The 56,169-nt window shown below is 72.5% G+C and carries 53 protein-coding genes (1 of these 53 running past the window's edge); 27 read left to right on the top strand and 26 right to left on the bottom strand.

Annotation, left to right across the window (positions count from 1 at the left end):
- Positions 1-1,425, top strand: the 3' portion of a protein-coding gene (locus ACZ573_RS07110) for an SDR family NAD(P)-dependent oxidoreductase (protein ID WP_471300140.1). The gene continues 75 nt to the left of window position 1, outside the view; 1,425 of the gene's 1,500 nt are visible here — the last part of the coding sequence; the start codon falls outside the window, past its left edge; its stop codon occupies positions 1,423-1,425.
- Positions 1,426-1,471: 46 nt separating this feature from the next.
- On the opposite strand, the gene ACZ573_RS07115 is transcribed toward ACZ573_RS07110, so the two are convergent.
- On the bottom strand, positions 1,472-1,954 hold the full coding sequence (locus ACZ573_RS07115; RefSeq protein WP_471300143.1) for an HD domain-containing protein: 483 nt from the start codon (positions 1,952-1,954) through the stop codon (positions 1,472-1,474).
- A gap of 327 nt (positions 1,955-2,281) precedes the next feature.
- Here ACZ573_RS07115 and ACZ573_RS07120 point away from each other — a divergent pair, with 327 nt between their 5' ends.
- Positions 2,282-2,455 (top strand): hypothetical protein, encoded by a 174-nt coding sequence (locus ACZ573_RS07120; RefSeq protein ID WP_162500713.1) that lies wholly within the window; start codon positions 2,282-2,284, stop codon positions 2,453-2,455.
- Between the two features lie 86 nt (positions 2,456-2,541).
- On the opposite strand, the gene ACZ573_RS07125 is transcribed toward ACZ573_RS07120, so the two are convergent.
- The 3 genes from ACZ573_RS07125 to ACZ573_RS07135 are packed head-to-tail and all read right to left on the bottom strand — an operon-like array spanning position 2,542 to position 5,485.
- The gene (locus ACZ573_RS07125) at positions 2,542-3,981 is read right to left on the bottom strand and encodes a lipase maturation factor family protein (RefSeq protein ID WP_471300146.1); all 1,440 of its coding nucleotides are present in this window, start codon (positions 3,979-3,981) and stop codon (positions 2,542-2,544) included.
- A gap of 20 nt (positions 3,982-4,001) precedes the next feature.
- Entirely contained in the window at positions 4,002-4,535 is a 534-nt protein-coding gene (locus ACZ573_RS07130; RefSeq protein ID WP_471300148.1) for a DUF1990 family protein, read from the bottom strand.
- Entirely contained in the window at positions 4,532-5,485 is a 954-nt protein-coding gene (locus tag ACZ573_RS07135) for a YndJ family protein (RefSeq protein ID WP_471300151.1), read from the bottom strand. Before ACZ573_RS07135 ends, ACZ573_RS07130 begins: the two co-directional genes overlap by 4 nt.
- 163 nt (positions 5,486-5,648) lie before the next feature.
- On the opposite strand from ACZ573_RS07135, the gene ACZ573_RS07140 reads away from it, so the two are divergent.
- The 6 genes from ACZ573_RS07140 to ACZ573_RS07165 all read left to right on the top strand — a co-directional run bounded on the left by ACZ573_RS07140 (position 5,649) and on the right by ACZ573_RS07165 (position 12,440).
- Complete coding sequence (locus ACZ573_RS07140; RefSeq protein ID WP_471300155.1) at positions 5,649-6,998, top strand: DUF6777 domain-containing protein; 1,350 nt, start codon at positions 5,649-5,651, stop codon at positions 6,996-6,998.
- A gap of 7 nt (positions 6,999-7,005) precedes the next feature.
- A complete protein-coding gene (locus ACZ573_RS07145) occupies positions 7,006-9,069 on the top strand; it encodes a SpoIIE family protein phosphatase (protein ID WP_471300158.1) in 2,064 nt (687 codons plus the stop codon).
- A 74-nt stretch (positions 9,070-9,143) separates the two neighbouring features.
- Positions 9,144-9,800 (top strand): class I SAM-dependent methyltransferase, encoded by a 657-nt coding sequence (locus ACZ573_RS07150; protein ID WP_471300161.1) that lies wholly within the window; start codon positions 9,144-9,146, stop codon positions 9,798-9,800.
- 92 nt (positions 9,801-9,892) lie between these two features.
- Positions 9,893-11,146 carry a hypothetical protein gene (locus tag ACZ573_RS07155; protein ID WP_471300164.1) on the top strand — a complete coding sequence of 418 codons (1,254 nt, stop codon included), beginning with the start codon at positions 9,893-9,895 and terminating at the stop codon, positions 11,144-11,146.
- A 20-nt stretch (positions 11,147-11,166) separates the two neighbouring features.
- Positions 11,167-12,027 (top strand): Fpg/Nei family DNA glycosylase, encoded by an 861-nt coding sequence (locus ACZ573_RS07160; RefSeq protein WP_471300167.1) that lies wholly within the window; start codon positions 11,167-11,169, stop codon positions 12,025-12,027.
- Positions 12,028-12,053: 26 nt separating this feature from the next.
- A complete protein-coding gene (locus ACZ573_RS07165; protein WP_471300170.1) occupies positions 12,054-12,440 on the top strand; it encodes a hypothetical protein in 387 nt (128 codons plus the stop codon).
- A 394-nt stretch (positions 12,441-12,834) separates the two neighbouring features.
- Here ACZ573_RS07165 and ACZ573_RS07170 read toward each other — a convergent pair whose 3' ends face one another.
- Together ACZ573_RS07170 and ACZ573_RS07175 are read right to left on the bottom strand one after the other, a co-directional pair.
- Positions 12,835-13,020 carry a hypothetical protein gene (locus ACZ573_RS07170; protein ID WP_471300173.1) on the bottom strand — a complete coding sequence of 62 codons (186 nt, stop codon included), beginning with the start codon at positions 13,018-13,020 and terminating at the stop codon, positions 12,835-12,837.
- Between the two features lie 172 nt (positions 13,021-13,192).
- On the bottom strand, positions 13,193-13,981 hold the full coding sequence (locus tag ACZ573_RS07175) for a class I SAM-dependent methyltransferase (protein ID WP_471300177.1): 789 nt from the start codon (positions 13,979-13,981) through the stop codon (positions 13,193-13,195).
- Between the two features lie 105 nt (positions 13,982-14,086).
- Between ACZ573_RS07175 and ACZ573_RS07180 the strand changes: the two genes are divergently transcribed.
- The 3 genes from ACZ573_RS07180 to ACZ573_RS07190 all read left to right on the top strand — a co-directional run bounded on the left by ACZ573_RS07180 (position 14,087) and on the right by ACZ573_RS07190 (position 16,161).
- Positions 14,087-14,254, top strand: a complete 168-nt coding sequence (locus ACZ573_RS07180; protein WP_471300179.1) for a hypothetical protein — start codon at positions 14,087-14,089, stop codon at positions 14,252-14,254.
- A gap of 293 nt (positions 14,255-14,547) precedes the next feature.
- Positions 14,548-14,754 carry a hypothetical protein gene (locus ACZ573_RS07185; RefSeq protein WP_471300181.1) on the top strand — a complete coding sequence of 69 codons (207 nt, stop codon included), beginning with the start codon at positions 14,548-14,550 and terminating at the stop codon, positions 14,752-14,754.
- Positions 14,755-14,757: 3 nt separating this feature from the next.
- Positions 14,758-16,161 (top strand): cytochrome P450, encoded by a 1,404-nt coding sequence (locus ACZ573_RS07190; RefSeq protein WP_471300185.1) that lies wholly within the window; start codon positions 14,758-14,760, stop codon positions 16,159-16,161.
- Positions 16,162-16,365: 204 nt separating this feature from the next.
- Here ACZ573_RS07190 and ACZ573_RS07195 read toward each other — a convergent pair whose 3' ends face one another.
- The 3 genes from ACZ573_RS07195 to ACZ573_RS07205 form a co-directional block, all read right to left on the bottom strand.
- Positions 16,366-17,097, bottom strand: a complete 732-nt coding sequence (locus ACZ573_RS07195; RefSeq protein WP_471300187.1) for a DUF4913 domain-containing protein — start codon at positions 17,095-17,097, stop codon at positions 16,366-16,368.
- A gap of 69 nt (positions 17,098-17,166) precedes the next feature.
- Positions 17,167-17,643, bottom strand: coding sequence for a hypothetical protein (locus tag ACZ573_RS07200; protein ID WP_471300652.1), 477 nt, complete (start codon positions 17,641-17,643; stop codon positions 17,167-17,169).
- Positions 17,644-17,871: 228 nt separating this feature from the next.
- Positions 17,872-18,411, bottom strand: coding sequence for a sigma-70 family RNA polymerase sigma factor (locus ACZ573_RS07205; protein WP_471300190.1), 540 nt, complete (start codon positions 18,409-18,411; stop codon positions 17,872-17,874).
- Between the two features lie 340 nt (positions 18,412-18,751).
- On the opposite strand from ACZ573_RS07205, the gene ACZ573_RS07210 reads away from it, so the two are divergent.
- Positions 18,752-19,951 carry a CapA family protein gene (locus ACZ573_RS07210; protein ID WP_471300193.1) on the top strand — a complete coding sequence of 400 codons (1,200 nt, stop codon included), beginning with the start codon at positions 18,752-18,754 and terminating at the stop codon, positions 19,949-19,951.
- 44 nt (positions 19,952-19,995) lie between these two features.
- On the opposite strand, the gene ACZ573_RS07215 is transcribed toward ACZ573_RS07210, so the two are convergent.
- On the bottom strand, positions 19,996-20,457 hold the full coding sequence (locus ACZ573_RS07215; RefSeq protein WP_471300196.1) for a universal stress protein: 462 nt from the start codon (positions 20,455-20,457) through the stop codon (positions 19,996-19,998).
- A 160-nt stretch (positions 20,458-20,617) separates the two neighbouring features.
- Here ACZ573_RS07215 and lysX point away from each other — a divergent pair, with 160 nt between their 5' ends.
- Positions 20,618-23,947, top strand: a complete 3,330-nt coding sequence (gene lysX, locus ACZ573_RS07220) for a bifunctional lysylphosphatidylglycerol synthetase/lysine--tRNA ligase LysX (protein ID WP_471300199.1) — start codon at positions 20,618-20,620, stop codon at positions 23,945-23,947.
- Positions 23,948-24,046: 99 nt separating this feature from the next.
- Entirely contained in the window at positions 24,047-24,946 is a 900-nt protein-coding gene (locus ACZ573_RS07225) for a polysaccharide deacetylase family protein (RefSeq protein ID WP_471300201.1), read from the top strand.
- 33 nt (positions 24,947-24,979) lie between these two features.
- Here the strand turns inward: ACZ573_RS07225 and ACZ573_RS07230 are convergent, their stop codons facing one another.
- The gene (locus ACZ573_RS07230) at positions 24,980-25,642 is read right to left on the bottom strand and encodes a class F sortase (RefSeq protein ID WP_471300205.1); all 663 of its coding nucleotides are present in this window, start codon (positions 25,640-25,642) and stop codon (positions 24,980-24,982) included.
- Between the two features lie 364 nt (positions 25,643-26,006).
- On the opposite strand from ACZ573_RS07230, the gene ACZ573_RS07235 reads away from it, so the two are divergent.
- Positions 26,007-26,528, top strand: coding sequence for a hypothetical protein (locus ACZ573_RS07235; RefSeq protein ID WP_471300208.1), 522 nt, complete (start codon positions 26,007-26,009; stop codon positions 26,526-26,528).
- 98 nt (positions 26,529-26,626) lie between these two features.
- Here ACZ573_RS07235 and ACZ573_RS07240 read toward each other — a convergent pair whose 3' ends face one another.
- Both ACZ573_RS07240 and ACZ573_RS07245 read right to left on the bottom strand, forming a co-directional pair.
- Positions 26,627-27,202 (bottom strand): hypothetical protein, encoded by a 576-nt coding sequence (locus tag ACZ573_RS07240; protein WP_471300211.1) that lies wholly within the window; start codon positions 27,200-27,202, stop codon positions 26,627-26,629.
- Between the two features lie 201 nt (positions 27,203-27,403).
- Complete coding sequence (locus ACZ573_RS07245; RefSeq protein ID WP_471300213.1) at positions 27,404-28,174, bottom strand: bestrophin-like domain; 771 nt, start codon at positions 28,172-28,174, stop codon at positions 27,404-27,406.
- Between the two features lie 1,055 nt (positions 28,175-29,229).
- Here ACZ573_RS07245 and ACZ573_RS07250 point away from each other — a divergent pair.
- Entirely contained in the window at positions 29,230-30,060 is an 831-nt protein-coding gene (locus tag ACZ573_RS07250) for an SAM-dependent methyltransferase (RefSeq protein WP_471300655.1), read from the top strand.
- Positions 30,057-32,294, top strand: coding sequence for a putative bifunctional diguanylate cyclase/phosphodiesterase (locus ACZ573_RS07255; RefSeq protein ID WP_471300216.1), 2,238 nt, complete (start codon positions 30,057-30,059; stop codon positions 32,292-32,294). Before ACZ573_RS07250 ends, ACZ573_RS07255 begins: the two co-directional genes overlap by 4 nt.
- A gap of 125 nt (positions 32,295-32,419) precedes the next feature.
- Here ACZ573_RS07255 and ACZ573_RS07260 read toward each other — a convergent pair whose 3' ends face one another.
- Positions 32,420-33,511 carry an FAD-dependent monooxygenase gene (locus ACZ573_RS07260; protein ID WP_471300219.1) on the bottom strand — a complete coding sequence of 364 codons (1,092 nt, stop codon included), beginning with the start codon at positions 33,509-33,511 and terminating at the stop codon, positions 32,420-32,422.
- A 105-nt stretch (positions 33,512-33,616) separates the two neighbouring features.
- On the opposite strand from ACZ573_RS07260, the gene ACZ573_RS07265 reads away from it, so the two are divergent.
- Complete coding sequence (locus tag ACZ573_RS07265) at positions 33,617-34,303, top strand: TetR/AcrR family transcriptional regulator (RefSeq protein ID WP_471300222.1); 687 nt, start codon at positions 33,617-33,619, stop codon at positions 34,301-34,303.
- A 31-nt stretch (positions 34,304-34,334) separates the two neighbouring features.
- Here the strand turns inward: ACZ573_RS07265 and ACZ573_RS07270 are convergent, their stop codons facing one another.
- Entirely contained in the window at positions 34,335-35,213 is an 879-nt protein-coding gene (locus ACZ573_RS07270; protein ID WP_471300225.1) for a LysR family transcriptional regulator, read from the bottom strand.
- A gap of 99 nt (positions 35,214-35,312) precedes the next feature.
- Here ACZ573_RS07270 and ACZ573_RS07275 point away from each other — a divergent pair, with 99 nt between their 5' ends.
- From ACZ573_RS07275 to ACZ573_RS07290, 4 genes are all read left to right on the top strand, one after another.
- Positions 35,313-36,017 (top strand): succinate dehydrogenase, encoded by a 705-nt coding sequence (locus tag ACZ573_RS07275; RefSeq protein ID WP_471300228.1) that lies wholly within the window; start codon positions 35,313-35,315, stop codon positions 36,015-36,017.
- Between the two features lie 2 nt (positions 36,018-36,019).
- Positions 36,020-38,014 (top strand): fumarate reductase/succinate dehydrogenase flavoprotein subunit, encoded by a 1,995-nt coding sequence (locus ACZ573_RS07280; protein ID WP_471300231.1) that lies wholly within the window; start codon positions 36,020-36,022, stop codon positions 38,012-38,014.
- Positions 38,011-38,757 (top strand): succinate dehydrogenase/fumarate reductase iron-sulfur subunit, encoded by a 747-nt coding sequence (locus ACZ573_RS07285; RefSeq protein WP_150260633.1) that lies wholly within the window; start codon positions 38,011-38,013, stop codon positions 38,755-38,757. The genes ACZ573_RS07280 and ACZ573_RS07285 overlap by 4 nt, the downstream gene beginning before the upstream one ends.
- A gap of 85 nt (positions 38,758-38,842) precedes the next feature.
- Positions 38,843-39,301 (top strand): hypothetical protein, encoded by a 459-nt coding sequence (locus ACZ573_RS07290; protein ID WP_471300234.1) that lies wholly within the window; start codon positions 38,843-38,845, stop codon positions 39,299-39,301.
- A 96-nt stretch (positions 39,302-39,397) separates the two neighbouring features.
- Here ACZ573_RS07290 and ACZ573_RS07295 read toward each other — a convergent pair whose 3' ends face one another.
- Both ACZ573_RS07295 and ACZ573_RS07300 read right to left on the bottom strand, forming a co-directional pair.
- A complete protein-coding gene (locus tag ACZ573_RS07295) occupies positions 39,398-41,830 on the bottom strand; it encodes an excinuclease ABC subunit UvrA (RefSeq protein ID WP_471300236.1) in 2,433 nt (810 codons plus the stop codon).
- Positions 41,831-41,854: 24 nt separating this feature from the next.
- A complete protein-coding gene (locus ACZ573_RS07300; protein ID WP_471300239.1) occupies positions 41,855-42,844 on the bottom strand; it encodes an LLM class flavin-dependent oxidoreductase in 990 nt (329 codons plus the stop codon).
- A 56-nt stretch (positions 42,845-42,900) separates the two neighbouring features.
- Here ACZ573_RS07300 and ACZ573_RS07305 point away from each other — a divergent pair, with 56 nt between their 5' ends.
- Positions 42,901-43,392 (top strand): phosphatase domain-containing protein, encoded by a 492-nt coding sequence (locus tag ACZ573_RS07305; protein ID WP_471300241.1) that lies wholly within the window; start codon positions 42,901-42,903, stop codon positions 43,390-43,392.
- A gap of 27 nt (positions 43,393-43,419) precedes the next feature.
- On the opposite strand, the gene ACZ573_RS07310 is transcribed toward ACZ573_RS07305, so the two are convergent.
- Positions 43,420-43,635 (bottom strand): dodecin, encoded by a 216-nt coding sequence (locus ACZ573_RS07310; protein ID WP_030663252.1) that lies wholly within the window; start codon positions 43,633-43,635, stop codon positions 43,420-43,422.
- 165 nt (positions 43,636-43,800) lie between these two features.
- On the opposite strand from ACZ573_RS07310, the gene ACZ573_RS07315 reads away from it, so the two are divergent.
- The 3 genes from ACZ573_RS07315 (at position 43,801) to ACZ573_RS07325 (ending at position 47,028) form a co-directional block, all read left to right on the top strand.
- A complete protein-coding gene (locus ACZ573_RS07315; RefSeq protein WP_471300244.1) occupies positions 43,801-45,063 on the top strand; it encodes an extracellular solute-binding protein in 1,263 nt (420 codons plus the stop codon).
- A 166-nt stretch (positions 45,064-45,229) separates the two neighbouring features.
- Entirely contained in the window at positions 45,230-46,081 is an 852-nt protein-coding gene (locus ACZ573_RS07320; protein ID WP_471300247.1) for a GNAT family N-acetyltransferase, read from the top strand.
- Positions 46,078-47,028 carry a lysophospholipid acyltransferase family protein gene (locus tag ACZ573_RS07325; protein ID WP_471300249.1) on the top strand — a complete coding sequence of 317 codons (951 nt, stop codon included), beginning with the start codon at positions 46,078-46,080 and terminating at the stop codon, positions 47,026-47,028. The genes ACZ573_RS07320 and ACZ573_RS07325 overlap by 4 nt, the downstream gene beginning before the upstream one ends.
- Here the strand turns inward: ACZ573_RS07325 and egtD are convergent.
- Genes egtD through egtA form a run of 4 tightly spaced genes read right to left on the bottom strand, consistent with a single transcriptional unit; the run spans position 46,911 to position 51,278 of the window.
- On the bottom strand, positions 46,911-47,885 hold the full coding sequence (egtD, locus tag ACZ573_RS07330) for an L-histidine N(alpha)-methyltransferase (protein ID WP_471300252.1): 975 nt from the start codon (positions 47,883-47,885) through the stop codon (positions 46,911-46,913). The two genes, ACZ573_RS07325 and egtD, sit on opposite strands and share 118 nt — an antisense overlap.
- Entirely contained in the window at positions 47,882-48,640 is a 759-nt protein-coding gene (gene egtC, locus ACZ573_RS07335; RefSeq protein WP_471300256.1) for an ergothioneine biosynthesis protein EgtC, read from the bottom strand. The genes egtD and egtC overlap by 4 nt, the downstream gene beginning before the upstream one ends.
- Positions 48,640-49,968 (bottom strand): ergothioneine biosynthesis protein EgtB, encoded by a 1,329-nt coding sequence (gene egtB / locus ACZ573_RS07340; RefSeq protein ID WP_471300259.1) that lies wholly within the window; start codon positions 49,966-49,968, stop codon positions 48,640-48,642. The genes egtC and egtB overlap by 1 nt, the downstream gene beginning before the upstream one ends.
- The gene (gene egtA, locus ACZ573_RS07345; protein ID WP_471300262.1) at positions 49,965-51,278 is read right to left on the bottom strand and encodes an ergothioneine biosynthesis glutamate--cysteine ligase EgtA; all 1,314 of its coding nucleotides are present in this window, start codon (positions 51,276-51,278) and stop codon (positions 49,965-49,967) included. The genes egtB and egtA overlap by 4 nt, the downstream gene beginning before the upstream one ends.
- A gap of 107 nt (positions 51,279-51,385) precedes the next feature.
- On the opposite strand from egtA, the gene ACZ573_RS07350 reads away from it, so the two are divergent.
- Entirely contained in the window at positions 51,386-52,219 is an 834-nt protein-coding gene (locus ACZ573_RS07350) for a TIGR02452 family protein (protein ID WP_471300265.1), read from the top strand.
- A gap of 51 nt (positions 52,220-52,270) precedes the next feature.
- On the opposite strand, the gene ACZ573_RS07355 is transcribed toward ACZ573_RS07350, so the two are convergent.
- The 4 genes from ACZ573_RS07355 to ACZ573_RS07370 all read right to left on the bottom strand — a co-directional run bounded on the left by ACZ573_RS07355 (position 52,271) and on the right by ACZ573_RS07370 (position 56,135).
- Complete coding sequence (locus ACZ573_RS07355; RefSeq protein ID WP_471300268.1) at positions 52,271-53,851, bottom strand: immunity 49 family protein; 1,581 nt, start codon at positions 53,849-53,851, stop codon at positions 52,271-52,273.
- Between the two features lie 139 nt (positions 53,852-53,990).
- A complete protein-coding gene (locus ACZ573_RS07360; protein WP_471300271.1) occupies positions 53,991-54,455 on the bottom strand; it encodes a type II toxin-antitoxin system PemK/MazF family toxin in 465 nt (154 codons plus the stop codon).
- A 128-nt stretch (positions 54,456-54,583) separates the two neighbouring features.
- Complete coding sequence (locus ACZ573_RS07365; RefSeq protein WP_471300273.1) at positions 54,584-54,886, bottom strand: protealysin inhibitor emfourin; 303 nt, start codon at positions 54,884-54,886, stop codon at positions 54,584-54,586.
- Positions 54,887-54,923: 37 nt separating this feature from the next.
- Complete coding sequence (locus ACZ573_RS07370; protein ID WP_471300276.1) at positions 54,924-56,135, bottom strand: M4 family metallopeptidase; 1,212 nt, start codon at positions 56,133-56,135, stop codon at positions 54,924-54,926.
- Between the last annotated feature and the right edge of the window lie 34 nt (positions 56,136-56,169).

Consider the following 56,169-nt stretch of genomic DNA (forward strand, 5'->3'; position numbering starts at 1 on the left):
CGGCTGGCCCTCTGCCTCAGCGTGCTCGACGAGCTGGACAAGCTCGACGTCGACCACCCCGATGCGATCACCGTACGCCGCGCCACCGCCGGCCTCTACCGGACGGTCAAGCAGCGCCGCCGCCAGGAGCGCCGCGCCGCCAAGACCGCCAACGACAAGGCCGTCACCGAAGCCACCGCAACCGGCTCCGCCGAGCGCATCGACGACGAGACCGAGGGCATCCTGCCCTCCTCGGTCACGGAGGCCGGCCGGATCGCCGGGATACTCCAGCGCCCGCGCTCCTGCTACATCTGCAAGACGCGGTACGTCGAGGTCGACTACTTCTACCACCAGCTCTGCCCGACGTGCGCCGTCGAGAACCGGAGCAGGCGCGAGGCCCGCGCCGACCTGAACGGCAAGCGCGCGCTGCTCACCGGCGGCCGGGCCAAGATCGGCATGTACATCGCGCTGCGGCTGCTGCGCGACGGTGCCCACACCACGATCACCACGCGCTTCCCCAAGGACGCCATCCGCCGCTTCAAGGCGATGGAGGACTCCGCGGACTGGATGCACCGGCTGGAGGTCGTCGGCATCGACCTGCGCGACCCGGCCCAGGCCGTGGCCCTCGCCGACCAGGTGGCCGCGGCCGGCCCGCTCGACATCCTGATCAACAACGCGACGCAGACCGTGCGCCGCCTGCCCAGCGCCTACGCGGCGCTGGTCGAGGGGGAGGCCGCCCCGCTGCCCGCCGGTGAGCTCCCCGCCCACCACGTCATCGGCGCCTTCAACTCCGGCGCGGTCGACGGCCTGGCGGCGCTGCCCGTCGGAGTGAGCGGGCTGGAGGCGCAGAAGGTCGCCGACCTCGCCCTGGTCGCGGGCAACGCCAGCCTGGAGCGGCACCTCGCCGGAACCGCCATCGACGCGGGGGGCCTGCTGCCCGACGTCGTCGAGAGCAACACCTGGGTCCAGACCATCGACCAGATCTCCCCGGTGGAGCTGCTCGAAACCCAGCTCTGCAACTACACGTCGCCGTTCATCCTGATCAGCGCCCTGCGTCCGGCCATGGCGGAGGCCGCCCGGCAGGCCGCGGCCGGGCGGGCGTACATCGTCAACGTCTCGGCGATGGAGGGCGTCTTCAGCCGTGGCTACAAGGGCGCGGGGCACCCGAACACCAACGCGGCCAAGGCCGCGATGAACATGGTGACCCGGACCAGCGGCCAGGAGATGTTCCAGAGCGACCGCATCCTGATGACCTCGGTCGACACCGGCTGGATCACCGACGAGCGCCCCCACTTCGACAAGCTGCGCCTGGCCGAGGAGGGCTTCCACGCCCCGCTCGACCTGGTCGACGGCGCGGCCCGGGTCTACGACCCGATCGTCCGCGGCGAGGCCGGCGAGGACCTGTTCGGCGTCTTCCTCAAGGACTACGCCCCGGCGAACTGGTAACCCCGGACCCCCGGACCCCGGGACCCCCCCGACCCCCGTCCCCGTCCTACCAGGCCCTGCTCGACCCCCTCGGCGCACCGAGGGGGTCGAGTGCGTTCCCGGGGGACCCGACCCGGCAGGACCCGGCCGCGACCAGTTCCAGCAGCGGCTGCCAGTCCTCCAGCACGCCCGCGTCCAGGCCGGGCGCGGCCGCGGAGTCCCGGGCCTGGCGCAGGGTGGCCACCGCCTCGGCCTCGGCGTCGTCGTCGCGGTCGCCTTCGCGGTGTCGGCCGTCCGCGCCGGCCGCCCGCTGCGGCGACTGCAGCCGTACCAGCCGGGCCACCCGCTCGCCCAGCAGAGGGCGGATCGACTCCGCCACCACTCCTACGGTAACCGTCCCGTCACTCAGACGGAGCAAATGCCCGAGTCGGTGCACCAGGCCCGCGATCTGCAGTTCTTTGTCGAAGGGGTGCGAGCGGCGCAGCAGGGCCGCGGTCCGCAGGGCCCGGTCGTCGGGGTCGGCGCGCAACAGCTCCATCAGCTCCAGCACGCTTGTGACGTAAGGGACTTGAGCGTCGGGCACTTCGGACCCCGCCACCGCCGACCCCCTCCGTCACACCCCGCGCGTCCGGGATCGAGCAGATCACCTGTTACGTACCCGCAGACCCACGACTTGCTGAACTAGGAGCGAAAGTAAGAGGGCGCAGCGGATTTTGCCTTCCTATCGAGCGGAGGTCCGCTCATATGTGTACTCTGGGGCATCAAGACGGCCCCCATCCGGGCCGCGCTCCACTAAGGCGCCACCGCGTCCGGAAACCTTTCATCCCTTGCCCGGCGCGGTCCGCCTACCGGGTTGCGCGACACGAAGGAGTGCGCGGTGACTGAGAAGACAAAGCCCGAACCGACGGTGATGGAGCGGACGGGAACGCGGGCGAAGCCCCGGACCGATGAACTCGGAAGCCTTGAGGTCTGGGCCCGATCCGCCCCGATCCGGCTGGCCGGCTACGAGGACGACCTGGCGGAAGCGCACATCCTGCCCGGTATCGACTAGTCCGCACAGCGGTGCCAAGCGCCCCTCGTGCCCACGCGCACCGGGGGCGCTGCCCTGCCAAGGGCACCGCGGAGCGGGAGGCCGCGCTAGTCGGGCTCCGAACGGCGCGCGTCCGCGAGGCGGGTCGGCGGGAGGTATTCGCGCACGAGCGTGCGGTGCCACCAGGCCCCCGTCTCGCGCAGCTCCCGCCAGGTGGTGAACCGGTAGCGGTACAGCAGGGCGCGGACATGGACGGGCGGGGCGTCCGGGAACGGGTTCTCGCGCAGCAGCCGCAGCGTGTCCCGGTCGCCCGCCAGCAGCCGCTCCACGAACGGCCCGAACCAGTCGCGCGCGTAGTCCGGGGAGATCGCGGCGAACCACATCAGCCAGTCCAGCCGCAGGTGGTACGGGGCGAACTGGCGCGGAATCCGGCGCGGTTCACCCGGCTTCCCCTTGAAGCCGTACTCGCGCCAGTCCCCGTCCGCGCGCGGCACCCGGTCCGCGGTGCCCTCCACCGCCACCTCCATGCGGACCCGGCCGACCGAGCCGAAGGCCCCGTAGGTGTTGACCAGGTGCAGCGCATCGAAGGAGCGGTTCATCACCTGGCGGCGCGAGACCATGTTGAGCACCGGGTGCCGGCTGAGGAACAGGACGAGCACGGTCACCGCGCACACCAGGACCACGAACCACACGGGACCCGTGCGCGAGGCGGCCGCCGGGGGAGCGCCCGCGAGCCCGGTGAAGTCCACGGCCGAGACGGCCAGCGTGATCGTCAGCCAGTTCAGCCAGGCGAAATTTCCCGAGAGCACCAGCCACAGCTGCGTCGCGATCACGATGCCGGCGGCGTACGAGGCCACCGGTTGAGGCGTGAACAGCAGCACCGGGACGATCAGTTGGGTCACGTGGTTGGCCGCGCACTCCGCCCGGTGCAGCGGCTTCGGCAGATGGTGGAAGAACCAGCTCAGCGGCCCGGCCATCGGCTGCGTCTCGTGGTGGAAGTACAGACAGGTCAGCTTGCGCCAGCAGGGGTCCCCGCGCATCTTGATCAGCCCGGCCCCGAATTCCACGCGGAAGAGCACCCAGCGCAGCAGCCACAGCACCAGCACGGGCGGCCCGGCCCGCGCGTTGCCGAGGAACACGGCGAGGAAGCCCACCTCCAGCAGCAGCGACTCCCATCCGAAGGAGTACCAGGTCTGCCCCACGTTCACGATCGAGAGGTACAGCAGCCTCAGCACGGCCCACATCGCCATGGCCGCGCCCAGCGGCACCTCGTCCCCCGCCCCGGCGGCCAGGGCCGCGGCCAGCGCCGCGCCGCCCCAGGCGCAGCCCGCGAAGAGCCGGTCGGAGTAGCGCAGTTGGAAGAGGCTCGGGGCGCGCCGGAAGGGCACGTACCGTACGTAGCGCGGTACGGGCGTCATGCCGTGCGCCCCGATCAGGGCCCGGAACTGCAGGGCGGCCCCGAGGAAGGCGACGAGGTAGACCCCGGCCAGGGCCCGCTGGAAGACCAGCCGGGCGAGCCAGTATCCGGGCGCCGTGAACCAGTCCATCGCCTCCAGTATCGGACCGGTCAGCCGGTGGCGGCCAGCTTGCGCAGGTGGTGCCCGAGCAGGCGGGCGTAGGACAGCTGGAGGAAGGGGACCACCGGGCCGGCCAGGCGGGTGTACCAGGTGTTCGGGCGGCTGAAGGCGGTGACCGTGAACCACACCGTGCCGTCCGGGTCCATGTCCACGATGAAGGACTCCTCCCCGCACTCGGGGTGCCCGGCCAGGGTTCCGTAGGCGAAACCGATGCGGGCGGGCTCGTACGCGGTCCAGATCACCTCGCACGGCGCGTCGATCCGCAGCGGCCCGAGGCCGATCCCGACGATCACCCGGCTGCCGGGCCGGACCGCGCCGTCATCGGCCCGCACGCGCATGCCCGAGGTCCGGTGGGCGTGGAAGGTGGTGATCGCGGATCCGGCGGCCTCGAAGACGGCCCGTCCGTGTCCGAGGCGGGTGCGGTGGTGCAGGTGGTTGTATCCGGCGGGCAGCGGCCGGTGGGCCGTCGCGCCCCGGTCGGGGTAGTTGACGGTGTCCCGGCCGGCGCTGATGAGGCGGGTCATGGCGAGGTCTCCACTCGGTCGGAGGTGGTGCGTGGTCGGTGGTCCGGGCGGTCGGCGGTCCGGGCGCCGACGCCCGGGGTGTCGGTGGTGCGCGCGGCCGCGGTGCGCGAGTCGGCGGGCCGGACGTCGGCGGCCAGCCGGCGCCAGGCGAGCACTGAGCACAGGGCGAACCCGAGGGCGTTGCCGAGGCCGTGGGTGGCGGCCATCCAGGTCAGGGTGGGATGGATGATCCCGGTGGCCTCGCCGGCCGCCCACCACAGGGCGAGCAGCATGGTGGCCACGAGCACGGCGGCCGAGGTGGCGAGCAGGGTCCGGGTGGTCCGGTCCGCGCAGGCGGGCCGGATCTCCCGCCACGTGAGCAGGGCCACGGCCCACATCCCGCCGGTCAGGACCACGGCGCCCAGCAGCTCGGCCCAGTCGTCGACGAAGTAGCCGAGGAGTACGAGCAGGGTGCCCGCCGGGACGCTGTACGCCGCCCAGCGCGCGAGGCCGCCGGTCCCGGCGCGGCCGCCCGCGGCGCGGCACGCCAGCCCGGCGACCAGGGCGGCGGTGAACCCGGCGAAGTGGAAGTGGGGCACGGTCAGCGCCAGGATGTCGAGCTCGAAGCCGAAGAGCCGGTACCCGGCGCGCTCGGCGACCAGCGCGGTGGCAGCGATGGACGGCGATACCAGAGCGGTGGCGACGGCGACCGCGGGCGGGGTCAGGGAGCGGCCGCGCACCAGCACGACCGGGGCCCGGGCGGCCAGCGCCAGGCAGGCCGCCGCGTACAGCAGGGCGAGCGCGGTGGCGGGCGTTCCGCGCGGCAGCCACAGGCACAGGGCCCCGGGTGCGGCCGCGACCGGCCAGAGGCGGGCCGTGCGCAGGAGCCGGGCCGGGTCGATGAGCCGCAGGCCGGCCGGGACCACGTAGAGCATGCCCAGGGTGACGATCACGTTCACCAGTACCGTCACCCTGGACTCCCCCCAACGCCGCGGTCCAACGCCTTGAACGCGTTCAACTCACGGTGGTGAGCCTACGGCGTTCCTTGAACATGTTCAAGGTGCGCTCCGGTTGCGGCTCCCGCGCGGATGCGTCAGACAAGAGGGAGCAACCGGGGCGAAAAGGGAGATTCAAGTGAACGGATCGTCACTTCCGACACCGCGTCAGGCGTCGCGTCGTCATGCACCCGCCGGAGCCGCCCTCTTCGCCCTCCTCGGCCTCCTCGCCGCGGCGTGCGGCAGCAGCACGGAGCAGCCGGCTGGCGCCCCCGGAGCCGAGAGCCAGGAGGTCTACCTCCAGCCCGTGGCCTCCGCCGGCCCGGACCCGTTCACTCCCTCCTCGGCCACCGCCGAGTCCGCCCCCGTACAGCCCCCGCTGTCCAACCCGACCGGCCAGGGCATCCGCACCGTCAACGCGGCCACCCCCGGCCTGTACGGAGGCACCCAGCGGCTCGGCAGCTGCGACGTGGAACAGCAGGTCCGCTTCCTGACCGCCGACAAGGCCAAGGCCCAGGCCTTCGCCGAGGCGTCGAACATCGAAGTGGGGAAGATCCCCGACTTCCTGCGCGGCCTGACGCCCGTCGTCCTGCGCGCCGACACCCGGGTCACCAACCACGCCTTCCGCGACGGCGCCGCCGACGGCTTCCAGTCCGTCCTCCAGGCCGGCACCGCCGTCCTCGTGGACGAGCACGGCATGCCCCGGGTCCGCTGCGGCTGCGGAAACCCGCTGGGCTCCCCGCGCACCGCCAAGGGATCCCCGGTGCACAAGGGCGACCCGTGGAGCGGCTACCAGGCCAACCAGGTCGTCGTCATCGAACCGACCACCCACGTGATCAACAACCTGGTGATCGTCAATATCGCCGACAACACCTGGATCGAGCGCAAGCGGGGAGACGACGGCGCGCAGGACCGGCCCCCGAAGGCGCTGCCCCCGTACGACCCGTCCGCCGGCATCCCGGACGGGCCGCTCACCCCGCCGGGCTCCACGTCCGGCGACCCCTGCCCGCCGAACCAGGCCCCTCCGGCCTCACCAGCCCCTCCGGCCTCACCAGCCCCTCCGGCCTCACCGGCCTCTCCGAACGCCCCGACCGCTCCCACCGCTCCGACGCCGGGGTCGACGGACTGCCCGCAGGCCTCGCAGAACTCACCCGGCGGGAACCTGCCGCGGAAGCCGGGGACGCCGTCGAACCCGTCCACCCGGCCGCAGCAACCGGAGCAGCCGCAGCAGCGGCCGCCCTCCGACACTCCCTCGGACCCCCTGGCCGGCCTGCCGCCGCTGGACCCCGGTGAGCTGGGGCTGCTTCCCCTGGATCCCGACGGATCAGGCCTGCCGCCTGCAGACCCCGCCACCCCCGTCGAGCCGTACAACCCGGACATCCCGTCCGACCTGAACGCCCCTTACGACCCGGCCGACCCCAACGCGGTCCCGGTCCCGGACCTGCAGCCGCAGCCGTCGGACGGGGGCTATCCGCTGGAGAGCGCCTGACCGGCCCGTGTGTCATGGTGGATCGGTGCCGACCACCGTATCGCTGCCGGACGACTGGCCCGCACACCCGGACCGGTCGCTCTCGCTGAACCGCATGGGCAGTTTCGACTGGGACCTGATCACCGGTCTCATGCACATGGACGAAGCCGCCCTGGACGTCTTCGACACGACTCCCGACGAGTACGACGGCCGGCCGGAGTCGCTCGACCCGCGCGTCCCCGCCACCGAGGGCGCCCGGCTCGACGCCCTCGTCTCCTCCGCCCTCAAGAGCGGCGAGGACAGCTACGGCGCCTACTTCCGCATCCGCTGCCACGACGGACGGCTGCGCTGGACGCACACCCAGGGCCGCGTCATACGCGGCCCGGACGGCCGCCCGTACCGGATCATCGGCATCGTCCGGGACGCCACCGACGAGCTCAGCCACTCGGCGGAGCGGCTCGGCCTGGACGAGGAACGGCGCCGCCAGACGTCGGTGGTCGAATCCACCACCGCCGCCCTCGCGCACGCCCGGACCGTGCAGGACGTCATCGACGTCATCGGCGACGCCCACGGGCTGGAACGGCTCGGATCGATGGGCATGGTGATGGGCCTCGTCGAAGCCGGCCGGATCCACCTGGTCGCCGAGGGCCCGGAGGACAGCTTCGTCCCCGGCACCCGCTACACCCGCATCGACGAGCAGTACCCGATGAGCGAGGTCGTCCGCTCCCTGGAGCCCCGCTTCCTCGACTCGGCGCAGGAATTCGCCCGCGACTACCCCGGGCTCTGGGCGAAGATCTCGTACATGCGGATCTCGGCCGCCGCCTACCTGCCGCTCATCGCCCAGGCCCGCCCGATCGGCGCGATCGGACTGCTCTACCAGGACAAGGACGGCTTCACCCAGGAGGAGCGCAACCTGCTCGTCGCCCTGGGCAGCAGCATCGCGCAGAGCCTCCAGCGCGCCATGCTGCTGGAGCAGGAGCACGACCTGGCCGAGGGCCTCCAGCAGGCCATGCTGCCGCGGCGGATCCCGTCGGTCGCCGGCGGGGAGATCGCCGTACGCTACCGGTCCGCCCGGATGGGCCAGGACATCGGCGGCGACTGGTACGACGTCATCCCGCTGCCCGGCGGCCGGGTCGGCGCCGTCATCGGCGACGTCCAGGGCCATGACACGCACGCGGCGGCCGTCATGGGACAGCTCCGGATCGTGCTGCGCGCGTACGCCGCCGAGGGGCACTCGCCCGGCACGGTCATGGCCCGGGCCTCGGTCTTCCTGCACGAGCTGGACACCGACCGGTTCGCGACCTGCACGTACGTGGAGGCCGACCTCGCGACGGGCGTCCTCCAGGTGGTCCGGGCGGGTCACATCGACCCGCTGCTGCGCACCCGCGACGGGGACTGCCACCGGCTCCCGGTGGCGGGCGGCATGCCGCTCGGCCTCTCGGCGGAGTTCGGCCGCCTGGAGTACCCGGTGACCACGGTGGAGCTGGACCCTGGGGAAACGGTCCTGCTGTGCACCGACGGCCTGGTGGAACAGCCCGGCGCCGACCTCGACGACGGAATTCAACTCCTGACCTCCCACATCCGCCGCGGACCGGCGGACCTGCAGCTCCTCGCGGACCTGCTGTGCGAGATCGTCGACGAACGGGGCGGGGACGACGACATGGCGCTGCTCCTGCTGCGCCGCCACGTGGCGGCCGCCCAGCAGGGCGGCGGCCGCCTCCAGCAGCACGTGGCACCGGGTGACCCGGAGGCCCTGGTGGCGGCCCGGCACATGATCGGGGCGGCGGTGCGGTCGTGGGGCGCCCGGGAACGGGCCGACGAGATCGAACTGGTCGCGGACGAGCTGATCGTCAACGCCCTGATGCACACGGACGGCCCGGCGATCGTGACCCTGCGGGTCCTGGCGGCCCCCCAGCGCCGGCTCCGGGTGGAGGTGGAGGACCGTTCCAGCGCACTGCCGCGCCGCCGCGAGGCGGGGGAGTCGGGCGTTTCGGGCCGGGGCCTGATGCTGGTGGACCGCCTGGCGGACGTCTGGGGCGTGGAGCCGCGGGGCGGCGGCAAATGCGTCTGGTGCGAATTCGTGATGGGCTGACCCCCACCCGATTCCCTCCCGGGCCGATGCTTCGTCACCCCCGTTTGTCGGTGGCGTCCGGCAGGATCACCGGCATGTCCGAACCCACCCGCGCCATCACCGAGTACTGGGACGCCGCCGCGGCCGCGTTCGACGACGAACCGGATCACGGCCTGCGGCAGGAGCCCACCCGCGCCGCGTGGGCCCGGCTGCTGAGATCCTGGCTGCCCGCCGGGCCGGCCGACGTCCTCGACGTCGGCTGCGGTACCGGGTCGCTGTCCCTGCTGCTGGCCGAGGCCGGGCACCGGGTGACCGGTGTGGACCTCGCGCCCCGGATGGTGGAGCGGGCAGAGGCCAAACTCGCGGCCGCGGGCCTCGCGGTACGGTTCCTCGTCGGCGACGCCGCGGATCCGCCGACCGGGCAGGAGCGGTACGACGTCCTGCTCTGCCGGCACCTGCTGTGGACCCTGCCCGATCCCGGCGCCGCGCTCCGGGCGTGGGTCGCGCGGCTCGGCCCGGGAGGGCGGCTGGTACTGGTCGAGGGGCGGTGGCGGCAAGCCGGCGGGAGCGCAGTGCCCTACGTCGCCGGAGCCGGATCGCTCCCCTGGAACGGCGGGGTCACCGCCGGGGACCTGGCCGACGCGGTCCGGCCCCTGGTGTCCGACCTCTGGATCGAACCGCTCAGCGGCGACGCCGAGTTGTGGGGCGGACCCGTCACCGACGAGCGGTACGCGCTGATCGCCCGGATCTGACCCGGACGGCGCACGACGAGGCCACCGCCACCACGCGGGCCCGCCGGGAAAGTCCGTTGCGGGCCCGCCGCGGCTCCGTGAGGATCGGGGCGATGACCAACACCATGGATGAAGTACGCCGATTCCTGAAGAAGGACGATCTGCCCGGAGCGGTACGGTCGCTGCGGCCGCACGCCGAGACGGCCTCGATCACCGAACTCGCCAAGGCAGCACGGGCCCTGGCCGACGCCGCCGGGTTCAAGGACCTGGCCCGCGCGGCCAAGGCCGCCGCCAAGCGGTCCGGCGAGCCCCAGGCCCTCTACGACTTCGGTTACGCCTGCGTCGAGCACGGCATCGCCTTCCTCGCCGTCGCACCGCTGCGCGAGGCACTGCGCATGCTCCCCGACTCGCGGCCGCTCCTGACCGAGCTGGTGTCTGCCCTGGAGGACGAGCACCGGCACACCGAGGCCGTCGCCCTGCTCTCCGCCCGCGGCCAGGGGCTGCCCGCCTGGCCCGAGACGTACCTCCTCGTGCACCACACCCTGCTGGCCGGGGACCTGGACACCGCCGAGCGCATCGGCAGCGCCCTCCCCGCCCCCGAGGACCCGCAGTGGTCCGGCGCCCACGACCGCCAGCTCCGCCGGCTGCACCGCACCGGCCAGGCCCGCCGCGCCCAGAACGCGGCCGGCCAGGCCGATCCGCTCGGCCGCGCCGACCTGCGCGGCTGGCACTACGGCCTCACCGGCGGCCTCCTGGGCACCCTCTCCCCGTACGGCTGGGACGCCGGGATGACCGGCCGGTACGCCTACCTCGGGGACACCCACGAGCAGTGCCGCCACGGCCTCGCCCGCCTGGCGCTCGCCCTGGAGGCTGCCGGGCGCCGCCCCGCCACGGTCTCGCTGCTGCCCGGCCGGTCCGACCGGATCCTCGGACTCGCCGCGGCACGGGTGCTGGGGCTGCCCGCCGTACCGTACGAGCCCGCCCGTACGGACACCCTCGTCGTCGCCTACGACCTGAACGCGGCCGACCCGGACCTCCTGCGCACCCTGCACGCGCGCGCCGACGGCCAGATCCTGTCCGAGCACGCCACCTGCTGGACCGATCCGCCCGCGGTGAGCGCGGACTTCAGCGCACTGCTGTGCCAGTTCGTCTCACCGCCCTGGAAGGACGACCAGCGGCCCGAGGAGCAGATCGCCCGGGACATCGCGCAGGCCGCCGCCGGCCCGGACGAGGGCGACGGCGCGACCCCGCCCGACCCGGACGGGGCCTTCCGGGCCTTCGTGACCGCCGTCCGCGACGGCTGGCTCACGGCACCCCGCGACCGCGTCGCCTCGCCCGGCCCGGTGCCCAGCTCGCGCTTCGCCTGAGCCGGCGGCAGGCTGGGACCATGCCGGAGCTGCCCGAGGTCGAGGCCCTGCGGGAGTACCTCGACGAGCACCTCACCGGGCGGGTGGTCGAGCGCGTCCTCCCGCTCGCCGTGAGCGTGCTCAAGACCTACGACCCGCCGCCGGCCGCCCTCGAAGGGCGGCCGGCCGGCACCCCCGCCCGGTACGGCAAGTTCCTGGCCCTGCCGGTCGGCGACCTCCACCTCGTCACGCATCTGGCCCGGGCCGGCTGGCTGCGCTGGCAGGACACCCTTCCCGCGCAGCCGCCGCGCCCCGGCAAGGGGCCGCTCGCACTGCGCGTCTCCCTCGTCGGCGGGGGCGGTTTCGACCTCACCGAGGCCGGGACGCAGAAGCGCCTCGCGGTGTACGTGGTCCACGACCCGCAGGAGGTGCCCGGCATCGCCCGCCTCGGCCCCGATCCGCTCGCCGAGGGCTTCGACCGGGACGCCTTCGCCGCGCTGCTCGCGGGAGAGCGGCGCCAGATCAAGGGCGTGCTGCGGGACCAGAGCGTGATCGCGGGAATCGGCAACGCCTACAGCGACGAGATCCTGCACGCGGCCAGGGTCTCGCCGTTCAAGCTCGCCGCCTCCTTCACCGAGGATCAGCTCACCCAGCTCTACGAGGCTGTGCGGAGCACCCTGGGCGAAGCCGTCGGCCGGGCCCACGGGGTGGCCGCGGGAAAGCTCAAGGCCGAGAAGAAGAGCGGCCTGCGGGTGCACGGCCGGGCCGGTGAGCCGTGCCCGGTCTGCGGGGACACCGTGCGCTCGGTGTCCTTCGCCGACTCGTCCCTGGAGTACTGCCCCACCTGCCAGACCGGTGGCAAGCCGCTCGCGGACCGGCGGCTCTCCCGCCTCCTCAAATAGGCGGCCGCTGCGTAGACTCCGGCACCATGGCCGAGGAGCAGCAGCAGTCGCCGCCCCGGCGCGAGATCGTCACCGGGGTCCCCCGGGGCGCGCGCCGCCGGCCGCCCGCGCATACCCCCGCCCGGTCGGAGATCTCCGAGCAGACCACCCTCGGGGCCACCTACGTCCGGGCCCTCATGCGCAGCCAACTGCGCGCGGCTCTGGGGGCGTTGGCGGCACTCGTGTCGCTGATCGGGACCCTGCCGCTGGTGTTCGCCCTGTCGCGCGACGCGTCGGGGCCGCTCGTCTGGGTGGCGCTCGGCCTGCTGGTGTATCCGGTGATGTGGTTCATCGCCCGGTGGTACGTCACCCGGGCGGAGCGCAACGAGGCGGATTTCACCGGCCTGGTGATGGATCCGGCCGACCGCGGCTGACGGCCGTTCCGTCTTCGTCGACGGCCATGCCGAACCGGAGCGGTCCGACGCCGGCAGTCGGCGAACAGGACCACTCGTCCCGTTCGGCGGCGCCGGTCTTGAACGCCATAGTCACTCCTCCAGAGACACCTGAGACTTGCCACCGCCCATCATGTCAATCGCCGACCCAGACTGCCGGGTGCCGTTGAGCTCGCGCAGCTCGCCTTCCGGCAGAACCAGCGCCCGCTCGCGCAACAGTACGAACGGTCGGCCGGCGCCGCCCGACCTGGGCGGTCATCCCCTACCCCGACCTGCTGACCAACGCCGGCTACGACGCGCCCCACCCCGCGGCCTCACCTACGGCACCGTCCGCTGCACGGGCCACCTCAGCACCATCCACAGAGAGAAACGCTGGTCAGATGCCCGACAGCTCCTCCATGACGACGCCCTGTCCACCCCGGACCGCGTCGCCGGACAGCTGCTGGTCCCCTAAGCCGGGAAGATCGCCACCATCAGCCAGCTCACTGTCGATGACGTGCGCCTCGACAATCGCCGCCGCACTGCCCGCCGCCCTCCTCGCCAGAGTGCTCGGAATCCACATCCAAGTCGCCGTCCAATGGCAGAAGGCCATCCGCCGGAGACTGGGCCGCCTACGCCGCCGACGTCAGTCGACGAGCCAGCAGCGGGGATCGCACAGTCCAACCCGGCTTGTGACGACCTGACCCATGACGCCTGCGAGGGGCTATGCGGACCTGACTACTATCAGAAATGGCCTAGTCGGCTTGCAGGACGAAGAACAGGAAGCACAGGAAGCGCGGCTTGGCCGCGATCTCTTCGGGGAAAAGCTCTCGGGCGGCTGGATCGGGCTCTGGCTCGCTGATGACCGATATCCGGAAGCCGGCCCCAATGAAGGCCTCGATCATCGCGTGCAGCGGCCTGTCCCAGTGACTGATAAGGGCGGTCTGGCCGCCCATGGTCCACTCTTCGGTCCAGTTGGTGGTGCTGAAATAGTCGTACTCGGCCTCGCGGCCGGCCTGGCGGTGCATGAGGTGGATGGCAAAGGGATGGTTGACGGACACGATCAGCCGACCGCCGGGCTTAAGTATCCGTCGCAGCTCGGCCAGCGCCGGCCCCCAGTCCTCCAGGTAATGCAGCACCAGGGACGCGACGACATCGTCGAACGTGTCGTCAGGGTAGGGGAGTGGGGCGCCCAGGTCGGCCACCCGCAGGTCCGCACCGTCGCCGAGTCGCCGCCGGGCCAGCTCCAGTATCCCGGCACTCGCGTCGAAGCCGCTCACGATGGCGCCACGGTCGCGCAGCGCCGCGAACAGGGGCCCGGAGCCGCAGCCGGCGTCGAGGATCCGCCGGCCGGCCACGTCTCCGGCGAGGGCCAGCATCGCGGGCCGCTCGTAGTAAGCATTGATGAGGTTGGCTTCATTTTCGGCCGAGTACCCCTCGGCGAAACTGTCGTAGGCGTTGACCTTCGGCAGATCCACAGCCACCGCGGACGGCGAGGTGAGCCCGGTGCGGCTCGAGCGCTCTTGCAGCTCGTCAGAAGTCATGGTGCGAGAGACGTGTGCTGCATCAGTTCGGTTCCTGCCGGACACCGCCTCGGTCCACGATGCCTACCCCGGCGGGCAGTTGGAACTGAACGAACACGAGGTTGCATGGCTGCATCTCGGACTCCGCGCAGCGCACCCACTGGCCGCGTCCTGATCACCATCGACGCCCTGGAGATCACGGAAGCCGACTATGCCGAGGCCGCCCTCTCCCCTGCGCTCGCCAAGTGGGCGGAAGCGGAGTTCGGACTGCCAGCGGGTAGAGCGGCTGGGTGAAGTCGAGGGCCTCCAGGTCAGCGTCGCCGGCGCGCAGGGCAAGCTGGACCGGCTCGATGCCGAAGCAGCCCGCCGACCCTCCACAGTCAAATCTCGGCATGCCGGCCTTCGCAGACATCGCCGACCGCACCGGGCGGAGCCGGGGGCGCGCGAAAGCCCGCATTGTGGCAGACGCGGGCGCGGGGGTCATGCCACGCGTTCCCGGGGCATGACCCCCGGATGCCGCGGGTGGACTAATGAGGGCAACGAACCGGGCGGAACCGCCGCCCATCCCACCCCGAAGGAGGACAGCCATGGCTGCCCTGATCCCCCTCCGCAAGTCGCTCCTCATCGCCGCCTCCGCCGTCGCCGCGCTCCTCAGCGCCGGATCGGCCCAGGCCGCGTCGAGCTCCGCCCACCTGGTCAACGATCCCTCCGGGGCGAAGGTGCAACGCAGCAGCACGCTCGGGGGGTCGGACCACTCCAGTGCGTATTACTACTACTACGTACAGGCGCGGTAGCAGATGCTGTCTTCCCGTGTGCCGCCCGGCCCCTCGGGGGCCGGGCGGTACGGCAACCGGCGCGCGTTCGAGCGGGACCACCTCGGTTTCCTCCTCGACCAGCAGCAGTACGGCGACCTGGTCCGCTTCGACGACGACCTGTACATCGTGAACTCGCCCGCCCTGGCGGAGGAGGTCCTCAAGCACACCAACACCACCTACGGCATCTCCAGCGACCTGCTGGGCGAGGCGACCGACGGAAGCCGCGCCTCCGAAGACCTGGCCCTGTGGATGCGGGCCCGCAGCCTGGCGGGACGCGGCCTGAACCGGACCAGCATGCGCGCCGCCCGGGACAGCCTCGCGTCGACCGTCGTCCGCCACGCGGACACCTGGCACGCACGCGGCAGGATCGAAGCGATCCCCGCACTGGAAGACCTCACCGCCCACCTGATCGCCGAGTTCTGCCTCGGGCCCGAGACCGGCGACGTCCCCGACCTCTTGGCCCGCCTGCAGGACGCGCTGCTGCCCCCCACACTGCCCCTGCCGACCCGCTGGCACGCACTGCGCCGACGCCGCCTCCAGCGCGCCGGCCGCGACCTGGCCGACGAAGTCTCCTCCCTGATACGCCGGCGGCGTACGACGAGGCGGGACGACTCGCCCTCCGTGGTCGCGGACCTCCTGAACGCCGCGTGCGACGAAGGCGCCCTCACCCACGAGGGCGCGACCAGCGTCATCGTCGCCAACCTCTTCGCCGCCCACGAGACCACCGCCGCCGCGCTCGCCTGGCTGCTCCTCCTCCTCGACCGGCACCCGGAAGTCCGTCGGCGGGTACGGGACGAGGCCGACCGGGAACTCGCCGGCGCGCTCCCCACCGCGGCCGACGTGCCCCGGCTGGCCGTCACCGAAGCCGTCGTGAAGGAGACCCTGCGCCTCTACCCCCCGCTCTGGTTCCTCCAGCGGACCATCGAGGAACCCACCGAAATCGCGGGCTACCCCCTGCGCCCCGGCCAGAAGGTCGCCGTCAGCCCCTTCGTCCTCCACCGCGACCCCCGCCACTACCACCGGCCCACCACGTTCGACCCGGACCGCTGGACCGACCGCGCCGCCAACCCGCTGCCCAAGTACGCGTTCATGCCGTTCGGCGGAGGGCCGCGCAACTGCCTCGGAACCCATTTCGCCACCACCGCCATGACCATCGTCACCGCAACCCTCACGCCCCACTACGAGGTCACCCGATCACCCGGCACGACACCCGTCTTCCACACGCGCACCATCCTCCAGCCCCACGACCTCACCCTCGACGTCTCGGTCCGTCCCCACCCACCCGGCGACCGGCCCGGCGACCACCGGTCCACTGCGGACCCGCAGCCCGAAGACCACCGGGCTGCCCGGTGTCCGTTCACCGCCGACACCCCCGCCGCACCGTGACGGACCGGCGTCCCCGCCTCCTCGTCCGGCTTGCTCCGGGCCCGGGGCCGGTGTAGTCCGGTACTGAGGTTTTCAGGGTGGGGTCGGTGGGAGGCTCCGACAGCAGGTCCGGCCGAAGACGACCGTCGTGACGCCACCTTCCAGCGGACCGGCCCCAGCCTGGCGACTGCCGGCGGAACGGGACGCCGGCACGGGCACCGGCGGCTACGTCGGCTCGTACGGTTCCACCGGGAGCGGGGCGAGCGGTTCCTGCGTGTGCCCCTTCGGCGAGCACGAGGCGAACGGGCCCTGCCGCGGGTCCATCAGGACCCGCAGGTGCGGATCGGCGTGCTGGATCCACCACGTCGTCATGCCGAGGGCCGGATCGTGCCGCAGGTGCTCCCAGGCGAGCCAGAGCGCGGACAACCGGGCCCCCGCCTCCGGGTGTTCCCACCAGAGCGGACACCAGGTGGCGGACGTACCGTCCAGGGGGCGGCGGATCGTGACCGCCAGGTAGTCGGTGACGAAGGCGAAGACGTCGCTGAAGTAGAACTCGGGTCCGTCGCCGTAGACCTCCGACGCCGGCATGGGGAAGACGGAACGCGGCTCCGGCTTCGGCCTGGGCAGGGGGTACAGCGCCAGCAGCGAGCCGAGGGCGTCGTCGCTGCGCCGAAGCTCCGTCAGGAGCCAGCCCAGGAGGAGGTCCTGGGATTCGGCGACCTCGGCGAAGGCGTCCGCCGCGAGGGAAGCGACGAGCCGCTCCCTCCAGTCGTTCAACTGCCTTCTCCAGCGGTCCTCCTCGGCGGCAGACCGGGAACCGGCCAGGAAGCGGGCCACCGTCCAGTGGTGTTCCTTCCATGCATCGCCATCGGCTTCGGCCGTCACCCGCGCTGCCACCCGTTGCGCGTTCTCGATCGCTTTGCTGTCCATGGAACTGATGAGTGCCTTTCGAGCCACGTGAGGAGTGTGCTGATCATACGAGTTCAGCGTCCTGCGTCCGTGTTCGTGTCCGTGCTCGTGGCTTTGTCAGAACAGGTGCATCGCCAAGTGTCCGAGGGGCAGGCCGAGTTGCCAGGCCGGCGTCCAAACGCGCGCGTTCTCGTCCAGTCCCGGCGCTATGTCGGTGTGGTCGTGGTCGTGGTCGGGCCGCCCGGGGTCGAGGTTGGTGGCGAACAGCTCGGTGCCGTCCAGCCAGCGCCACGCCGCCCGGGCCAGTTCCAGGTCGGGGTCCCCGCCGTCGCCGCGCTCCCGGGCCTCCTCGCCGAGCGCGAGGAACCGGGTGTGCACCCAGTCGCGCCACGGGTGTCCGTACGCCGTGAGCGACAGCCACTCGTCGAGCTGCGAGACCACCCGGATGCCGGAGAGCTCACCGGCCGCGTCCGAGAGGTAGATCGTCAGGGCGAGCGTGTCCCGTCCGGCCCTGAACTCCAGGGTGCTGACCGGGATGAGCCGGCCCGTACGCAGCAGTTCGTCCGCGATGTACTCGGCATACAGCCAGGCCATGGGCACCGCGAGCCCGCCGTCACTGGTGCCGTTACTACCCTCGGGCTGCACCGTTCCACCTTCTCCCGCGCTTCGAACGTCCCGTCGTCAGTCCTGAGCCTTCACCGAGCGGCTCGCGGAGCGGGGGATGTTTACTCAACTTGCACGCTCTGATGCCGAAATCGACGCGTTTTATGTCCGATCCGCATCTATTCACGGCGTTACATGATCTTTCGCCGTGCCACGGGCTCAGGCGCCGAGGCCGTACCCGTACCCCTGGAGGCCCTTCTTCAGGGCGCGGAGGGCGTAGTACGTGCGGGACTTGACGGTTCCGGCCGGGATGCCGAGCTCGGCGGCGGCCTCGGCCACCGAGCGGTCACGGAAGTAGACCTGCATCAGCACTTCGCGGTGCTCCGGCACCAGGGACCCCACGGCCCGCCGGACGTCGATCGCCGTGACCGAGCCGGCCACCGCGTCCTGGGGCTCGGGTGCGTGTTCCAGCGCCTCCGGATCCACCTCCAGCGGCCGTGACAGCCGAGCCCGCCGGGCATCGATCGCGAGGCGCCGGGCCACCGTGAACAGCCAGGGCCGCATGGAGTCGTGCCCGCTGGACAGGGCCTCCGGGTGCTGCCAGACCCGTACGAGCGTCTCCTGTACGAGATCCTCCGCGCGCTGGGCGTCCCCCGCCGTGAGGCCGACCAGGAATCCGAACAGGGCCCGCCCGTGGTCGCGCTGGAGTTCGGCGAGTGCCTCGGGGTCCGTACGCGGGAGGGTGGGGGAGAGCGGCACGAGGGGCTCCTTCCGGGGTGCGTGGGGGGGCCGTGGAGGCGGCGTCCCGTCCACCCTGACCTGCACGGAGCCCACCTGGAACCGTCCGGCCCCGGTGTTGCGCCCAAGCACCCGGGTCGTCCGCCGGGCGGCCGTGCGGGTCGGTGAACGGTCGAACGGCGCGGCGAACGGCAGGCGGCCGGCGCCGCCTGGCCACCGCCGCCCGGCCGCCTCCGGCCATGTCCGCCGTTCGGGTGGGCGTGTGTCCGCGGGACGGATCCGTTCCTTGACTTACGGCGTGTAGTTATATGGATTGCATGTGATCACATGTCAGATAATCGTATTAGTGAGAGCAGGGCCCATGACCACGCGAATCCGTCCGCCGGTGCTCGCCCTCCTGTCGGCCGTGCTGCTGTCCGCCGCCGCCGGATGCTCGGCGACCGGGAGCTCCGCACCGGCCCGCCTCGGGGACTCCGGCGGACCGGCCGCCCCCTCCACCGCCGCCGGAGCGCCCGCCGCCCAGGGCTTCACCCTGGTGGCGAGCGGCGACGTACTGCCGCACACCTCCGTCATCCAGCGCGCGGCGAACGACGCGGACGGCGACGGATACGACTTCAGGCCGATGTTCTCCGGGGTCAAGCCCGTGGTCTCCGCGGCCGACCTCGCCCTCTGCCACATGGAGACCATCTACGGGGAGGAGGGCGGTCCCTTCTCCGGCTATCCGGCCTTCAAATCGCCGCCGGAGGTCGCCGACGGGCTGAAGGACGCCGGGTACGACGGCTGCTCCACGGCCTCGAACCACACCCTCGACGACGGGGGCGCCGGACTGCGCCGCACGCTGGACCGCTTCGACAAGGTCGGCCTGGGGCACGCCGGCTCGGCCCGTACGGCCGCCGAGGCGGCCACGGTGACCACGTACAAGGCGGGCTCCGCCAAGGTGGCGCACCTCGCGTACACCTACGACACCAACGGTTACCCGATGCCCGACGGCCAGCCGTGGGCGGTCAACCTGATGAAGCAGGACAAGATCATCGCGGATGCGCGGGCGGCCCGGAAGGCGGGCGCGGACGTGGTGCTGGTGAGCGTGCACTGGGGCACGGAATGGGAGACCGAGCCGGACGGGACCCAGCTCTCGCTCGGCAAGGCGCTGACCGCCTCGCAGACCGGCGGCCGCCCCGACATCGACATGCTCCTCGGCACGCACGCGCACATCCCGCAGCCCTACGAGAAGGTCAACGGGACCTGGATCGTCTACGGCATGGGCGACCAGGTCGCGGGCGAGATGTTCAACTACACGGGTGCGCGCGACATGCGGGGCAACTACGGCTCGATCGGCCGGTTCACCTTCGCCCCGCCGGCCGCCGCCGGGCAGCGCTGGCAGGTCACCAAGGCCGAGTTCGTGCCGCAGATGATGGACCTGTCCGCGGGCCGGGTCGTCCACCTGCCCGACGCGCTCGCCAAGGACCCCGGCCGCGAGGACTACGAGAGCGCCCGCGACGCCATCAGCGAGGCCGTCCTCAGCCGCGGCGCCGCCAAGGACGGCCTGACCATGGGCAGGTAGGACCGGGGACGGGTCCTGGGTCCCAGGACCCAGGACCGGGAATCCTACGGAACCACGGTTACGGGCCAGCGGCCCGCCTTGACCAGGCGGATCGCCACCGACCCCACGATGCGGTGGCCCGCCTGCTCGGAGGCACCGACCACCACCGCGTCCGCCATCAGCTGGTCCGCCGCGCTCACCAGGCCGGCGTAGGGGTCGCCGCGGAAGGTGTGGAACTGCCAGCGCACCTCGTAGATGCCCTTGAGCCGCTCCGCCGACGCGCGGATCTCGGCCACCAGGCCCTCCGCGATCTCCCCGGTGGTGTCCGCCACCGGCGCGCCCAGCGCGGCGCCGGCCGGGATCACCGGCTGGACGTACACCAGGGCCAGCAGGGCGTTCTGCCGCCGGGCCAGCCCCGCCGCGTAGGCCGCGGCCCGCAGCGAGGACTCCGATCCGTCCACCCCGGCCAGGATCACCTTCGGGCCGTCGGTGCCGCGTTCGAATTCCGTGTTCACGTGCTCCGTCACCCTGCCGAGGATAGGCCGTGTCCCAGAACGCCCGGGGCGCGGCCCGGGCACGACCTGGGCATGGCCCGGGCACGGCCTGCGCAGGCCCGCCGACATGGCCCGGGGAGCGCCCCTCCCGCTCGGCGCGCGCACCGGCGCCGCCCTCCCTACAGTGCGAACCATGAGTGCCACCAGCGCCACCGTGGAGGAGAAGCACGGAACCCGGAACCGCTTCCTGAACCGGGTGCCCGACGGGTTCGGCGCGTTCTTCGGAACGCTCGGCCTGCTCTGCGCCCTGCTCGCGCTCTCGCCCACGCTGCGGCGGCTCCTGCGGCACATCGTGCGGTTCCTCGACCTGATCGTCGTCCCGGTCAGCGCGAACCTCGCCTACGCCGTCTTCCTCTTCCTCCTCGCCGCGGCCCTCGGCACCCGCAAGAAGGTCGCCTGGTGGATCGTCATCACCTATCTGGCCCTGCTGATCCTCGACGACGTGCTGGAGATGGCCGTCGGCGAGTACTGGATCGGCATCCCCTCCATGATCATCGCCGTCGCCGCGCTGGCCGTGCTGATCGCCGCCCGCGACGAGTTCTACGCCGCCTCCCGCCCCGGAGCCCTGTGGCACGCCCTGTTCGTGCTCGGCCTCGGCCTGCTCGCCGCCGTACTCGCGGGCTGGGCGCTCGTCGCCCTCTTCCCCGGCACCCTGCCCAAGGGCCAGTGGCTGGACTGGGCCGCCAGGGAGGTCTTCGGCGGCCTCTTCTCGGCCCGGGAGTTCGACGGCCACCCACCCCGCCCGCTCTCCTTCCTGCTCGGCCTCTTCGGCGCCGCCGCCCTGCTGAACGCGGCCATGACCCTCTTCCGCTCCCAGCGTCTGACCGCCGCCCTGCACGGCGACGAGGAGGCCCGCATCCGCGCCCTCCTCGGCGCCTACGGACGGGGCGACTCCCTCGGCTACTTCGCCACCCGGCGCGACAAGGCCGTCGTCTTCGCCCCCAACGGCAAGGCCGGCGTCACCTACCGCGTCGAGGCCGGCGTCTGCCTCGCCAGCGGGGACCCGGTCGGCGACCCCGCCTCCTGGACCGCCGCCATCGACGCCTGGCTGGCCGTGGCCCGGCGCTACGGCTGGCAGCCCGCCGTCATGGGCGCCTCCGAGGACGGCGCCACCGCCTACGGCCGCTCCGGGCTCGGCGCGCTGCAGCTCGGCGACGAGGCCATCCTGCACGTGGCCCACTTCGACCTCGACGGCCGCGACATGCGCGTCACCCGGCAGGCCGTCAACCGGGTCCGGCGCACCGGGGCCACCACCGTCATCCGCCGCCACTCCGCCCTCTCCCAGGACGAGATGCAGAGGATCGTGGAGAGCGCCGACCGATGGCGCGACACCGAGACCGAGCGCGGCTTCTCCATGGCCCTGGACCGGCTCGGCGACCGCGCCGACGGGGACTGCCTGCTGGTCGAGGCCTTCGACGACCAGGGCGAGCTGATCGCCCTGCTCTCCTTCGTCCCCTGGGGCAAGGACGGCATCTCCCTCGACCTCATGCGCCGCGACCGTACCGCCCCCAACGGGGTCATGGAGTTCATGGTCGCCCAGCTCTGCGCCGCGGCCCCCGGCCTCGGCGTGCACCGGATCTCCCTCAACTTCGCCGTGTTCCGATCCGCCTTCGAGGAGGGCGGCCGGATCGGGGCCGGCCCCGTCCTCAAACTGTGGCGCAGGCTGCTCCTCTTCTTCTCCCGCTGGTGGCAGCTGGAGGCGCTCTACCGCTCGAACGTCAAGTACAACCCCGAGTGGTACCCGCGCTTCCTCTGCTACCAGGACGCCGGCTCGCTCGCCCGGGTCAGCCTCGCCTCCGGCATCGCCGAGGGCTTCGTCTCCGTACCCAGCCTGCGCACCCTGTGGGGCAACGGCCACCCCAAGGGGCTCACCGCCCCCGTCACCACCGAGGGACTGCCCTCCATCGACTCCCTCGGCCTGGACGCGGTCCAGCAGGAGGCCGCGGGGCCACCGGCCGAGCGGCTGCCCGAACAGGTGCGCGTCCGCCACGCGAAGCTCGACCGCATCCGGGCGGCCGGCACCGACCCCTACCCGGTGGGGATCCGCCCGCGCACCCACACCGCCGCGGAACTGAAGGCCACCCACGAGGGTTCCCCCGGCCACCCGGTCCTCCCGCCCGGCGCCCGGACCGGGGAACGGGCCACCCTCGCCGGACGCGTGATGCTCGTACGCGACCTCGGCGGCGTGGTCTTCGCCGTCCTGCGCGACTGGTCCGGGGACGTACAGCTGATGCTCACCCGCGACGAGACCGGGGCCGAAGCGCTGGACTCCTTCACCTCCCAGGTCGACTTCGGCGACCACGTGCTCGTCAGCGGCGAGACCGGCGCCAGCAAGGCGGGCGAGCTGTCCCTCGTGGTCCGGTCCTGGCAGCTCACCGGCAAGTGCCTGCGCCCCCTCCCCGACAAGCGTAAGGGCCTCGCCGACCCCGAAGCCCGCGTCCGGCGCCGCTACCTCGACCTCGTCGCGAGGCCCGAGGCCCGCGACGTCGTACGGGCCCGCTCCAGCGCGGTCCAGGCCCTGCGCCAGGGACTGCTCGACCGCGGCTACCTGGAGGTCGAGACACCGATGCTCCAGCAGATCCACGGCGGTGCCAACGCCCGGCCCTTCCGCACCCACATCAACGCCTACGACCTCGACCTGTACCTGCGCATCGCGCCCGAGCTCTACCTCAAGCGGCTCTGCGTCGGCGGGATGGAGAAGGTCTTCGAGATGGGCCGCACCTTCCGCAACGAGGGCGTCTCCTACAAGCACAACCCCGAGTTCACGATGCTGGAGGCGTACCAGGCCTTCGCCGACTACGACGTGATGCTCGACCTCACCCGCGAACTGATCCAGGGTGCCGCCACCGCCGCCTTCGGCTCGCCCATCGCCCACAAGGCGGGACCGGACGGGAAACTCGTCGTCCACGACATCTCCGGAACCTGGCCGGTCAAGACCATGTACGGGGCCATCAGCGAGGCCCTCGGCGAGGAGGTCGACGCCGACACCGAGGAGGGGGTGCTGCGCCGGCTGTGCGACCGGGCGTCGGTCCCGCATGCCCCCGAGGACACCCGCGGCGACGTGGTGCTGGAGATGTACGAGCGCCTCGTGGAGGAGCGCACCGAGCTGCCCACCTTCTACAAGGACTTCCCCACCGACGTCTCCCCGCTCACCCGCCAGCACCGCCGGGACCCCAGGCTTGCCGAACGCTGGGACCTGGTCGCCTTCGGCACCGAACTGGGCACCGCCTACTCGGAGCTGACCGACCCGGTGGAACAGCGCCGCCGCCTCACCGCCCAGTCCCTGCTCGCGGCGGGCGGCGACCCGGAGGCGATGGAACTCGACAACGACTTCCTCGACGCCCTGGAGTACGCGATGCCGCCCACGGGCGGCCTCGGCATCGGTGTGGACCGCCTCGTCATGTTCCTCACGGGCCTGACGATCCGCGAGACCCTCCCCTTCCCCCTGGTCCGCCGCGGCTGACCGGGCCGGGGGCCGGCGCCGTCGGCCGACCGGGTGAGGGGAAGTGGGTGCGTCCGCGCCTCTCGACAACTTCAGCGATGTCGTTGATACGTAGTAATAATGAAAAATGACGAGCCGACAGTAGGGCGGCGCACGGTCCTGCGTACCGCCGTCTTCCTCGGGGTCGCCGCAGCCTCCGGGCTGCTCAGCGTGGGTGGTGAGAGCGGTACCGGTACCCCGGGGCCCGGAGCGGGCGGGTCCGGAGCCGGAGCGCCGGCCGGGCCGGGGGCGCGGCCCGCGGCGGGTGCACCGGGGCGGCGGGCGCAGGCGCTGCCCGAGAAGTCGTACCGGCTGCGGCCGATGACGGCCGATGCGCCGGTGCGCGCGGCGGCCGTGAAGCCGGCCGTGAGGACCCGGCCCATCCTGGAACTCCCCGCCGCCGAAGCCGCGTCGGCCGGCATGGTGCTCACCTTCGACGACGGCCCGGACCCCCGCTACACCCCCGCTATCCTCGACACCCTCGCCCGGTACGGCGTACGCGCCATGTTCTTCGTCTGCGGAGAAATGGCCACCGAGAACCGGAACCTGCTGCGCCGGATGGTCGACGAGGGCCACGTCATCGGCAACCACACCTGGACCCACCCGCTCATCCCCAGCCTCAGCCGCCCCGCCCTCGCCTCCGAGATCGGCCGCACGAGCGAGGTCGTGCAGCAGACCGTCGGCGAGGCGCCGCTGTGGTTCCGGGCCCCCTACGGGGCCTGGAACCGGGCCGCCTTCGAGATCGGGGCCGAGCTCGGCATGGAGCCGCTCGCCTGGACCGTGGACACCCTGGACTGGAAGGAACCGGGGACCCCGACGATCATCTCCCGGGTCCTGGGAGGCGCGGCCCCCGGCGTGATCGTCCTCTCGCACGACGCCGGCGGCAACCGCTCGCAGAGCGTCCAGGCGATCTCCTCGTACCTTCCCCAACTGCTCGCACGGGGCTACCGGATGACCCTCCCGGTGCTCCCGCCCCGCTGAACCGGGGAGCCGGCCGCGGCGGATGCCCACGGCTCAGCGGGCCTCCACCATGCGGGCGAAGACGACCACGTTGCCGTCGTAGCCGCGGGCCTTCGAGTACCCGCCGCCGCAGGTGATCACCCGGAGCTCCGGGTGCCCGGTGTCCCCGTACACACGGGCCCCCGGGAAAGCCTCCTTGGAGAACACCTCCACCCCGTAGACCTCGAACACCGCCGTGCGGCCGTCGTACCGCTCCACCTCGATGCGGTTGCCCGGCTTGACCGAGCCGAGGCCGTAGAAGACCGCGGGGCCCTGCGCGTTGTCCACGTGCCCGACGATCACCGCAGAACCCCGCTGGCCGGGCGAGATGCCGTTGAGGTACCAGCCGGCGAGATTGCGGTCCTGCGGCGGCGGCGCGTCGATCCAGCCCTCCGCGTCCAGCCCCACCGTCATCACCGGCGCGTCCACGTTGATCGTGGGAATCCGGATGCGCTGGACCGACGAGTGCTCCAGCACCTCCATGTCCGCCGGGGGCGTGGGCGGATCCGCAGGCAACTGGTCGGCCGTCACCGCGACGGCCGAGGCCGCGGTGGGCTGAGGCGGCCCGTCGCCGACATTCACACCGTTGCGCACCATGGCGAGGCCGGTGAGCATGACCAGGGCGAGCACGCCCCACGGTGAGCGTCTGCGTGACTGCCCGGTCTCGTCCTCGCCCATCGTTCTCCCTTCCCGACGCGGGGGTCCCGACCCGCGTTCCTGTCCCGCCCCTGTACGCCCTACTTCACGCACGCTAAGGCCGAGTCGGCAGGACGGCGAGGGGGGAAGGGCGAACGGGTGGCCGCCACCCGGAGGGGGCCGGAAGGGGTGCGCCCATCCAGGTAATCGTCACATAAATGCCTGACGGGTCGTGACCTGCGGATCCGTCAGCTGCATTTCCCGCGCTTCGGCGTGTCGCTCAACCGGGCGGCCCAAAGCCGGAAATGCGGAGATTGCGGGACGACCTGAGGGTTCGACGTGGGAGGCGTTCTCGTCGATCATCCGGGGCCGACGCTCCGGGGCGCTTCCCGCTGGAGGTTCCACCATGCGTGTCTTGCGCGCTCTTACCGTGACGGCGGCAGCCTGCGCCGTGATCGGCCTCAGTGCCCCGTTCGCCTCCGCGAACCAGGACCCGGGGGGCCGGGGTGGGAATGGGGGTGGGAACGGCCCCAGTAACATCTCCGTCAACCCGTACTCCGTGCACCAGGGTTCCACGATGCAGGTGAGCGCGGCGGGCTGCGGTCACGGCGGTACCGTCACGTCGCACGGCAACTTTCCGCCGGCCAACCTGTCCGCGGGGTCGATCGGCTTCGCGACCGTCCGGATCTTCAACCACGCCTCGCCCGGGCACCACACGCTGTCGGTCAAGTGCAACGACAGCAACCTGGTCGCCACGCACCGTTTCACGATCCTGGAGGGCAACCCCTCACAGGGTGGCCTCGGCGGATCCTTCGGCCCGTCCACCGCCGAGACCGCCATCGGTGCGGGCCTCGTGGGCGCCGCGGCCCTCGGCGCAGGCGCCCACGTGGTGCGCCGTCGCCGTCCGCTGCGCAGCAGCCGGGCCTGACCGGTCTCCCCGGACGCGGATCCCCCGCCACCGCCGATCGCCCCGAGCCCTCGTCAGGACTCGGGGCGATCGGCGGTGGCGGGGGATGTGCGGCGGGTTCAGTGGCTGCGGCCGGATCCCCTGCGGCGCAGCGCGAACACGGTGCCGCCCGCGGCGGCGAGGAACAGGCCGGCGCCGGCGCCCAGCTCCACGGGATCCATGCCGGCCACGCTGCCGCCCAGACCGCCGCGGACACCGAGGGCGGAGGACGGGGTCGGCAGGACGGTCGCGCCGGTGCCGGTCCGCGTGGAGCTCGTGGTGGGTCCGGTGGTGCCGCCGGCGATCGTCAGGTCGGCCGAGCCGGTCTCCCCGTTGCAGGTGAAGGAGACGGAGTAGACGGCTCCGCGCCGGGCGTCCCGGTCCACGGTGACCCGTACGGTCTGCCCGCGCGCGATGCTCACGGTGTCGAAGACCCCGGAGGAGGCGGTGGCGTAGGCGGCGTTGCAGCGGCTGACCGCGAGGACCGTCTGCCCTCCTGGGGCGACGGTCGAAGGCGTGAGGGTGAAGCCGAACGAGGTGATGGGCTGGGCCTCGGCAGCGGTCGCGGCGGGCGCGCAGAGGACGCCGAGCGCGAGTACGGCGCCCGTGGCGCCGGCGCTCAGCAGGGCGGTGGCGGAGGTACGTATCGCACCCATGATCGATTCTCCGGATCCCCGAGGAGCAGCCGCGGAACGGTTTTCCGCACGTGGGGGGTCGTGCGCCTCGATGTCCGACACGCTAGGCCGGGGTGCGGTGACCCGCGATCAGGAACGGGCGAATGGGGCATGGCCGTGGGCCGAACCGGGGACGGGAGGCCCGCCCCCGGTTTGCGGACCGCCCGATCCGAGCGTGATCTCCTAGCCGCCGAGGGCCAGGTGGGGGAACTGGGCGAGGAACGGTTCGGCGGTGGCGGAGATGCCCCGCCCGAACGGCGCGTCGAAGTCCCAGATCAGGAACAGCAGGAACGCGATGAGGGCACTGAACAGGCCCGCCAGCAGCATCTCCCGGAACGACCGCCTGATCTGCAGGGTGAAGATCAGGCCCACGGTCACCAGGGCGCCGACGATCAGTCCGAACCACACCACCCCCGGCATGGTGGCCCCCGCACTCGAACCGCGTGCGCTGCGGGCGTCGTCGGCCACTGCGACCTGGTCGACCAGCGGCTGGTAGGCCTGCCCCTCGTGGTCGGTCTGCGGCTCGTAGTCGGTGACGTCCCGGCGGATACGTTCCAGCAGCTCCCCGCCGCGCTCGGTGAGCTCGCCGTGGTCGGCCATCCGCTTCCACTCCGTGTCCACGACGTAGGTCACGTACGCGTCGACATCGGACCGGATCCTCTTGCGCACCTCGGCCGGGTAGACCTCGGAGCGGACACTGACCTCGTGCAGGGCCTGGGCCTCCTGGCGCACGTATTCCTGGGCGGCCCCGCGGCCTTCCCAGACGCCGGCGATCGCCAGGCCCAGCACGATCGCGTAGATCACCCCGATCATCATCGTCATGTACTCGATGACGTCCGGGGTCTCGTTCGGATCGTCGTCGTCGCCGATCCTCCTGTGGTTGAAGAAGGCGATGGACAGCACCACGGCGCAGGCCGCGGCCATCGCGAGGGACAGGACGAGCCATTCCGACAAGATGACTCCCAATCGGTTACTGGTGGGGCGGAAGAAGCCCTAGCGCGGGCGCAGCGCGACGATCGCGAGCACCGCGGGAGCGGCGGTCATCAAGGTGAAAGTCACCGGCGAGATGTGGTGCTCGACGGGTTTGCGGGCCGCCGCGTGATACGCGGGCCGGGCCACCGGTTTCCGCGGTACGGGTTTCACCTCTGGGGCGGGTGGTGGAGGTGGGGCAGGTGCTGCGGGTGGTGGCGGCGCGGGAGCCCGGACCGCGCGGGGCGCCGGGGGTGCCGGCTTCGGCGGGGGCGGTGCGGGCCGGACCGGCTTCGGTACGGGTCTCGGCGCCGGCGCGGGAGGCGGCGGCTTCGGCGGTGCGGGTTTCGGGGGCGGTGGGGGCTCGGGCGGTGGCGGCGGGGGTGTCGGCTCGGGTTGCGGCGGGGGCTTCGGCGGGCAGGGCGGAGGGGGCGGCGGCGGTGGGCAGCGGGGATGGCCGTGATGGCCCCCGCCATGCCCGCCACCACGGCGTTTCCCGTGGTCGGAGCCCTGGTCGTCACCGTGATGTCCGCCACGCGGGCCGCGTCCGCGGTCGCTGCCGCCGGCCACCGCGGCCACCACGGTGGCGGCCGGGCCGTCGCCGGAGTCGGTCGTCGCGTAGGCGCGGCTATCAGCCACGGCCGGCGTGACGGACAAGGCCGCCCACAGCAGGACCGGGACTGCCAGCAGGCGCCTGGCACAGGCTCTGTTCACCCCGGGAGCATGGGCCCGCGCGCGCCCGGGCACGCGAGGCTCGGCCCCCGGTTCGCCTGAACGGGTGGACTGCCGACCAGAGAGGTTTGAGCCACTCTTGGGTCGGTAGTGTGGTGACTGCGGTCGACCCTCGGCCAATTCCCATAAGGGACTTGTCGGTATCGGTCATTCCCTCGTCCGGTGCGGCGGCGCCTTTGGTGTGTGACGAAGAACGGATCGCCAATTTCCGCTTTTGCTCGCCCTGTTGGGAAATGATCAGTACATTCGGCTCGGACAGGAGTCCGACCTCACACGGACGATCGCAGGACCAACGCTTGGAGACCCCGATGGAGCGCCCCGCCTGGGCCCCGCCAGGCATCGACATATCGGTGCCGAGCGTGTCCCGCATCTATGATTACTACCTGGGTGGCTCCCACAATTTCGAGGTCGACCGCCAGACGGCTCGCCGCGCCATGGAATTCATGCCGGGACTGCCCAAGATCATGCAGGCCAACCGGGCATTCATGCGCCGCGCCGTCCGGCACGCCGTCGCCGAGGGCGTCACGCAGTTCCTCGACATCGGCTCCGGCATCCCCACCTTCGGCAACGTCCACGAGATCGCCCAGGCCGCCAGCCCGCAGGCGCGCGTCGTCTACGTCGACCACGACCCGGTGGCCGTCGCGCACAGCCGGGCCGTCCTCGCGGGGGACGACCACAGCGACATCGTCGCCGCCGACCTGCGCAAGCCCAAGGAGATCCTGGCCGCCCCCGAGGTCGGCCAGCTGCTCGACCTCGGCCGCCCGGTCGCCCTCCTGCTCGTGGCGGTCCTGCACTTCCTGGAGGACGCGGACGACCCGTACGCCTCCGTCGCCGAACTGCGCGACGCGCTGGCCCCCGGCAGCCTGCTGATCCTCACGCACGCCTCGTACGACGGGATCCCGCTCACCCAGGAAACCGCCGCCGGCACCGTGGGCGTCTACCGGGACATGCGCAACCCCCTCGTCATGCGCACCCGGGAACAGATCGGCGGCTTCTTCGACGGGTTCGAGATGCTGGAGCCGGGCCTCGTGTCCATGCCCGACTGGCGGCCGGACCGGCCCGACGACGGCGAGGACGGCGAGACACCGGAAGACCCCTACGCCTTCTCGGGCTTCGGCGGCGTGGGACGCAAGGCGTGAGACTTCCGGCACAGACGGCGGGGGCGCCGAAAGTAGCCGCGGCACCGACCGCGGCACCGGCCACCGGGTCCGCGGCGGCCCCGCACGGCGGCATCGAAGACCGGATCGCCCGCTTCGCCACGATCTGGGGCCGGGCGATCTTCCCGGTCACGGCGACCTCGCTGACCCGCACCGAATTCGAACGGTACCTCGTACCGCTCACCCGGACGCTCACCGAGGCCCTGCACGCCCGTCCCTTCGACGCCTCGGTCGCCCAGCAGGTGGGGGCGGAACTCGTCGCCGTGCACTGCACCGACCCCGAGGCCCTGGCCGGCACCCTCGGCGTGATCGAGTCGTACCTGGTGCTCTACTGCGGTCCGGACGGGCCTGCGGGCTCCGGAGTCGAGGGCACCGAGGAGTACCGCTCCCGCTGCGCCCGGCTCCAGCACGCCATCGCGGCGGGATACGCCCGCGCGCTGCGCGAGCGCACCCTCAGGGAGCAGGAGGCCATCGCGCGCTCCGCGCTGACCGCGCGCACCGACGCGCAGCAGGCCCTGCACGCCAGCGAGGAGCGCTTCCGGGCGGTCTTCGAGGGCGCGGCCGTGGGGATCGGCATCGCCGACCTCGACGGGAACGTCCTGGAGGTCAACGACACCCTGCTGCAGATGTTCGGCGGCCTGGAGGGACACGTACGCAGCCGCAACGTCAGCGAGTGGGGACACCCCGACGACACCCCGCACGTCTGGCGGATGTACGGCGAGCTGGTGCGCGGCGAGCGCGAGAGCTACCGCGTCGAGAAGCCGTACTACCGGCACGACGGCACCGTGCTCTGGACCAATCTGACGGTGTCGCTGCTGCGCGACGCCGACGGGAAGCCGCAGTACCAGCTGGCGCTGATGGAGGACACCACCGAACGCCGGCTGCTGAACCTGCGCCTGCGCTACGAGGCCACCCACGACGCCCTGACCGGCCTGCCCAACCGGACGCTGTTCTTCGAGCGGCTGGAGAAGGCCCTCGGCGGGGCCGGAGGCGACCGCTACGGCCTGTGCTACCTCGACCTCGACGGATTCAAGGCGGTCAACGACAGCCTCGGGCACTCGGCGGGGGACCGGCTGCTGGTCGAGGTCGCCGACCGGCTGCAGAGCTGCGCGACCGGCCCCGGCGAGGTGGTCGCCCGGCTCGGCGGTGACGAGTTCGTCGCCCTGACCACCGGCTCCGACACCGAGGAGAAGGTGACCGACCTCGCGGTCCGCATACTGACCGCCCTGTCGACACCGATCCGGCTGGAGGGCCGGGAGCTGACGGTCCGGGGCAGTATCGGCATCGTCGAGGGCCGGGCCAAGGAACGCACCCCGGCGGAGGTGCTGCGCAGCGCCGACATCACGATGTACCGGGCCAAGGCGGCCGGCGGCAACCGCTTCGAATTCGCCGACGCCGAGGCCGACGCCCGTGCGATCACGCGCCACGGCCTGACCAACGCCCTGCCCGCGGCGCTGGAACGCGGCGAGTTCTTCATCGAGTACCAGCCGCTGGTCCACATGCGCGACGGCAGCGTGCACGGGGCCGAGGCGCTGGTGCGCTGGTCGCACCCGCAGTACGGGGTCCTCGGCCCGGACCGCTTCATCCCGCTCGCCGAACGGACCGGGCTGATCGTGCCGCTCGGGCGCTGGGTGCTGGAGGAGGCCGTCCGCCAGGCCCGCATCTGGCAGCGCCAGCACGGAGGCGCGGCCCTGCGGATCAACGTCAACCTCTCGCCGACCCAGCTCCACCACCCGGGCCTGGTCGCCGACACCGTGGCGGTGCTGGAGAAGTCCGGTCTCGCCCCGGGCGCACTGTGCCTGGAGGTCACCGAATCCGCCCTGATAGGGGCCGACGACGAACTCCTGGAACCGCTGCGCCGGCTCGCCGCCCTCGGCGTGGACATCGCCCTCGACGACTTCGGCACCGGCTACTCGAACCTGGCCAACCTGCGGCGGCTGCCGGTCAGCGTATTGAAGCTCGACCGCTCCTTCACCCAGGGGATGCAGCAGCAGCCCGCCAACCCGGTCGACGTCAAGATCGTGGAGGGGATCGTCGCCCTGGCACACAGCCTTGAACTCGCCGTCACCGTCGAGGGAGTGGAGACCGGAGCCCAGGCCGCCCAGCTGCGCGCCCTCGGCTGCGACACCGCTCAGGGCTGGTACTACGCCCGGCCCGGGGCCCCGGACCGCATCCACACCCTCTCCCTCTCGGACGCGGTGCCCACGCCCTCCTGACGCCCGCCGCCGGGAGGGCCGGGCGGACCGGCTGCCCGGAGCCGGCGCCGGGATTCCCGGGCAGCGAGCCCCGGCCGGGGTCAGCCGGGGGCCGGCCGGGGCCCGGGGTCGGCCGCGGGGCCGCCTCAGGCTCCCCCGCGCGGCTGGCTCCGGGTCATGCCGACCTCCGTCCCGCGCCCGGGGGTCCGCACGGCCTCCACGACCCGGTCGTACCGCTCCGCCGTGTCGGCCAGGACGTCGGCGACCACGGGCAGCCGCTCCGCCTCGTACGCGTCGAGCACCTCCTCACCGCCGGGCCCGGTGAGTGCTGCGGCCAGCGTCCGGGCAAGGGCGGTGGCGTCCTGGATTCCGGTGTTCATGCCGAGCCCGCCGGCTATGGGCTGCACGTGCGCGGCATCCCCGGCGAGGAAGACCCGGCCCTCCCGCAGCCGCGTGGCCATCCGGATGTTGACCCGCCAGGCCGAGATCCACGTGGCATCGGCAAGGCGGATGCCCGGAACCCGGGCATGCCGGTCGAAGAGCCGCTGGAAGCTCTCCAGCGAGGGCGGCAGCGGCTCGCCCCGCTCGTCCCGCTCGGGCGAGGCCTGCAACTGGAAGCTGTCCGTACCCGGCATCGGGCAGAGGAGCATTCCATTGCCGTCCGAGGTGAACCACTGGTGCCAGACGTCCCGGCTGAGCCCGGGCACCCGGACGTCCCCGATGACCATCGCGGGCTCCTCCTGGCCGTTCCCCTCGAACGGGATGCCGAGCAGCTTGCGCGTGGTGCTGCGCCCGCCGTCGCACCCGGCGAGATAGCGGGCTCCGATCACGGTGCCGTCCGCCAGCTCCGCGCGCACCCCCGATCCGTCCTGGGTGAGCGCGGCGAGCTCCGATCCGTACTCGACCCGCACGCCGAGCCGGGCGAGCCGGTCGCGCAGGGCCGCTTCGATCTGCCACTGCCCGATCAGCAGGCCGGCGTCGGTGGGGGTGTCGTTGATGTGCTGTCCGTCGAAGTACTTGCGCAGGACCACGCTCCTGTTGCCGGTGGCGGCCAGGGTGTCGAGCACGCCGAGCTCCTGGAAGACATCGAGGCTGCCCGGCAGCAGCCCCTTGCCCCGGGACTCGTGGTGCGGTTCGGTGCGCCGGTCGATGACGCGCACGGCGAATCCGCGCAGTGCCAGGTCGCAGGCGAGCGTCAGTCCGGTGGGACCCGAGCCGGTGATCAGTACGTCGCTCATGGGATGTCCTCTCCTCGTCGATGTCTCAAGGAAAGCGGCTCCCGCCAGAAAAAGCAACCCGGTTAAAAAAATAACTCGGTCACGTATCCGTGGTACGCTGTGCGCATGGAGAACACGACGGGTCTGCGCGAGAACAAGAAGCTCCGTACACGGCACCGCCTGGCGGCGACGGCGCTGGAGCTCTTCCTGGAACGGGGCTTCGATGCTGTGTCGGTGGCGGACGTCGCGGCCGCGGCCGAGGTCTCCAAGCCCACCCTCTTCCGGTACTTCCCGACCAAGGAAGACCTCCTGCTCGACCGGTTCGCCGACCACCAGGACGAGGTGGCGCGCATCGTGCGCGAGCGGGCCGCCGGCCGCACCCCGGTGGGCGCCGTGCACGCGCACTTCCTGGCGGCGCTGGCCGAGCGGGACCCGATCACCGGGCTGTGCGACCACCCGAACGTGATGGCCTTCCAGGGGCTCGTCTACAGCACCGCCAGCCTCAAGAGCCGGCTGAACCGCTACACCGACCGCGAGGTGGAGTTGCTCGCCGCCGGGCTGGAGGCGGAGGCGGTGGCGCCGCTCGCCGCCCGCCTGGCCGCGATACATCTGGTGGCGGTCCGGCACGAGTTGGGCCGGGTGAACTGGCGGCGGATCGAATCCGGGCAGAGCGCCGACGAGGCCCACTCGGCCGCGGTGGCCGATGCCGATCAGGCCTTCGGGATGCTCGCCGAAGGCCTCGACAAGGCCCTGCCGACAGGCCCCGCCCAGGCGTCCCCCCAGGCGTCCGCCCCGGCCCAGTCCCTGGAATGACCGCCCCGGCCGCACCCCCGCCACGGCGGAATCAGCCGGTCAGCATGCGCTTCAGCTCGCGGGCCGCGCGCGGCGGAGCCACGTCGGTGCGGTGGGCCAGGGCGATCGTGCGGCGCAGCGGGGAGCCGGCCAGCGGGGTCACCCGCAGGCCCGGACCGGCACGGTCCACCACCATCGCCGGGACCACGGCGATACCGAGCCCCGCCCGGACGAAGCCCAGGACCGCGTCCATCTCGCCGCCCTCCACGGTGAAGACCGGCTCGAAGCCCTCCGCCCGGCAGGCCGCCACCGTGAGCTCCCGCAGGTCGTATCCGTGCCGGAACATCACCATCGGCTCGTCCCGCAGCCCCGGGATGGTCAGCTCGCCGCCCCCGCCGGGCGCCGGCCGTTCCGCCGAGGAGACCACCACGAGGTCTTCCGTCAGCAGTTCCACCGTGGTCAGGGCCGGGGCCGAAGGGGGCAGCGGCAGCGCGATCAGGGCCAGGTCCAGGGCTCCGCGCGCGAGCTCCCGTACGAGGTCGAGCGAGCCGCTCTCCTCGATCAGCAGCTCGATCCCGGGATGCGCGTCGTGGAAGGCCCGCAGGACGTCCGGCAGCAGGCCCGTGCAGATGCTGGGAGTGGCGCCGAGCCGCACGCGGCCGCGCCGTAGCTGCGCCAGTTCCTGCACCTCCAGCCGCGCGCTGTCCGCGTCCGCCAGGATGCGGCGGGCCAGCGGCAGCAGCGTCTCACCCGCGTCGGTGAGCGTGATGTTGCCCCGGGCCCGGCTGAACAGCTCGGCCCCGAGTTCCCGTTCGAGCGCTTTGATCTGCTGCGAGAGCGAGGGCTGCGCCACGTGCACGCGCTCCGCGGCCCGCGTGAAATGCCGGGTCTCGGCGACGGCCACGAAATACAGGAGCTGCTGGAACTGCATACGCCCAGGCTAGGGGGTGCCCTCGATAGTCACCCTCTATCGATATCAGCTCCATCATGTCTTGGACCTTTCGGGATCCCCGTCCGTACCGTCGGGGACATGGCTCTGGCAACGCGGACGGATCGACGGCCGTCCATCACACGCACGATCTGGGACTCCTCCGTCGGCAAGAAGTCCGTGATGGCCGTGTCCGGCCTGATCATGCTCGGCTACCTCGTCGTGCACATGCTCGGAAACCTCAAGATTTTCTTCGGGGCGGACGAGTTCAACGGCTACGCCCACTGGCTGCGTACCCTCGGCTCGCCCTTCCTGCACCACGAGTGGGCCCTGTGGCTCGTCCGCGTGGGGCTGCTCGCCGCGGTCGTCGCCCACGCCGTGTCCGCGTACCAGCTCAGCCGCCGCGACATCAAGGCCCGCCCGGTGAAGTACGCCCACAAGCGCCGCCGCGCGAGCTACGCCACCCGCACCATGCGCTGGGGCGGCATCATCCTCGGCCTGTTCATCGTCTGGCACCTGCTCGACCTCACCACGCTCACGGTCAACGAGCGGGCCTGGTCCGGCCACCCGTACGAGAACGTCCTGTCCACCTTCTCCACCTGGTACGGGAACGCCATCTACATCGTGGCCATGGCCGCCCTCGGACTGCACGTCCGCCACGGCTTCTGGAGCGCCGCGCAGACCCTCGGCGCGGGCAGCGCCCGACGCGAGCGGACGCTGAAGTTCCTGGCCAACGGCCTGGCCCTCGTCCTCTTCGCCGGCTTCGTGTCCGTCCCCGTAGCCGTCATGACCGGAGTGGTGAACTGACCATGAGCGCACACCAGCACGACCGCGACCAGCACCCCCACCAGCAGGGCACTCACTACGCCGCGTACACCACCGGCGACCCCGTCGCCGACACCAAGGCCCCCGAAGGCCCGATCGCCGACCGCTGGGACCGCCGCCGCTTCGAGGCCAAGCTCGTCAACCCGGCCAACCGCCGCAAGCACACCGTCATCGTCGTCGGTACCGGCCTGGCCGGCGGAGCCGCCGGCGCGACACTCGCCGAACAGGGTTACCACGTGGTCCAGTTCTGCTTCTCCGACTCCCCGCGCCGCGCCCACTCCATCGCCGCCCAGGGCGGCATCAACGCCGCCAAGAACTACCGCAACGACGGCGACTCGGTGCACCGCCTCTTCTACGACACCGTCAAGGGCGGCGACTTCCGCGCCCGCGAGTCCAACGTCCACCGCCTCGCCCAGATCTCGGTCGAGATCATCGACCAGTGCGTGGCCCAGGGCGTCCCCTTCGCCCGCGAGTACGGCGGCCTCCTCGACACGCGCTCCTTCGGCGGGGTCCAGGTCTCCCGCACCTTCTACGCCCGCGGCCAGACCGGCCAGCAGCTCCTGCTCGGCGCCTACCAGGCGCTCTCCCGGCAGATCGCCGCCGGCAACGTCGAGATGCACGCCCGCACCGAGATGCTCGACCTGATCGTCGTGGACGGAGTGGCCCGTGGCATCGTCGCACGCGACCTGATCACCGGCGAGATCTCCACGTACTACGCCGACGCCGTGGTCCTGGCGAGCGGCGGCTACGGCAACGTCTTCTACCTCTCCACCAACGCCATGAACTCCAACGCGACCGCCGTCTGGCGGGCGCACCGGCGCGGCGCGTACTTCGCCAACCCCTGTTTCACCCAGATCCACCCCACCTGCATCCCGCGCACCGGCGATCACCAGTCCAAGCTCACCCTCATGAGCGAGTCCCTGCGCAACGACGGACGCATCTGGGTCCCCAAGGCCAAGGGCGACACCCGCGCCGCCGCCGACATCCCCGAGGCGGAGCGCGACTACTACCTGGAGCGGATCTACCCCTCCTTCGGAAACCTCGTGCCCCGCGACATCGCCTCCCGCGCCGCGAAGAACGTCTGCGACGAAGGCCGCGGCGTGGGCCCCGGCGGCCAGGGCGTCTACCTCGACTTCGCGGACGCCATCCGCCGCATGGGCCGCGACAAGGTCGCCGAGAAGTACGGCAACCTCTTCGAGATGTACGAGCGGATCACCGCGGAGAACCCGTACGAGGTCCCCATGCGGATCTACCCCGCCGTCCACTACACGATGGGCGGCCTGTGGGTCGACTACGACCTCCAGACCACCCTGCCCGGGCTCTTCGCCATCGGCGAAGCCAACTTCTCCGACCACGGCGCCAACCGCCTCGGCGCCTCCGCGCTGATGCAGGGCCTCGCCGACGGCTACTTCGTGCTCCCGTCCACGATCAACGACTACCTGGCCCGCCACCCGCACCAGGACATCGTGGACGACAGCCATCCCGAGGCCGCGGCGGCGATCCGCGAGACCCGCGACTGCCTGGCGAAACTCCTCGCCGTCGACGGCGACCGCACGCCCGACTCCTTCCACCGCGAGATCGGCGAACTGATGTGGGAGTACTGCGGCATGGCCCGCAGCGAGGACGGCCTGCGCAAGGCGCTCGACCGCATCCCCGAGATCCGCGAGGAGTTCTGGCGCCGCATCAAGGTCCCTGGCCGCGGTGAGGAGTTCAACCAGTCGCTGGAGAAGGCCAACCGCATCGTCGACTACCTCGAACTCGCCGAGCTGATGTGCCTCGACGCGCTCCACCGCGCCGAATCCTGCGGCGGCCACTTCCGCGAGGAGTCCCAGACCTCCGACGGCGAAGCGGCCCGCCGCGACGAGGAGTTCGGATACGCGGCCGCCTGGGAGTACCAGGGCACCGGAGCCGCCCCCGTCCTGCACAAGGAAGACCTCGTCTTCGAGTACGTCCACCCCACCCAGCGGAGCTACGCATGAAGCTCACCCTGCGCGTCTGGCGCCAGCGCGGCGCCGACGCCCCCGGTCACATGGTCTCCTACGAGGTCGACGGCATCTCGAAGGACATGTCCTTCCTGGAGATGCTCGACACCCTCAACGAGGACCTCATCCTGCGCGGCGAGGACCCGGTCGCCTTCGACCACGACTGCCGCGAGGGCATCTGCGGCGCGTGCAGCCTCGTCATCAACGGCGACGCCCACGGCCCGGAACGCACCACCACCTGCCAGCTCCACATGCGGTCCTTCGCCGACGGCGACACCATCGACGTCGAGCCGTGGCGGGCCGCCGCCTTCCCCGTGGTCAAGGACCTCGTCGTCGACCGCGGCGCCTTCGACCGGATCATCCAGGCCGGCGGCTACATCACCGCCCCCACCGGCGCCGCCCCCGAGGCGCACGCCACCGCCGTGCCCAAGGCCGACGCCGACTTCGCCTTCGAACACGCCGAGTGCATCGGCTGCGGCGCGTGCGTGGCGGCCTGCCCCAACGGCTCCGCGATGCTCTTCACCTCGGCCAAGGTCAACCACCTGAACGTCCTCCCCCAGGGCTCGCCGGAGCGCGAGACCCGGGTGCTGGACATGGTGGCCCGGATGGACGAGGAAGGCTTCGGCGGCTGCACCCTCACCGGCGAGTGCGCCACGGCCTGCCCGAAGGGCATCCCGCTCCCCTCGATCGCCGCGATGAACAAGGAGTGGCTGCGGGCCGTGCGCAAGGGCCCCCGCTGAGCCCGGGGCCCAAGGCCTCCGGCCCTGCGCCGATCGGCTGACCGGCACGGCCCGTACCGCGGCGCGCCCCGGCGCCGCCCGGACCATGGGGGGACAGGGGCGCCATGCCGGCAGCCCCTCCGGGTCCGGACCGCGTCGCCGGGCCGAGCGGCTCCCGCGTCTCTTCCCGCCGGCCCCCGGCTCCTCGCTGCTCCGCCCCGCGGCGGTCTTCGCGGCGGGCGGGAAGGGAACCGCCGCCCCCGCGCGGTGCAAGCAGACGGTGGCGGCGCTCGCCACCGCCCTGGGCACCCCCGTCCGCGCCGAGTTCGCCATCGGCGCCGAATCCGCCCTCGTGCAGGCCGCGTTGGCCGTGCCCGTGCCCGTGCCCGTCTGCTGGGAGCACAGCGGGATCCTGCGCCTGATCCGGGCCCTCGGCGCCCACCGGATCCCCGGCACCCCGGCCACCTGGTCCCACCGGCACGGCCTCGTCCGGATGTTCACCCGCCACCAGGGCCGGTGGAGCTTCCGCGAACTGCCGCAGCACCTGCTCCCCGGCGACGTCTGAGCCTCACCAGCGGACCGGTTCGTTCCCGGCGGCGTCCTCGACGGTCGTCACGCTGCCGTTCGCCCGGACCACCGGCACCAGGACCTGCCCGGCAGCCTATGCCCGCCCCGCCTCCCCGCCGTGGCCGGACCCGAGGGCCCGCGCCAGGTACGGAGCCGTACGGCTGCCCGCCGTGGAGGCCACCTCCGTCGGCGTACCCGCGGCGACCACCCGGCCGCCCGCCGTGCCGCCGCCCGGACCGAGGTCGATCACCCAGTCCGCGCCCGCCACCACCTCCATGTCGTGCTCCACGACCACCACCGAGTGCCCCGCGTCCACCAGCCCGTGCAACTGCCGCAGCAGCACCCGCACATCGGCCGGATGCAGCCCGGTCGTCGGCTCGTCCAGCAGGTACAGCGTGTGGTCCCGGCGCAGCCGCTGCAGCTCCGTCGCCAGCTTGATCCGCTGCGCCTCGCCGCCCGACAGCTCGGTCGCCGGCTGCCCCAGCCGCAGGTAGCCCAGCCCGATCTCCTCCAGCGCCCGCAGGCTGCGCGCCGCCGCCGGAACCTCCGCGAAGAAGACGGCCGCCGACTCCACCGTCAGGCCCAGCACCTCCGCGATGTTCAGGCCCTCGTACCGGACCTCCAGGGTCTCGGCGTTGTACCGGGCCCCCGCGCACTCGGGGCACGGGGCGTACGTACTCGGCAGGAACAGCAGCTCCACCGAGACGAAACCCTCGCCCTGGCAGGTCTCGCAGCGGCCGCCCGGCACGTTGAAGGAGAACCGGCCCGCCTTCCAGCCGCGCGCCCGCGCCTCGGGCGCCGCCGTGAAGAGCTTCCGCACCACGTCGAACAGCCCGGTGTACGTGGCCAGGTTGGACCGAGGTGTCCGGCCGATCGGCTTCTGGTCCACCTCCACCAGCCGCCGTACGGGGAAGTCCGCCTCCGCGAGCCGCTCGCCGACCTCCCGGGCCAGCGCCTGGCCCACCAGCGTGGACTTGCCCGACCCCGACACCCCGGTGACGGCCGTGAACACCCCGAGCGGGAACTCCGCCTCCAGATCCCGCAGGTTGTGCCGGTCCACCCCGGTCAGCCGCACCGCCCCGGTCGCCCCGCGCACCTGCCGGGGGGCCGCGGCGGGCTCCCGCGCCGCGAACAGGTGCCGGGCCGTCGCCGACCCCGCCACCCCGGCCAGGTCCTGCGGCGGACCGCTGTGGAGCACCTGCCCGCCGTGCTCCCCGGCCAGCGGGCCCACGTCCACCAGCCAGTCCGCGTGCCGCACCACATCGAGATGGTGCTCCACGACGAAGACCGTGTTCCCGGCCTCCTTCAGCCGGTCCAGCACCCCGAGCAGCGCCTCGGTGTCGGCCGGATGCAACCCCGCCGACGGTTCGTCCAGCACGTACACGACCCCGAACAGCCCCGACCGCAGCTGCGTTGCCAGCCGCAGCCGCTGCAGCTCGCCCGCCGACAGGCTCGGCGCGGTCCGGTCCAGGCTCAGATAGCCCAGCCCCAGCTCCGTGACGGGCCCGATCCGGGAGCGCAGGTCCTCGGCGAGCACCCGCGCCGCCTCCCCGTCCAGGGGCGCGGAGGCCAGTACGCCGTCCAGGTCGGTCAGCGCGAGCGCCGCCAGCTCCGCGATGGTCCGCCCGGCGAAGGTGACGGCGAGGGCCTCCGGCCGCAGCCGCCGCCCCTCGCACACCGGACACGGCGAGTCGGCGAGGAACTTCTCGGCGCGGGCCCGCAGGGTGGCGCTCTTGCTGTCGGCGAAGGTCCGCATGACGTACCGGTGGGCGCTCATGTACGTGCCCTGGTAGGGCCGCTGGATCCGCTCGGCCTCCCGCACCGGGTGCACGGTCACCACCGGCTGCTCCTCGGTGAACAGGATCCACTCGCGGTCCTTCGCGGGCAGCTCCCGCCAGGGCCGGTCCACGTCGTGGCCGAGCGTGTCCAGGATGTCCCGCAGGTTCTTGCCCTGCCAGGCGCCCGGCCAGGCGGCGATCGCACCCTGACGGATCGACAGCCCGGGGTCGGGGACGAGGAGTTCCTCGCTGGTGCGGTGGATCCGGCCGAGCCCGTGACACGACGGGCAGGCCCCGGCGGCGGTGTTGGGGGAGAACGCGTCGGAATCGAGCCGCTCCGCACCCGGCGGGTAGGTCCCGGCCCGGGAGTACAGCATTCGCAGGGAGTTGGACAGCAGGGTCACCGTGCCGACCGAGGAGCGCGAGCCGGGGGAGGAGCGCCGCTGCTCCAGCGAGACGGCCGGCGGCAGCCCGGTGACCGAGTCCACCTTCGGTGCGCCGATCTGGTGGATCAGGCGGCGGGCGTACGGGGCCACGGACTCGAAGTACCGGCGCTGGGCCTCGGCGTAGAGCGTGCCGAAGGCGAGCGAGCTCTTCCCGGAGCCGGAGACCCCGGTGAACACGGTCAGGGCATCGCGCGGGATGTCCACGTCGACGCCGCGCAGATTGTGCTCCCGGGCGCCCCGGACCCGTACGTAGGGGTCGAGGGACGTGGGGGGAGGGGCGGGGGTACCGGCGGCCTGGTGCATTCGTCCCATTTTAAAGGCTCGTCTTCAGCGGCCCGCGATCCGGGCCAGGCGTGCGTAGGAGTCCAGCAGCGCCGTGCGGTCGTACGTGGAGGTGGTGACCAGCAGTTCGTCCGCGCCGGTCCGTTCCGCGACCTCCGACAGCTGTGCCGCCACCTGGTCCTCCGTGCCGTGGACGTGCCCGGCGAGGGCGCCCTCGTAGAGCTCGCGCTCCTTCGGGGTCATCTCCAGCGCCTCGATCTCCTGCGCCGGGCGCAGCGGCGGGAAGCTGCCCCGGGTGCGGGAGTGGGCGAGGGCCCAGGCCTCCGGGACCAGGATGCGGCGGGCCTCCTCCTCGGTGGCCGCGACCGCCACCGTGCCCGAGACCACCACGTACGGCTCCGCCGCCCGGGCGGAGGGCCGGAACTCCTTCCGGTACGCCCGGACGATCTCGCCCACCCGGCCGCGGGCCCGCAGGTCGCCCACCACCAGCGGCAGCCCGGCCCGGGCGGCGATCCCGGCGCCCTCGCCGGTGGCCAGGACGTAGGCCGGGATCCGCAGCCCTTCGGCGGGGCGGGCGTGCACCTCGGGGTGGGCCCGCTGGGTGCCGTCGAGCCAGCCCAGCAGCTCGGTCAGCTGTTCCTCGAAGCGGTCGGCGTCGCCGGTGTCGCGGCCCAGCGCCCGCCGGATGCCGCCCGTGAAGCCGACCGAACGCCCGAGGCCCATGTCGATCCGGCCGGGGAACAGCGACTCCAGGACCCCGAACTGCTCCGCCACCACCAGCGGCTGGTGGTTGGGCAGCATGCCCCCGCCCGTGCCGACCCGGATCCGGTGCGTCGCTGCGGCAACGGCGGCGGCCAGTACCGTCGGCGCCGAGCCCGCGACACCGGGCACACTGTGGTGCTCCGAGACCCAGAAGCGGTGGTAGCCGAGCCGCTCGGCCGTCCGGGCCAGCTCCACGGTGTCGCGCAGGGCCTCGGGGGCCTGGTGGCCCTCGCGGGTGCGCGACCGGTCGAGTATCGAGAGTTTTCGGATCACACAGGACTCAACGTCCGGCGGCGCGGGGGATTCCCCGGCTCTCTTAGGCTGGCGGGATGAGTGAGCACACGTCCCGGCCGCTGGCCGTCTTCGACCTCGACAACACCCTGGCGGACACCGGTCATCGCCAGCACTTCCTGGAGCGCCGGCCCCGGGACTGGACGGGCTTCTTCGCCGCGGCCCCGGCCGATCCGCCGCTCGGGCGCGGGGTCGCGCTGGCCGTGGAGAGCGCGGCCGACTGCGAGGTGGTGTACCTGACCGGGCGCCCCGAGCGGTGCCGCGCGGACACGCTCGACTGGCTCGCCCGGCACGGTCTGCCCGAGGGGCGGCTGTTCATGCGCGGCAACCAGGACCGGCGGCCGGCCCGCACGACGAAGATCGAGGTGCTGCGGCGGATCTCGCGGGGCCGGGAGGTACGGATGCTCGTCGACGACGACGAGCTCGTCTGCCAGGCCGCGCGCGCCGCCGGTTTCCGGGTGGTCCTGGCCGACTGGGCCGCGGACGCGCCGGAGCTGGAGAGCGCCCAGGAGGTCGACGGACGGACGTGATCCGGCGGAGGTGACGGGCCCCGGGGCTCAGTCCTCGCCCTCGAGGCGGAAGCCGACCTTGAGCCCCACCTGGTAGTGGGCGATCTCCCCGTTCTCGATGTGGCCGCGTACCTGGACCACCTCGAACCAGTCCAGGTTCCGCACGGTCTGGCCCGCCCGGGCGATCCCGTTGCGGATGGCCTGATCGATGCCCTCGTGGGAGGTGCCGACGATCTCGGTCACCCGGTACGTGTGATTGGACATGGAGGTCTCCCGACAGTGGGTGGCTTTTGCCTGGTTCTACGGTGCCCCAGTAAGTCCGGGTCCGCGAACTTTGGGCGAACAGTCCCGAGCGAAAGGCCCTTGACCGGCCTATTGGTCTATGCCAATTTCGAGCCATCCCGAGACCGAGCCCAGAAGGTGGCCCTCTTGAAGATGCGCTTGCTCGCCGTCTGTACCGCCCTCACGGCCGCTACCGCCCTCACGGGCTGCAGCCGGTCGGCCGACCCGGCCGCAGGGTCGCACAAGGTCACGCTCTGGCTGATGAAGGGCAGCGCCTCGGAGGACTTCATCGGCAGGTTCACCGCGGAGTTCGAGACGGAACACCCCGGCACCGACCTGGACGTCAGGATCCAGGAGTGGACCGGCATCGGCGACAAGGTCAACGCCGTCCTCGCCGGCACGGGCAAGGAGAGCGCCGACGTCATCGAGGTCGGCAACACCCAGGTCGCCAAGTACATCGAGACCGGCGGCCTCGAAGAGCTCACCCTCGAAGGCCTGCGCGCATGGGGCAGCAAGGACTGGCTCAAGGGCCTCGCCGACCCGGGAACCATCAACGGCGCCCAGTACGGAATCCCCTGGTACGCCGCCAACCGGGTGGTCATCTACCACAAGGACCTCTTCGCGAGCGCCGGCATCAAGACCCCGCCCAAGAACCGCCAGGAGTGGATCCAGGCCACCCAGAAGCTCGACAAGGGCGACCAGCAGGGCATCTACCTCGCGGGCCAGAACTGGTACGCCCTCGCCGGATTCATCTGGGACGAGGGCGGCGAACTCGCCGTCGAGACCAACGGCAAGTGGGTCGGCGCGCTCGACGACGACAAGGCCCTGGCCGGCATGGACTTCTACAAGCAGCTCCAGGCCCTCGGCGACGGCCCCAAGGGCGCCGACGAGGAGACGCCCCCGCAGTCGCAGGTCTTCGCCCGGGGCCAGGTCGCCCAGATCATCGCCCCGCCCGGCCAGGCCGCCGAGATCGAGGCGGCCAACCCCGCCCTGAAGGGCAAGCTCGGCTTCTTCCCGATCCCCGGCAAGACCTCCGACAAGCCGGGAGCCGTCTTCACCGGCGGCTCCGACCTGATCATCCCGGCGCGGACCCGACAGCGGAAGGGCGCCGTGGACGTGATCACGGCCCTCGTCAGCGAGAAGTGGCAGACCGAACTCGCCCGCACGATGAGCTACGTACCCAACAAGACCACCCTCGCGCACGTCGTCGACGGCAACGAGGGCGCGGCCGCCATGGCCCCCGGGGCCGCCCAGGGCCGCGCCACCCCCACCTCCGCCCGCTGGGCCGAGGTCGAGGCGAAGAACCCGATCAAGCCCTTCATGACGGCCGTGCTCACCGGCCGGGACCCCGAGCAGGCCGCCCGGGCCGCCTCCGAGGAGATCGGCAAGGTCCTCAGCTCCGACCGCTGAGCCGGTGCCCCGGCCACCGCCGGGACGGGGGTACCGCCGAGTTCAGCGTCCGCACATCCAAGGGCCGCTGAGCGGTCATGTCGAATCCAGCCGGTCACGGAAGAAGTAAAGGAGCCAGGCCACGCACCTGCGGGCCTGGCCCTCCGTGCCCGGATCAGGAGCCGCCATGACGATCGCACCCCTGTCCCCGTCCCCCCTCCCCGCCTCGGCGCCGGCCCCCTCACCCGCGCCCGCCACCCGCCTGGCCCCCGTCAGGGCCCAGGCCGCGGCACCCGGCGCGCCCGCCGAAGGACCGCGCTACGCCGTCCGCCTCGCCCGCGACGAGGACGAGGTGCGCGCCGCCCAGCGGCTGCGCCACCAGGTCTTCGCCGGCGAGCTCGGCGCCCGCCTGGACGGGCCCGAGCCCGGCCTCGACGCCGACGCCTTCGACGCGTACTGCGACCACCTCCTCGTCGTCGACGAGGAGACCGAGCAGGTCGTCGGCACCTACCGGCTGCTGCCTCCGGAACGCGCCGCCGTCGCCGGCCGCCTCTACTCCGAGGGGGAATTCGACCTCTCGGCCCTCGCCCCCATCCGCCCCGACCTCGTCGAGGTCGGCCGCTCCTGCGTCCACCCCGACCACCGCAACGGCGCCGTCATCGCCCTCATCTGGGCCGGCCTCGCCCACTACATGGACCGCACCGGGCACAACTGGCTGGCCGGCTGCTGCTCGATACCGCTCGCCGACGGCGGGGTCCTGGCCGCCGCCACCCGGGAGACCGCCCTCACCCGCAGCCTCGCCCCCGAGGAGTACCGGGTCACCCCCCACCTCCCCTGGAGCCCCGAGGGCATCACCTTCCCCGACCGCATGGAGCTGCCCCCGCTCCTGCGCGGCTACCTCCGCCTCGGTGCCTGGGTGTGCGGCGAGCCCGCCCTCGACGCCGGGTTCGGCTGCGCCGACCTGTACGTACTGCTCTCCCTGCGCCGGACCAACCCGCGCTACCTCAAGCACTTCCGCTCGCTCGTCCCGGGCGCATGAGCGTCTGGCTGCCCACCTCGCCCTGCACCCCCGAGGCCTGCGCCGGGCACGAGGGGGACACCGCGAGCGTCGCCCGGGCGGTGCTCAGACTCGCCGCCGCCGTCGCCCTGATCCTGCTGGGGATCCTGGGCGCCCCGCCGGTCCGGCTGCTGCCGGCCGGCCCCCGGCACACGGTGGTACGGGCCTGGTCGGCCGCGCTCGTACGCGCCTTCGGCATCCGGATCACCGTGCACGGCAGCCCGGGGCCCGGCGGCGGCCGGCTCCTGGTCGCCAACCACATCTCCTGGCTGGACATCCCGCTGGTGGCCGCCGCCCTGCCCTGCCGGATGCTGGCCAAGAGCGACATCCGGGCCTGGCCGGTGCTCGGGCGCCTCGCCGGACAGGCCGGCACCCTGTTCATCGAACGCGACCGGATCCGCGCCCTGCCCGCCACCGTCGGGGCCGTCACCGGCGCGCTGCTGGCCGGGGACCGGGTCACCGTCTTCCCCGAGGGCTCCACGTGGTGCGGGCGGGCCCAGGGCACCTTCCGCCGGGCCGCCTTCCAGGCCGCCCTGGACGCACGGGTCCCCGTACAGCCCCTGCGGCTCACCTACCTGCGGTGCGACGGGAATCCGGCCGGGGCGCCCGCCTTCGTCGGGGACGACCCGCTGACCGCCTCCCTGTGGCGGATCGCCCGGGCCCGGGGGGTGCGCGCCGAAGTCAGGCTGCTGCCGCGGATCCCGCCGGGCCGGTACGCGCACCGGCGGGACCTCGCGGCAGCGGCTCAGCGGGCCGTCGCCGGAGCCTGGACCGGCCCCGCCGGCCCGAACCCGCTACCGGGCATACCCGCTCAGCCGTCCGCGCCGTCGGCGACCGACAGGGACAGCGCGAACCGGCCCGCCGCGTCCGTCCACCACTGGGTCAGCTCCAGCCCGGCCGCCGCCAGCTCCTTGCGCACGCCCTCCTGACGGAACTTCGCGGAGACCTCCGTCAGGATCTCCTCACCCGCCGCGAACGGCACCACCAGATCCAGGGCCCGGATCTTCACCACCAGTTCCGACCGGGCCCGCAGCCGCATCTCGATCCACTCCTGCTCCCTGTTCCACACCGCCACGTGCGCGAAGTCGGCCGTGTGGAAGTCCGCCCCCAGTTCCCGGTTGATGACCGCCAGCACGTTCTTGTTGAACTCGGCGGTCACCCCCCGCGCGTCGTCGTACGCCGCCACCAGCACGGCTTCGTCCTTCACCAGGTCCGTCCCCATCAGCAGCGCGTCCCCGGGTGACAGCATCGCCCGTACGGACGCCAGGAACACCGCCCGCTCCGGCGGCAGCAGATTCCCGATCGTGCCGCCCAGGAACACCACCAGCCGGGGCCCGGGGGAGTCCGGCAATTGCAGCGCACGCGTGAAGTCGGCCAGCAGGGCGTGCACCCGCAGCCCCGGATGCTCCGCCAGCAGCGTCTCGGCCGCGCCCCGCAGCGCGCTCTCGCTCACGTCCACCGGCACGTACATGTCCAGCGCGGGCATCGCCTCGATGAGGTGCCGGGTCTTCTCCGAGGACCCGGAACCCAGCTCCACCAGGGTGCGGGCGCCGCTCTCGGTGGCGATCTCCCGCGCCCGCTCCAGCAGGATCTCCCGCTCCGCGCGCGTCGGGTAGTACTCGGACAACCGGGTGATCTCCTCGAAGAGCTCACTGCCCCGCGCGTCGTAGAACCACTTGGGCGGCAGCACCTTCGGCGTGTGCGTCAGCCCGTGCAGCACATCCGTGCGCAGCGCCGTCTCCGCGGCGTGCTCGTCGAGTGTCCGGGTCAACTGAAAGTCGTTCACAGGGAGTTCTCCTTGAGCGGGGTCAGTTCGACCCTGGTGCGGGTGGCGGTCAGCAGGGTCCGGTCGGGCACTTCGCGCCACCGGGTGTCGTCGTCGTACGGCTCGGAGGCCACCACGGTGCGCCGCCGCTCCGCGTCGGCCAGGTACCAGAGCGAATCGCCCCAGGCCGTCGCGGCGATCGTGACGCCGTCCGTGAGCAGCAGGTTCAGCCGGGAGCCGGGAGCCGCCGAAGCCAGCTCCCGGACCGGCTCGGCGAGCGCCGTACCCAGGTCGTCCCCGGCCCGCAGCCGGTGCAGGACCAGCGCCCAGACCAGCGCCGAGTCCGTGCGCGCGGCCAGCCGGAGCAGTTCCGCGGGCGGCAGCCCGGCCGCGAGCGGGGCGGCGGATCCGGGCCAGTCGCGCACCGAGCCGTTGTGGCTGAACAGCCACGGCCCGTCCGCGAACGGCGCGGCGGCCGCCTCCCCGTCGGCCCCGGGGTCCGTGGCGTCCCGTACGGCGGCCAGCGCGGCCCCGCTGCGGACCACCCGGGCGAGATCGGCGAAGGTCAGGTCGCCCCAGACCGGCCCGGACCGCCGGTAGCGGGCGGGCACCGGGTCCCCGTCCGCGTACCAGCCGATGCCGAAGCCGTCTGCGTTGACGGTCCCGGACACCTGGCGGCGCGGCTCCCAGGACTGGCGCACCAGCGAGTGCTCGGGCTCGCTCAGCAGCTCCCCGAGCGCCACCACCGGTCCCAGGTAGGCAAGGTGACGGCACATCAGACGTCCCTCGCGGTCCGGAAGCCGGAGAAGATCTGCCGCCGCACCGGAAGGTCCCAGTTGCGGAAGGTGCCCCGGCAGGCCACCGGGTCCACGGCGAAGGAGCCCCCGCGCAGCACCTTGTGCTCCGGGCCGAAGAACACCTCCGAGTACTCCCGGTACGGGAAGGCCCGGAAGCCCGGGTACGGCAGGAAATCGGAGGCGGTCCACTCCCACACGTCGCCGATCAGCTGGCGCACCCCGAGCGGGGAGGCCCCGGCCGGGTAACTGCCCGCCCGCGCCGGGCGCAGGTGCCGCTGCCCCAGGTTGGCGTGTGCGGGGGTCGGATCGGCGTCGCCCCACGGGTAGCGGGTGGAGCGGCCGGTCGCCGGGTCGTGCCGTGCCGCCTTCTCCCACTCCGTCTCCGTGGGCAGTCGCCGCCCCGCCCAGCGGGCGTAGGCGTCCGCCTCGTACCAGCTGACGTGCAGGACCGGTTCTTCGTCCGGCACCGGCTCGACCACCCCGAAGCGGCGGCGCAGCCACTGGCCGGCCTCCCGGTGCCAGAACAGCGGGGCCTCGATGGAGTGCTCGCGGATCTGCTCCCAGCCCGGCGCCGCCCACCAGCGCGGATCGCTGTACCCGCCGTCGGCGATGAACGCCAGGTACGCGGCATTGGTCACGGGGACCGTGTCGATCCAGAAGGGCGCGGTCTCCCGGACGTGCGCCGGGCGTTCGTTGTCCAGCGACCACGGCTCCGCGGAGGTGCCCATCGTGAACGGGCCCCCGGGGACGAGGACTTCGGCGGCGGGCGGCGGATCGTAGGGGCCGTCCGGCTCCGGGGCGGTCAGCACGGGTGCGCCCCGCCGGAGCTGATGGGTGATCAGCATGGTCTCGTCGTGCTGCTGCTCGTGCTGGGCGATCATCCCGAAGGCGAAACCGCCGTCGAGGAGCGTGCTGCCCTCCAGTGGCGTCCGCTCCAGCAGGTCGAAGACCCGGCCGCGCACCTCGGCCGCGTACCGGCGGGCCTCCGCGGGTCCGAGCAGCGGCAGCTTGGGCCGCTCGGCGCGGGGGTGCTGGAAGGCGTCGTAGAGGGGCTCGATCTCGGGGCGCATCGACTCGCGTCCGGCGACGCGCCGCAGCAGCCAGAGCTCTTCCTGGTTCCCGATGTGCGCCAGGTCCCAGACCAGCGGCGACATGAGCGGGGAATGCTGGGCGGTGAGGTCCTCGTCGGTCACGGCGTCGGTGAGGCCGGCGGTGCGTATGCGTGCCGCGGTCAGGGCGGCGGCCGCCCGCTCCCGCAGGCGGGACTCGGAGGGGGCAGCGGAGGCGGAGGGAGATCCGGTGGTCATCGGCGGGCCTCTTTTCCGGTGAGCACCTGAGTGGACCAGTCGTCGGCCGGACATCGGCCGCGCAGTACGTAGCGTTCGGTGAAGGCACCGACCGTGTCCCGGACGTGCGTGCTCGCGCCGAGCCGGGGCAGGGCCTCGGCGGCGGCCCGGAAGCACGCCTTCGCGGACGCCCGCAGCTCCGGATCGGCCAGAGCGTTCCGGGCCGCCGACCGCCAGAGCGGATTGCGGGGCGCGGGGTGCGTGCCGTAGGAGTCGGCGAGTCCCTTGGCCACCCGGTACGCGGTCTCGGCGGCCTCCGGATCGTCGAACAGCGCGTGCACGACGGCCACCGGGACCAGCCAGCCGTCGTCGCCGGACTGCGCGTCGATCATCCTCATCTCCAGGTGGCCGCGCGGACGGACCGGCGGGAAGAGCGTGGTCAGGTGGTAGTCCAGGTCCTCGGCGGTGGGCGCCCGCAGCGCGGGGTGCCCGGCCGTGCGCAGCCAGTCGCGGAAGGTCGTGCCGGGCGGGGTCTCCCACGGGCCCTCGTCCCCGTACGACCGGACGCACATCACCTCGGTGTCCAGGGCCTGCCGGGTCCACGCGGTACGGGGTTCCGCCTCCAGCGGCGGGGCGAGCGCGCGCCGGGTGTCCAGGTCGCTCCAGATCCCCTGGCGGGCACAGCGCCAGCCGGCGTACGGGCCCTCGTCGGCGGGGGAGTTGGCGAAGGCGGCCACCAGGACCGCGCCGAGCAGGTGCGCCAGCCGCCAGCGCCGGCCGTGGCCGAGCACGCCCGGCTCCTCGTACCCGGCGTCCACGCAGACCTGCACGGAGGCGGAGGCGCACATCATGGCGCGACCGGCCGGGCCGGTGCGGTCGAAGTAGGCCTCCATGGCGTCGTACCGCGGGCTGTTCAGCAGCCGGCGGTACGGGCGGCGGGGATCGCGGCCGACACCGCGCAGGACCAGGCCCTGGGCCCGGAGGACGGCGCGCACGGCGGTGAGGTCGGCCTGCAGGTCGTCCACGCAGCCGCTGAGGGAGGTGGCGGGGGCCGAGCTGAGCTCGAGCTGGCCGCCCGGTTCGACGGTCACCCGGGAGTGCAGGGGCAGGGCGCGGGCCGCGGCGTGCGCGGCCCGCAGCCGCTCGGGGGGCAGGGGCTGCTCCGGACGCTCGGCGTCCAGGACCAGCCATTCGAGCTCGGCGCCGAGCAGGCGGGGCGGGCCGGTTTTGAAACAGATGCCGTGGATCAGGTCCTCGGCCTCCGTCTCGCTGATCGAGGGCACGGGGGTCGGGCCGGGCGCGGGTGGGGGAGCGGATGGGTCCTGGGACATGACCGGGTCCTCGTCTCCTGTCGTCGGTCGTGACATCACCCGTGCCTACCCCTCCTCGGGACGCAAAACCCTTTGCCGCCGGGAATCGCAGTGCGGAGGATGGCGGCGTGAGCAGCAGATTGCGCGAGATCGCGCGGGAGAACGCGGAGATCCTGGCGGCCGGGGGGTACCGGACGCGGTCGGGACGGCAGGTTCCGCTGGCCGCCGCCCTGGCGGACGCCAAGGCCGGAACCAGGATATATGGACCAAACCGTGTCATTCCAGATGAAGTGATCGCTTCCAGCGGCAGTGCGACCGTCGTCGAGGTCACCGGAGAGAGCAGCACGGTCGCCGCCCGAAGGCTCGCGACCGCCACCTTGGCCGACCCGGATCCGTCTCCTTGCGCGGTCCTGAACTTCGCCTCGGCCCGTAACCCCGGGGGCGGTTACGTCCGCGGGGCCAAGGCCCAGGAGGAGGCGCTGTGCCGCGCCTCCGCCCTCTACGAGACCCTGCTGGAAGCCCCGGAGTACTACGAGGTCCACCGCGCGGAACGGAGCACCTTCTACACCGACCGGGTGATTCACTCGCCCGGGGTCCCGGTCTTCCGCGACGACCGGGGCGACCTGCTGGAGACCCCCTTCCGGGTCGGCTTCCTCACCTCACCGGCGCCCAACGCGGGCACGATCCGCCGCCAGGAGCCGGAGCGGACCGCCGAGATCCCGGCCGCGCTGGCACGGCGGGCGGAGCTCGTACTGGAGGTGGCGGCGCTGCACGGATACCGGCGGTTGGTGCTCGGGGCCTGGGGCTGCGGGGTGTTCCAGAACGACCCGGCGCAGGTGGCCGAGGCCTTCCGGGGGCTGCTCGCGGGCCGGTTCGCCGGAGCCTTCGAGCACGTCGTGTTCGGCATCCTCGACCGCGACCCCACCACCCGCGAGACCTTCGACCGGGTCTTTCCGGCCTGAGATACGGGGGCGGCGGGGCCGCGGGGCGGCGGGCCCGCCGGGCCCGTGCGCTCAGAACGGGTTCGCCGCCCCCAGCAGGATCTCCGGCAGGTAGGGCGACGAGACGCGGATCCGCCAGCCCCGGCGGCGGGCGTGGCAGGCCAGGGCCAGGACGTCGAAGCCCACCGCGGCGTCGGCCCCGGCGCCGAAGAGCCGGTCGCCCACCGAGTGGTAGTCCCGGTGGGCCTCCAGGGCATCGGCCAGGGCCAGGTTGAAGCTCTCCTCGTCGCCCTCCACCAGCTGGGAGAAGAGCACGGCCGGCGCCGGGAGGAAGCCCCACTCCCAGGTCTGCCCGACGTCCGCGACGGCCCGGTCGGTGGCGGGCTCCGGGTCCTCGCCCCGCAGGTAGTCGTGCAGGGCCTGCCGGTACGAGGCGTACGCGGAACGGTCCTCCTCCAGGGCGGCGGGGCCGCTGAGGACCAGCGGGGCGAGTTCCGCACGGCTGCCGGTGATCAGGGCGCGCTTCAGGGACTCGTGCCAGTTCCCGGGACGGAGCGGGCGGTCCGGGCGGTCCGGGCGGGCGGAGTCCGCGGACGCGCCACCCGCGCGGGTGGCCTCGTACAGCTTGCGTACGAGGTGGTCGGCGTGGCCCGCAGGCTCCGGCATCTCCGGGCGCTCGACGATCAGGGGGCCCGCGGCCAGCGCCGCGACGGCGTCCGCCCGCCGCTCGCGCCCGTACGGCCCCACCCGCGGCGGCGGGGCCTCGAAGCCGGTGACCAGTGCCCGCGGCAGGTAGCCGGACTCGACGGGCGGCTGCCAGCCCTCGCGGCGGTAGCCGAGCGCGGCCAGCGCCAGCGGCAGCAGGGGCAGCAGGCTGCGCGGCTCGGCCCGGGGGTCCTCCAGACGGGAGTAAGGGAGCAGCAGCGCGGCGAGCTCGGCTGCGAAGGCCTCCCGGTCCCGGGCGGCCAGCGCGCGCAGGGCGCGCAGCGCGCCGGTCGCCGGGTCGGCCGCCCCCGTCCTGTCGGCCCCGGCTCCGGCCCTGGCCTGCCGGTCGGCGATCCGGGCGAGCGCGGCATCCAGCGCGGCGAGCTTCTCCTGCGGGGAGGGCGGGACCTTCTGGTACTCGACCCCGATGTCCCCGCTGACGTACGCCAGCAGGCCGTTGATCAGCTCCACCGGCGGGAGCCCGGGGCCGCCGGCCCGCTGCGGTGCCGTACGGGCGAAGTGGAAGGCCTCGCCGTGCCGTTCGGCCTTGTCGGCGAGGACCGCCACACAGAACGCGTCGATCCAGCGAGCGGCGCTGACCGGCTGGGCGCTGCCCCCCGCCCCGGATTCGTAGTCGCGGCCGAAGTCGACGTAGTTGAGGAAGACGTGGAAGGACGCGTTCGGGTAGGCGGCGAACGACACGGTGGCGGCGGCCGTTTCGGCCGCGTCGCCCAGGATCGCCTTCGCCTCCGGGGTGTCGAGGTCGGGGGTCACCGCCGAGTACGCGCCGAGGCCGTCGAGGAACCGCAGCGTGATGTCCCACCAGTCGTAGGCGTCGATCAGACCGGCCCGGGACCTGGAGTACACGTCCGAGATCATCTTGTTCGCGAAGTCCTCGCGCACCGCTGCCAGGGCGGCCTCGCTCACCCTGTGTCGTTCTATTCGCATGCCCGCTACTCCCTGTGTCCGCCTACGGGCCTCACCCTAGGAGATCACCGGGACCGTCCGGGCCAGGGACACGGGAGGCCGGGGCCGGTCCGGGCGGTGGCCGCGGGCCCGGCCGCGACCACCGCCCGGCCCGCGTGCGTCACTGCCAGCCGTAGCGCTCACGCAGCCGGTCCACGACCAGGCCGAAGCGGCCGCGGTCGAGCGCGCAGGCCTCGCGGCGCATCCCCGACTCGTGCACCCGCAGCACCCGGTCCACGTCCACCCAGGACTCGCGCCCGGCGCTGTCCCACGGCCCCGTCCCGATCGGCACCCACTCCCGGTCGTGGTCGTGCCGCTTGCTCGACAGCTGTACGGCGAGCAGGGTCCGCCCGCCCGCCTCCCGGGCCACGACCAGCACGGGACGGTCCTTGCCGCGCCCGTCGTCCTCCTCGAAGGGGACCCAGGTCCACACGATCTCGCCGGGGTCGGGATCGCCGTCGGGGTCCGGGGCGTACTCGGTCCGCACGGGGCCGATGGCGTGCGGATCGGCCTCAGTGGTCGCGGTGACGCCGTCGCGACCGGGCTGCTCGACGTGGCCGTTGCTGTGGTGGGAAAGTGCCGTCATCTCGCGGAGATTACTAGCCAGGCCGTCCCTTTCGGATCTTGCCGGGCGGCGCGGGTCCGGCAGGATCCGGAAGAGAATTCCGGATCCTGCCGGTGGCGAGAGGGTGGGGCAACCTGACCCGTCGCACCTCACTGCCCCGCGAAGTGTCTGCGGAGCCACGTGAGCAAGGCCGCGAAGGCGGGGGTCATGGCGGTGTCCGACTGCTCGAGAAGCGTCGTGCGGCCGCCGTCCTCCACCGTGATCGCGTAGCTCCGCGCATCCCTGGCGCGGCCGGTGTCGGCCTCCGCGGGCATCGCGACGGCGGCCGCCACCAGCCGGGCCAGCTCGGTTGCGGAACTCCCGGGCAGGCCGGCCGTGTCCAGCACCTGGGGCCGGCGGCGGCGGTCGGCAGCCGCCGCCAGCCCGCCGTACGTCTCCAGGGTCACCTTCACCGGGCGCAACCTCCGGATCGGCGGCGATTTCCGGTGGTCACCCGTTGCCCTGCAGCGCGGCCACCTCCCTGGCAAGCGCCGCCACCTTGTCGCTCAGGTCCCTGATCTGCTTGGTCAGGGCTACCTGGCCGTCTTCCCGGCCCAGGCCACCGCGCCCGTTGGTCCCATTGCTCCATGCCCGGGCGAGCCCGATGGGGACACTTCTGACCTGGATTTCAACCTCCTGCCACGCCGCCAGCACAGCCGACTGCTCGGGGCTGCCGACGCCGAACAATTCCCCGGCCTTCAGGAAGGTGGTGTCCGCGAAGTCCTGGAACTGATCCTGGGCGGTGGACGCCTTGAGCGACTCGTACCAGAGGGTCCCGGCAGCCTCCCAGGCGAATCCGCCGATGCCCACGGCCGTCAGGTAGAAGGCCTTGTTCGGAATGCCGGAGTTGTAGTGCACCGCACCGTTGTCCCCTGCTCGGGTGTCGGGCATGTGGACGAATTTACTCATACGGTCGGGCTGGGGGTCCTTTCCGACCAGCGGGTGGTTGAACGCCGTCCCCGGGGCTTTCATCGATCGCAGGGCGTCTCCTCCGATTCCCGGGGTCCAGACGTCGGCCCCGATCAGCCAGTCGGCCTCCTCGGCCGTCTCCTTCTTCTTCCACTGCTTGACCAGCGACCCGAAGACGTCCGACATCGACTCGTTCAGAGCCCCGGACTGCTTGTGGTATACGAATGCCGAGGTGTGATCGGTGACTCCGTGCGTCAACTCGTGGGCGATCACTTCGAGGGATCCGGTGAGGTCGCCGAATTCCACTCCGTCCCCGTCACCGAAGAGCATCCGCCGTCCGTCCCAGAAGGCGTTACCGACCTTCTCGCCGAAGTGGACGAATCCGTCCAGACGCATTCCCTGGCCGTCGATGGAATCGCGCTGGAACGCCTCCTTGTAGAAATCGCGCGTCAGTCCGAGCGCCTCGAAGGCCTGGTTGACCGACTTGTCCGGGGACTCTGGTCCGTCTTCCGTCCGAGCCAGGGCAGCGGTCTGGAGGAATTCCGAGTGCTCGCAGTCGAAGATGGTGCGTCGGGCGTTGCCCGGGGCGGCGGCGCCGGGGAAGGTCACTCGGGCCGAGCGTACACCCCGCAGGCGAGTAGTGGTCAACAGGGTGTTCAGGGCGGCTTTGCGCACGTCCTTGTCTTTGCTCTCCACGAGCCTGTCGAGAATGTAGGGGGGAATGATGCAGTTGATCGGGCGTGTTCTCCTCATGGGGTACCTCCTGAGTGAGAGAGCCGATGGTTCG

It is taken from the genome of Streptomyces sp. NPDC040545, from assembly GCF_055595065.1.

Coding starts and splice junctions, on each gene's coding strand:
- ACZ573_RS07190 (WP_471300185.1), top strand. CDS start 14,758: ATGCTGTCTTCCCGTGTGCCGCCCGGCCCCTCGGGGGCCGGGCGGTAC.
- ACZ573_RS07200 (WP_471300652.1), bottom strand. CDS start 17,643: ATGGCCTGGCTGTATGCCGAGTACATCGCGGACGAACTGCTGCGTACG.
- ACZ573_RS07160 (WP_471300167.1), top strand. CDS start 11,167: ATGCCGGAGCTGCCCGAGGTCGAGGCCCTGCGGGAGTACCTCGACGAG.
- ACZ573_RS07295 (WP_471300236.1), bottom strand. CDS start 41,830: ATGCACCAGGCCGCCGGTACCCCCGCCCCTCCCCCCACGTCCCTCGAC.
- ACZ573_RS07355 (WP_471300268.1), bottom strand. CDS start 53,851: ATGCGAATAGAACGACACAGGGTGAGCGAGGCCGCCCTGGCAGCGGTG.
- ACZ573_RS07230 (WP_471300205.1), bottom strand. CDS start 25,642: ATGGGCGAGGACGAGACCGGGCAGTCACGCAGACGCTCACCGTGGGGC.
- ACZ573_RS07180 (WP_471300179.1), top strand. CDS start 14,087: ATGGCTGCATCTCGGACTCCGCGCAGCGCACCCACTGGCCGCGTCCTG.
- ACZ573_RS07165 (WP_471300170.1), top strand. CDS start 12,054: ATGGCCGAGGAGCAGCAGCAGTCGCCGCCCCGGCGCGAGATCGTCACC.
- ACZ573_RS07125 (WP_471300146.1), bottom strand. CDS start 3,981: ATGGACTGGTTCACGGCGCCCGGATACTGGCTCGCCCGGCTGGTCTTC.
- ACZ573_RS07240 (WP_471300211.1), bottom strand. CDS start 27,202: ATGGGTGCGATACGTACCTCCGCCACCGCCCTGCTGAGCGCCGGCGCC.
- ACZ573_RS07235 (WP_471300208.1), top strand. CDS start 26,007: ATGCGTGTCTTGCGCGCTCTTACCGTGACGGCGGCAGCCTGCGCCGTG.
- ACZ573_RS07260 (WP_471300219.1), bottom strand. CDS start 33,511: ATGAGCGACGTACTGATCACCGGCTCGGGTCCCACCGGACTGACGCTC.
- ACZ573_RS07310 (WP_030663252.1), bottom strand. CDS start 43,635: ATGTCCAATCACACGTACCGGGTGACCGAGATCGTCGGCACCTCCCAC.
- egtC (WP_471300256.1), bottom strand. CDS start 48,640: ATGTGCCGTCACCTTGCCTACCTGGGACCGGTGGTGGCGCTCGGGGAG.
- ACZ573_RS07250 (WP_471300655.1), top strand. CDS start 29,230: ATGGAGCGCCCCGCCTGGGCCCCGCCAGGCATCGACATATCGGTGCCG.
- ACZ573_RS07185 (WP_471300181.1), top strand. CDS start 14,548: ATGGCTGCCCTGATCCCCCTCCGCAAGTCGCTCCTCATCGCCGCCTCC.
- egtB (WP_471300259.1), bottom strand. CDS start 49,968: ATGACCACCGGATCTCCCTCCGCCTCCGCTGCCCCCTCCGAGTCCCGC.
- ACZ573_RS07325 (WP_471300249.1), top strand. CDS start 46,078: ATGAGCGTCTGGCTGCCCACCTCGCCCTGCACCCCCGAGGCCTGCGCC.
- lysX (WP_471300199.1), top strand. CDS start 20,618: ATGAGTGCCACCAGCGCCACCGTGGAGGAGAAGCACGGAACCCGGAAC.
- ACZ573_RS07285 (WP_150260633.1), top strand. CDS start 38,011: ATGAAGCTCACCCTGCGCGTCTGGCGCCAGCGCGGCGCCGACGCCCCC.
- ACZ573_RS07280 (WP_471300231.1), top strand. CDS start 36,020: ATGAGCGCACACCAGCACGACCGCGACCAGCACCCCCACCAGCAGGGC.
- ACZ573_RS07150 (WP_471300161.1), top strand. CDS start 9,144: ATGTCCGAACCCACCCGCGCCATCACCGAGTACTGGGACGCCGCCGCG.
- ACZ573_RS07155 (WP_471300164.1), top strand. CDS start 9,893: ATGACCAACACCATGGATGAAGTACGCCGATTCCTGAAGAAGGACGAT.
- ACZ573_RS07370 (WP_471300276.1), bottom strand. CDS start 56,135: ATGAGGAGAACACGCCCGATCAACTGCATCATTCCCCCCTACATTCTC.
- ACZ573_RS07170 (WP_471300173.1), bottom strand. CDS start 13,020: ATGTGGATTCCGAGCACTCTGGCGAGGAGGGCGGCGGGCAGTGCGGCG.
- ACZ573_RS07275 (WP_471300228.1), top strand. CDS start 35,313: ATGGCTCTGGCAACGCGGACGGATCGACGGCCGTCCATCACACGCACG.
- ACZ573_RS07360 (WP_471300271.1), bottom strand. CDS start 54,455: ATGACGGCACTTTCCCACCACAGCAACGGCCACGTCGAGCAGCCCGGT.
- ACZ573_RS07225 (WP_471300201.1), top strand. CDS start 24,047: ATGAAAAATGACGAGCCGACAGTAGGGCGGCGCACGGTCCTGCGTACC.
- egtA (WP_471300262.1), bottom strand. CDS start 51,278: ATGTCCCAGGACCCATCCGCTCCCCCACCCGCGCCCGGCCCGACCCCC.
- ACZ573_RS07320 (WP_471300247.1), top strand. CDS start 45,230: ATGACGATCGCACCCCTGTCCCCGTCCCCCCTCCCCGCCTCGGCGCCG.
- ACZ573_RS07130 (WP_471300148.1), bottom strand. CDS start 4,535: ATGACCCGCCTCATCAGCGCCGGCCGGGACACCGTCAACTACCCCGAC.
- ACZ573_RS07270 (WP_471300225.1), bottom strand. CDS start 35,213: ATGCAGTTCCAGCAGCTCCTGTATTTCGTGGCCGTCGCCGAGACCCGG.
- ACZ573_RS07305 (WP_471300241.1), top strand. CDS start 42,901: ATGAGTGAGCACACGTCCCGGCCGCTGGCCGTCTTCGACCTCGACAAC.
- ACZ573_RS07290 (WP_471300234.1), top strand. CDS start 38,843: ATGGGGGGACAGGGGCGCCATGCCGGCAGCCCCTCCGGGTCCGGACCG.
- ACZ573_RS07210 (WP_471300193.1), top strand. CDS start 18,752: ATGACCACGCGAATCCGTCCGCCGGTGCTCGCCCTCCTGTCGGCCGTG.
- ACZ573_RS07265 (WP_471300222.1), top strand. CDS start 33,617: ATGGAGAACACGACGGGTCTGCGCGAGAACAAGAAGCTCCGTACACGG.
- ACZ573_RS07175 (WP_471300177.1), bottom strand. CDS start 13,981: ATGACTTCTGACGAGCTGCAAGAGCGCTCGAGCCGCACCGGGCTCACC.